At 72.3% G+C, this 57,671-nt stretch carries 52 protein-coding genes (1 of these 52 running past the window's edge); 6 read left to right on the top strand and 46 right to left on the bottom strand.

The window, feature by feature from the left end:
- The 15 genes from I6A60_RS20145 to I6A60_RS20075 all read right to left on the bottom strand — a co-directional run.
- Positions 1-482, bottom strand: the 5' portion of a protein-coding gene (locus I6A60_RS20145) for an NADH-quinone oxidoreductase subunit J (RefSeq protein WP_203015685.1). The gene continues 382 nt to the left of window position 1, outside the view; only the first 482 of its 864 coding nucleotides appear in the window; the start codon lies at positions 480-482; its stop codon lies off the left edge, out of view.
- Positions 482-1,039, bottom strand: coding sequence for an NADH-quinone oxidoreductase subunit NuoI (gene nuoI, locus I6A60_RS20140; protein ID WP_203015686.1), 558 nt, complete (start codon positions 1,037-1,039; stop codon positions 482-484). Before nuoI ends, I6A60_RS20145 begins: the two co-directional genes overlap by 1 nt.
- 3 nt (positions 1,040-1,042) lie before the next feature.
- A complete protein-coding gene (gene nuoH, locus I6A60_RS20135) occupies positions 1,043-2,371 on the bottom strand; it encodes an NADH-quinone oxidoreductase subunit NuoH (protein WP_203015687.1) in 1,329 nt (442 codons plus the stop codon).
- On the bottom strand, positions 2,368-4,890 hold the full coding sequence (locus tag I6A60_RS20130; RefSeq protein WP_203015689.1) for an NADH-quinone oxidoreductase subunit G: 2,523 nt from the start codon (positions 4,888-4,890) through the stop codon (positions 2,368-2,370). The genes nuoH and I6A60_RS20130 overlap by 4 nt, the downstream gene beginning before the upstream one ends.
- A 49-nt stretch (positions 4,891-4,939) precedes the next feature.
- The gene (nuoF, locus tag I6A60_RS20125) at positions 4,940-6,250 is read right to left on the bottom strand and encodes an NADH-quinone oxidoreductase subunit NuoF (RefSeq protein WP_203015745.1); all 1,311 of its coding nucleotides are present in this window, start codon (positions 6,248-6,250) and stop codon (positions 4,940-4,942) included.
- A 2-nt stretch (positions 6,251-6,252) separates the two neighbouring features.
- Positions 6,253-7,131, bottom strand: coding sequence for an NADH-quinone oxidoreductase subunit NuoE (gene nuoE / locus I6A60_RS20120; RefSeq protein WP_203015691.1), 879 nt, complete (start codon positions 7,129-7,131; stop codon positions 6,253-6,255).
- Positions 7,131-8,474 carry an NADH-quinone oxidoreductase subunit D gene (locus tag I6A60_RS20115; RefSeq protein ID WP_203015692.1) on the bottom strand — a complete coding sequence of 448 codons (1,344 nt, stop codon included), beginning with the start codon at positions 8,472-8,474 and terminating at the stop codon, positions 7,131-7,133. The genes nuoE and I6A60_RS20115 overlap by 1 nt, the downstream gene beginning before the upstream one ends.
- Positions 8,471-9,160: an NADH-quinone oxidoreductase subunit C gene (locus tag I6A60_RS20110; protein WP_203015694.1), complete on the bottom strand. Its 690-nt coding sequence runs from the start codon at positions 9,158-9,160 to the stop codon at positions 8,471-8,473. Before I6A60_RS20110 ends, I6A60_RS20115 begins: the two co-directional genes overlap by 4 nt.
- Positions 9,160-9,990 carry an NADH-quinone oxidoreductase subunit B family protein gene (locus I6A60_RS44075; RefSeq protein ID WP_203015696.1) on the bottom strand — a complete coding sequence of 277 codons (831 nt, stop codon included), beginning with the start codon at positions 9,988-9,990 and terminating at the stop codon, positions 9,160-9,162. The genes I6A60_RS20110 and I6A60_RS44075 overlap by 1 nt, the downstream gene beginning before the upstream one ends.
- On the bottom strand, positions 9,981-10,343 hold the full coding sequence (locus I6A60_RS20100; protein WP_013427371.1) for an NADH-quinone oxidoreductase subunit A: 363 nt from the start codon (positions 10,341-10,343) through the stop codon (positions 9,981-9,983). The genes I6A60_RS44075 and I6A60_RS20100 overlap by 10 nt, the downstream gene beginning before the upstream one ends.
- Before the next feature lie 318 nt (positions 10,344-10,661).
- Entirely contained in the window at positions 10,662-11,963 is a 1,302-nt protein-coding gene (locus tag I6A60_RS20095) for a geranylgeranyl reductase family protein (protein WP_307873771.1), read from the bottom strand.
- Positions 11,964-12,446: 483 nt separating this feature from the next.
- Complete coding sequence (locus I6A60_RS20090) at positions 12,447-13,112, bottom strand: demethylmenaquinone methyltransferase (protein ID WP_238435834.1); 666 nt, start codon at positions 13,110-13,112, stop codon at positions 12,447-12,449.
- Positions 13,113-13,351: 239 nt separating this feature from the next.
- The gene (mqnC, locus tag I6A60_RS20085; RefSeq protein ID WP_203015700.1) at positions 13,352-14,506 is read right to left on the bottom strand and encodes a cyclic dehypoxanthinyl futalosine synthase; all 1,155 of its coding nucleotides are present in this window, start codon (positions 14,504-14,506) and stop codon (positions 13,352-13,354) included.
- A gap of 70 nt (positions 14,507-14,576) precedes the next feature.
- The gene (locus tag I6A60_RS20080) at positions 14,577-14,759 is read right to left on the bottom strand and encodes a hypothetical protein (protein WP_238435818.1); all 183 of its coding nucleotides are present in this window, start codon (positions 14,757-14,759) and stop codon (positions 14,577-14,579) included.
- Between the two features lie 84 nt (positions 14,760-14,843).
- Positions 14,844-16,580 carry a serine/threonine-protein kinase gene (locus I6A60_RS20075; RefSeq protein WP_307873770.1) on the bottom strand — a complete coding sequence of 579 codons (1,737 nt, stop codon included), beginning with the start codon at positions 16,578-16,580 and terminating at the stop codon, positions 14,844-14,846.
- A gap of 527 nt (positions 16,581-17,107) precedes the next feature.
- Between I6A60_RS20075 and I6A60_RS20070 the strand changes: the two genes are divergently transcribed.
- Both I6A60_RS20070 and I6A60_RS20065 read left to right on the top strand, forming a co-directional pair.
- Positions 17,108-18,109 carry an NAD(P)/FAD-dependent oxidoreductase gene (locus I6A60_RS20070; RefSeq protein ID WP_203015706.1) on the top strand — a complete coding sequence of 334 codons (1,002 nt, stop codon included), beginning with the start codon at positions 17,108-17,110 and terminating at the stop codon, positions 18,107-18,109.
- Positions 18,110-18,167: 58 nt separating this feature from the next.
- On the top strand, positions 18,168-18,590 hold the full coding sequence (locus tag I6A60_RS20065) for a sirohydrochlorin chelatase (RefSeq protein WP_203015708.1): 423 nt from the start codon (positions 18,168-18,170) through the stop codon (positions 18,588-18,590).
- A 9-nt stretch (positions 18,591-18,599) separates the two neighbouring features.
- Here I6A60_RS20065 and cobA read toward each other — a convergent pair whose 3' ends face one another.
- The 6 genes from cobA to I6A60_RS42875 all read right to left on the bottom strand — a co-directional run bounded on the left by cobA (position 18,600) and on the right by I6A60_RS42875 (position 23,973).
- On the bottom strand, positions 18,600-20,363 hold the full coding sequence (gene cobA, locus I6A60_RS20060) for a uroporphyrinogen-III C-methyltransferase (protein ID WP_203055666.1): 1,764 nt from the start codon (positions 20,361-20,363) through the stop codon (positions 18,600-18,602).
- Between the two features lie 107 nt (positions 20,364-20,470).
- Positions 20,471-21,142: a phosphoadenylyl-sulfate reductase gene (locus tag I6A60_RS20055; protein ID WP_203015712.1), complete on the bottom strand. Its 672-nt coding sequence runs from the start codon at positions 21,140-21,142 to the stop codon at positions 20,471-20,473.
- The gene (locus tag I6A60_RS20050) at positions 21,142-21,375 is read right to left on the bottom strand and encodes a transposase (RefSeq protein WP_203015714.1); all 234 of its coding nucleotides are present in this window, start codon (positions 21,373-21,375) and stop codon (positions 21,142-21,144) included. The genes I6A60_RS20055 and I6A60_RS20050 overlap by 1 nt, the downstream gene beginning before the upstream one ends.
- Positions 21,372-23,078 carry a nitrite/sulfite reductase gene (locus tag I6A60_RS20045; protein WP_203015716.1) on the bottom strand — a complete coding sequence of 569 codons (1,707 nt, stop codon included), beginning with the start codon at positions 23,076-23,078 and terminating at the stop codon, positions 21,372-21,374. Before I6A60_RS20045 ends, I6A60_RS20050 begins: the two co-directional genes overlap by 4 nt.
- A 211-nt stretch (positions 23,079-23,289) precedes the next feature.
- The gene (locus I6A60_RS44070; RefSeq protein ID WP_255545069.1) at positions 23,290-23,421 is read right to left on the bottom strand and encodes a putative leader peptide; all 132 of its coding nucleotides are present in this window, start codon (positions 23,419-23,421) and stop codon (positions 23,290-23,292) included.
- Between the two features lie 138 nt (positions 23,422-23,559).
- On the bottom strand, positions 23,560-23,973 hold the full coding sequence (locus I6A60_RS42875) for a response regulator transcription factor (protein ID WP_307873769.1): 414 nt from the start codon (positions 23,971-23,973) through the stop codon (positions 23,560-23,562).
- Between the two features lie 398 nt (positions 23,974-24,371).
- On the opposite strand from I6A60_RS42875, the gene I6A60_RS20035 reads away from it, so the two are divergent.
- Entirely contained in the window at positions 24,372-25,553 is a 1,182-nt protein-coding gene (locus I6A60_RS20035; protein ID WP_203015719.1) for a helix-turn-helix transcriptional regulator, read from the top strand.
- A gap of 308 nt (positions 25,554-25,861) precedes the next feature.
- Here I6A60_RS20035 and I6A60_RS20030 read toward each other — a convergent pair whose 3' ends face one another.
- The 8 genes from I6A60_RS20030 to I6A60_RS19995 form a co-directional block, all read right to left on the bottom strand.
- Positions 25,862-26,677, bottom strand: a complete 816-nt coding sequence (locus I6A60_RS20030; protein ID WP_203015748.1) for a menaquinone biosynthetic enzyme MqnA/MqnD family protein — start codon at positions 26,675-26,677, stop codon at positions 25,862-25,864.
- A gap of 134 nt (positions 26,678-26,811) precedes the next feature.
- On the bottom strand, positions 26,812-27,075 hold the full coding sequence (locus tag I6A60_RS20025) for a hypothetical protein (RefSeq protein WP_013427386.1): 264 nt from the start codon (positions 27,073-27,075) through the stop codon (positions 26,812-26,814).
- 19 nt (positions 27,076-27,094) lie between these two features.
- Complete coding sequence (locus tag I6A60_RS20020; protein WP_238435817.1) at positions 27,095-27,499, bottom strand: hypothetical protein; 405 nt, start codon at positions 27,497-27,499, stop codon at positions 27,095-27,097.
- 11 nt (positions 27,500-27,510) lie between these two features.
- Positions 27,511-28,659, bottom strand: a complete 1,149-nt coding sequence (gene mqnE / locus I6A60_RS20015; RefSeq protein ID WP_203015720.1) for an aminofutalosine synthase MqnE — start codon at positions 28,657-28,659, stop codon at positions 27,511-27,513.
- An 89-nt stretch (positions 28,660-28,748) separates the two neighbouring features.
- Positions 28,749-29,216 (bottom strand): DUF4229 domain-containing protein, encoded by a 468-nt coding sequence (locus I6A60_RS20010; protein WP_203015721.1) that lies wholly within the window; start codon positions 29,214-29,216, stop codon positions 28,749-28,751.
- Positions 29,213-29,995: a UbiX family flavin prenyltransferase gene (locus I6A60_RS20005; RefSeq protein WP_307873768.1), complete on the bottom strand. Its 783-nt coding sequence runs from the start codon at positions 29,993-29,995 to the stop codon at positions 29,213-29,215. The genes I6A60_RS20010 and I6A60_RS20005 overlap by 4 nt, the downstream gene beginning before the upstream one ends.
- Positions 29,992-30,894 carry a menaquinone biosynthesis prenyltransferase MqnP gene (gene mqnP / locus I6A60_RS20000; RefSeq protein ID WP_203015722.1) on the bottom strand — a complete coding sequence of 301 codons (903 nt, stop codon included), beginning with the start codon at positions 30,892-30,894 and terminating at the stop codon, positions 29,992-29,994. Before mqnP ends, I6A60_RS20005 begins: the two co-directional genes overlap by 4 nt.
- Positions 30,891-32,342 (bottom strand): menaquinone biosynthesis decarboxylase, encoded by a 1,452-nt coding sequence (locus I6A60_RS19995; protein ID WP_203015723.1) that lies wholly within the window; start codon positions 32,340-32,342, stop codon positions 30,891-30,893. The genes mqnP and I6A60_RS19995 overlap by 4 nt, the downstream gene beginning before the upstream one ends.
- Positions 32,343-32,778: 436 nt before the next feature.
- Between I6A60_RS19995 and I6A60_RS19990 the strand changes: the two genes are divergently transcribed.
- Positions 32,779-33,222 carry a PLD nuclease N-terminal domain-containing protein gene (locus tag I6A60_RS19990; RefSeq protein ID WP_307873767.1) on the top strand — a complete coding sequence of 148 codons (444 nt, stop codon included), beginning with the start codon at positions 32,779-32,781 and terminating at the stop codon, positions 33,220-33,222.
- Positions 33,223-33,845: 623 nt separating this feature from the next.
- Here I6A60_RS19990 and ccsB read toward each other — a convergent pair.
- From ccsB to hemL, 6 genes are all read right to left on the bottom strand, one after another.
- A complete protein-coding gene (gene ccsB / locus I6A60_RS19985; RefSeq protein WP_203015724.1) occupies positions 33,846-34,982 on the bottom strand; it encodes a c-type cytochrome biogenesis protein CcsB in 1,137 nt (378 codons plus the stop codon).
- Complete coding sequence (locus tag I6A60_RS19980) at positions 34,982-36,964, bottom strand: cytochrome c biogenesis protein ResB (RefSeq protein ID WP_203015726.1); 1,983 nt, start codon at positions 36,962-36,964, stop codon at positions 34,982-34,984. The genes ccsB and I6A60_RS19980 overlap by 1 nt, the downstream gene beginning before the upstream one ends.
- A complete protein-coding gene (locus I6A60_RS19975; RefSeq protein ID WP_203015727.1) occupies positions 36,961-37,902 on the bottom strand; it encodes a cytochrome c biogenesis protein CcdA in 942 nt (313 codons plus the stop codon). The genes I6A60_RS19980 and I6A60_RS19975 overlap by 4 nt, the downstream gene beginning before the upstream one ends.
- 31 nt (positions 37,903-37,933) lie before the next feature.
- Complete coding sequence (locus tag I6A60_RS19970; protein ID WP_203015728.1) at positions 37,934-38,581, bottom strand: TlpA disulfide reductase family protein; 648 nt, start codon at positions 38,579-38,581, stop codon at positions 37,934-37,936.
- A gap of 158 nt (positions 38,582-38,739) precedes the next feature.
- A complete protein-coding gene (locus tag I6A60_RS19965) occupies positions 38,740-39,432 on the bottom strand; it encodes a histidine phosphatase family protein (protein ID WP_374113500.1) in 693 nt (230 codons plus the stop codon).
- Complete coding sequence (hemL, locus tag I6A60_RS19960; protein ID WP_203015729.1) at positions 39,429-40,814, bottom strand: glutamate-1-semialdehyde 2,1-aminomutase; 1,386 nt, start codon at positions 40,812-40,814, stop codon at positions 39,429-39,431. The genes I6A60_RS19965 and hemL overlap by 4 nt, the downstream gene beginning before the upstream one ends.
- 238 nt (positions 40,815-41,052) lie before the next feature.
- Between hemL and I6A60_RS19955 the strand changes: the two genes are divergently transcribed.
- Complete coding sequence (locus tag I6A60_RS19955) at positions 41,053-41,976, top strand: TIGR03564 family F420-dependent LLM class oxidoreductase (RefSeq protein WP_203015730.1); 924 nt, start codon at positions 41,053-41,055, stop codon at positions 41,974-41,976.
- A gap of 90 nt (positions 41,977-42,066) precedes the next feature.
- On the opposite strand, the gene I6A60_RS19950 is transcribed toward I6A60_RS19955, so the two are convergent.
- The 11 genes from I6A60_RS19950 to I6A60_RS19900 form a co-directional block, all read right to left on the bottom strand.
- Positions 42,067-43,431 (bottom strand): glycosyltransferase, encoded by a 1,365-nt coding sequence (locus tag I6A60_RS19950; protein ID WP_307873766.1) that lies wholly within the window; start codon positions 43,429-43,431, stop codon positions 42,067-42,069.
- 121 nt (positions 43,432-43,552) lie between these two features.
- Positions 43,553-44,419 (bottom strand): ABC transporter permease, encoded by an 867-nt coding sequence (locus I6A60_RS19945; protein WP_203015731.1) that lies wholly within the window; start codon positions 44,417-44,419, stop codon positions 43,553-43,555.
- Positions 44,419-45,426, bottom strand: a complete 1,008-nt coding sequence (locus I6A60_RS44065) for an ATP-binding cassette domain-containing protein (RefSeq protein WP_374113338.1) — start codon at positions 45,424-45,426, stop codon at positions 44,419-44,421. Before I6A60_RS44065 ends, I6A60_RS19945 begins: the two co-directional genes overlap by 1 nt.
- Before the next feature lie 930 nt (positions 45,427-46,356).
- Positions 46,357-48,888, bottom strand: coding sequence for a cation-translocating P-type ATPase (locus I6A60_RS19935; protein WP_203055665.1), 2,532 nt, complete (start codon positions 48,886-48,888; stop codon positions 46,357-46,359).
- A 31-nt stretch (positions 48,889-48,919) separates the two neighbouring features.
- Positions 48,920-49,123 carry a heavy-metal-associated domain-containing protein gene (locus I6A60_RS19930; RefSeq protein ID WP_203015733.1) on the bottom strand — a complete coding sequence of 68 codons (204 nt, stop codon included), beginning with the start codon at positions 49,121-49,123 and terminating at the stop codon, positions 48,920-48,922.
- 182 nt (positions 49,124-49,305) lie between these two features.
- On the bottom strand, positions 49,306-50,328 hold the full coding sequence (gene hemB, locus I6A60_RS19925; RefSeq protein ID WP_203015735.1) for a porphobilinogen synthase: 1,023 nt from the start codon (positions 50,326-50,328) through the stop codon (positions 49,306-49,308).
- Entirely contained in the window at positions 50,325-52,178 is a 1,854-nt protein-coding gene (locus I6A60_RS19920; RefSeq protein WP_203015736.1) for a uroporphyrinogen-III synthase, read from the bottom strand. The genes hemB and I6A60_RS19920 overlap by 4 nt, the downstream gene beginning before the upstream one ends.
- A gap of 4 nt (positions 52,179-52,182) precedes the next feature.
- Positions 52,183-53,325: a hydroxymethylbilane synthase gene (gene hemC / locus I6A60_RS19915; protein WP_203015737.1), complete on the bottom strand. Its 1,143-nt coding sequence runs from the start codon at positions 53,323-53,325 to the stop codon at positions 52,183-52,185.
- On the bottom strand, positions 53,322-54,713 hold the full coding sequence (locus I6A60_RS19910) for a glutamyl-tRNA reductase (protein WP_203015738.1): 1,392 nt from the start codon (positions 54,711-54,713) through the stop codon (positions 53,322-53,324). The genes hemC and I6A60_RS19910 overlap by 4 nt, the downstream gene beginning before the upstream one ends.
- Positions 54,710-55,618 carry a redox-sensing transcriptional repressor Rex gene (locus I6A60_RS19905; RefSeq protein WP_203015739.1) on the bottom strand — a complete coding sequence of 303 codons (909 nt, stop codon included), beginning with the start codon at positions 55,616-55,618 and terminating at the stop codon, positions 54,710-54,712. Before I6A60_RS19905 ends, I6A60_RS19910 begins: the two co-directional genes overlap by 4 nt.
- A gap of 318 nt (positions 55,619-55,936) precedes the next feature.
- On the bottom strand, positions 55,937-56,215 hold the full coding sequence (locus tag I6A60_RS19900; RefSeq protein WP_203015740.1) for a glutaredoxin family protein: 279 nt from the start codon (positions 56,213-56,215) through the stop codon (positions 55,937-55,939).
- Between the two features lie 544 nt (positions 56,216-56,759).
- Here I6A60_RS19900 and I6A60_RS19895 point away from each other — a divergent pair.
- Positions 56,760-57,650 (top strand): HAD family phosphatase, encoded by an 891-nt coding sequence (locus I6A60_RS19895; protein ID WP_203055664.1) that lies wholly within the window; start codon positions 56,760-56,762, stop codon positions 57,648-57,650.
- Positions 57,651-57,671 lie beyond the last annotated feature (21 nt).

Genomic DNA, 57,671 nt, shown 5'->3' with positions numbered 1-57,671 from the left:
ACGTACTGCGTGAAAAGCAGCCGGGCGATCGCGTGGATGTTCCCGCCGCCGGCCTCGTTCACCGAGGCGACTCCCGCGGCCGGCTGGTTCTTGATCGCCTTCCCGAGCGGGAAGACCAGCAGGCCGGCGAAGCCGAGGCCGAGCACGACGGCCGCGACCCGCTGCCCGCGCAGCGTCTCGACCAGCGACTCGCTGGACTCGACGCCGATCAGCATCAGCACGAACAGGAACAGGACCATGATCGCGCCGGTGTAGACCACGATCTGCACGAAACCGAGGAACGGCGCGTCCTGCAGCAGGTAGCAGACCGCCACGCAGAACAGGTTCAGGACCAGCATGAGCGCGCCGTGCACGGCCTTCTTGGCGAAGACCATGCCCAGCGCCCCGAGCACCGCGATCGGGGCAATGATCCAGAAGGTCAGCGTCTCCCCGACCCCCACATGGGTGATCGGTGCCGCGGCGGCAAGCAACTGCGCGTCCATCAGTGCTCCGAACCAGACCCGCCGTCGCGCGCCAGTTCCTGGAAGGCGGGCAACGGTGTGTTCGGGTCCCAGCGGTAGTAGTCGGTCTCGGTCTCGCCGAGGTACATCGGGTGGGGCGGTGCCTCCATCCCCTCCCGGAGCGGGGCGAGCAGCTGCTCCTTGGTGAAGATCAGGTCATTGCGGCTGTCGTCGGCGAGCTCGTACTCGTTGCCCATCGTCAGCGCCCTGGTCGGGCACGCCTCGATGCACAGCCCGCACAGAATGCAGCGCAGATAGTTGATCTGGTAGACCTTGCCGTACCGCTCACCGGGCGAGAAACGCTCCTCGTCGGTGTTGTCCGCGCCCTCGACGTAGATGGCGTCGGCGGGGCAGGCCCACGCGCACAGCTCGCAGCCGACGCACTTCTCCAGCCCGTCCGGGTGCCGGTTGAGCTGGTGACGGCCGTGGAACCGCGGCGCGGTCGGCTTCTTCTGCTCCGGGTAGGACTCCGTCACCGGCTTGCGGAACATGTTGCCGAAGGTGAGACCGAAGCCCTTGAAGAAATCGAAGTAGCCCATGGTCTAGAACTCCTCACGCTGGCGCGGGCCAGCCGGGATGACGGCCGGATTCCTGGCCGTCCCCGTGTCGATGTCCCCGTTCTCGCGGCCCTGCGGCGGTGGCCACGGGATGTTCTCCAGGCTCGGTGGTCCCTGGCCGTCCGCGTCGTCGTCGTCCTCGTCCGCGGAGCGCCGCCCGCCGAACAGGAACTCGGCGACGACGAACAGGCCGAGGATCACGGCGAGGCCGATCAGCCAGGGCCGGGCGTCGGAGGTGTTGCTCTGCCGGATGGTGCGCAGCGCCGCGATGAACAGCACCCAGACCAGCCCGAACGGGATCAGGATCTTCCAGCCGAAGCTCATGAACTGGTCGTAGCGCAGCCGAGGCAGCGTGCCCCGCAGCCACACGAAGAAGAACATCACGAGCAGCAGCTTGATCATGAACCAAATCAGCGGGACCCAGCCGTGGTCCAGGGACGACAGCCCCGGGATCGGCGGCGGCTGCCAGCCACCCAGGAACAGCGTCGTCATGACCGCGGAGACCGTGACCAGGTTGACGTACTCGGCCAGGTAGAAGAACGCGAACTTGATCGAGCTGTACTCGGTGAGGAAGCCACCGACCAGCTCGCCCTCGGCCTCGGGGAGGTCGAACGGCGTCCGGTTCGTCTCGCCGACCATCGAGATCATGTAGATCACGAACGACGGGAACAGCGCGATGTACCACATGTGCCGCTGGTGCTCGACGATCCCGGAGGTCGACAGCGTCCCGGAGTACATGAACACCGCGACGAAGGCCAGGCCCATCGCGATCTCGTAGGAGATGATCTGCGCGGCCGAGCGCAGCGAGCCGAGCAGCGGGTAGGTCGAACCGCTCGACCAGCCGGACAGGATCAGCCCGTACACCCCGATGGAGGCCGCGGAGAGCAGGTAGAGCACGCCGACGGGCAGGTCGGCCAGCTGCAGCACCGTGTGGTGGCCGAAGATCGAGACCTCGGGCCCGAACGGGATCACCGCGAACGCGATCAGCGCCGGGATGACGGACACCAGCGGGGCCAGCAGGAACACCGGCTTGTCGGCCAGCGCCGGGATGATGTCCTCCTTCAGCATCAGCTTGATGCCGTCGAGGAGGCTCTGTCCCCAGCCCTTCGGCCCGTGCCGGTTCGGCCCGAGCCGGACCTGCATCCGGGCGACGACCTTGCGCTCGAACACGATGCCGAACAGCGTCATGATCATGAGGAACGCGAAGACCGCGACGCCCTTGATCAGGACCAACCAGAACGGGTCCGAGCCGAACCGGGACAGGTCCGGGTCGGCCCCGGTCGAGCCGGCGGCGACCAGGAGGGCGGTGTTCATGCCGCACCCCCGGCCGCGACGGTCTCGCGGGTGGTCGCCAACGCAGCCGGCTCGGCCGACTCAGCCTCGGCCGCCGCGATGGCCACGACGGCGCCCGCCGAGACGGCGAGCGACCGGTTCAGATGCGAGCCGGGCGAGTGGGTCGGGACCCAGACCACCCGGTCCGGCATGTCGGTGACCTCCAGCGGGAGCGTGATCGCGCCCCGGTCGGTGCTGACCGTGACGAGCCCGCCGTCGGCCGCGCCGATCTCGGCGGCCGTCGCGGCGGACAGCAGCGCCCGCGCCGGCCGGGCGGTCCCGGCCAGGTACGGCTCGCCGTCCTGTAGCGCGCCGTCGTCGATCAGCTGGTGCCAGCTGGCCAGCAGCGCCGAGCCGGCCGCCGGAACGGCGGGCGTGGCCGCCGAGACGACCGGCGCCGGCACCCGGCCGGCACTGGCGCGGCCGAGCGCGGCGAGCTCGCGGGCCGCGGCGCCGACGTCCGGGACTCCGAGGTCGACACCCATGTGCTGGGCGAGCAGGTGCAGCACGCGCAGGTCGGGCAGCGCCTGGGTCTCCAGCGCCCGCTGGAACGGCCGCAGCCGGCCCTCCCAGTCGACGAACGAGCCGGCCTTCTCCGCGACCGGCGCGACGGGAAGCACGACGTCGGCCACCTCGGAGATCGCCGAGCGGCGGACCTCAAGGGAGACCAGGAACGGCACGGTCGCGAGCGCTTCGAGTGCTGCCGCCGGGTCGGGCAGGTCCTCGACGTCAACCCCGGCGACGATCACGCCGTCGAGACCGGCGTTCTCCAGGCCTGCGTCGGCCAGGATCTCGGCGGTGCCACGGCCGGGCCCGCCGGGCAGCTTCGCGCCCCAGACGGCCTCGACCTCGGCGCGCGCGGCCGCGTCGGAGACCGGACGGCCGCCAGGCAGCAGCGACGGGAACGCACCGGCCGCGAGGGCCCCACGCTCGCCGGCCCGGCGCGGCACCCAGCCGAGCCCGGCGCCGGTGGCCTCGGCCAGCCGCAGCGCCGCGGTCAGCGTGCCGGGCGAAGCTGCCGCCCGCTCGCCGACCAGGATCACCGCGCCGGGCTTGCGCAGCGCCTCGGCGACCGTGCCGGCCAGCTCGCCGGCCGGGCCGGGACGCCCACCGCCGAGGCTGGTCAGCAGGTCGGCCTCGGCGCCGGGCACGGCCGGCAGCAGGGTGCCGGCGAGCTTGCCGAGCGCCCGGGTCGCGACCGGCCCGACGGAGTAGACGGCGGTGGCGTGCTTGCGGACTGCCTTGCGCAGCCGCAGGAAGACGATCGGCGACTCCTCCTCCGGCTCGAAGGCGACGAGCACGACGGTCGGCGCGGCGTCCAGGTCGGCGTAGGTGACGCCGATGCCGGTGCCGGCGACCGCGTTCCCGAGGAACGCCTCCTCCTCGGCCGAATGCGGCCGGGCGCGGAAGTCGATGTCGTTGGTGCGCAGGGCGAGCCGGGCGAACTTCGCGTAGGCGTAGGCATCCTCGCGGGACAGCCGGCCACCGGCCAGCACCCCGACGCCGTAGCGGTCCCGGGTCTCGGCGAGGCCCTGGGCCGCGTAGGCGAGGGCCTCGCTCCAGCTCGTCTCCACGAGCTGGCCGGTCGCGTCATCCCGGATGAGCGGGCTGGTGAGCCGGTCGGCCTGTCGCGCGTAGGTGAACGCGAACCGGCCCTTGTCGCAGCTCCACTCCTCGTTCACCGCCCCGTCGTCGCCGGCGAGCCGGCGCATCACGGTGCCGCGCCGGTGGTCGGTGCGCAACGAGCAGCCCGAGGCGCAGTGCTCGCAGGCCGTCGGCGTCGACACCAGGTCGAACGGGCGGGACCGGAACCGGTAGGCGGCGGAGGTGAGCGCGCCCACCGGGCAGATCTGCACGGTGTTGCCGGAGAAGTAGGACGAGAACGGCTCGTCGCTCGCGACGCCGACCTGCTCGGCCGCGCCGCGCTCGAACAGCTCGATGAACGGGTCACCGGCGATCTGCTCGGAGAACCGGGTGCAACGCGCGCACAGCACGCAGCGCTCCCGGTCGAGCAGGATCTCCGAGGAGATGGCCAGCGGCTTCGGGTAGGTCCGCTTCTCCTCCTGGAACCGGGACTCGGAGCCGCCGTTGGCCATCGCCTGGTTCTGCAGGGGGCACTCGCCGCCCTTGTCGCAGACCGGGCAGTCCAGCGGATGGTTGAGGAGCAGGAACTCCATCGTCCCGGCCTGCGCCTTGCTGGCGACCGGCGAGGTGAGCTGCGTCCTGACGACCATGTCCGCGGCCACCGTCGTCGTGCAGGAGGCGACCGGCTTGCGCTGCCCCTCCACCTCGACGATGCATTGCCGGCAGGCGCCGACCGGGTCGAGCAGCGGGTGGTCGCAGAACCGCGGGACCTCGATGCCCAGCAGCTCGGCCGCCCGGATGATCAGCGTGCCCTTGGGGACGCTGACGGGCAGGCCGTCGATGGTCAGCGTGACGTGGTCGGGCGGCGGCGGGGGCGCCGCGCCCGCGCCCGCCGGCGCGTCAGTAGCGACAGTCATGTTCAGGCCGCTCCCATGAGTGTTGACGCTCCCAGATCAGCAGTTGCCATCAGTGCGCTCCCGCCAGCGCGCTCGTCGAGCCCGGCGCGACGCCGTTGCTCGACGGGGCCTGCTGCCGTGGCTTCGCCGCCGCGGCGAACTCCTCCGGGAAGTGCTTGATGCCCGACACGATCGGCGACACGGCGCCGTCTGCGAGCGCGCAGAACGCGCGGCCGAAGATGTTGTCGCAGGCGTCGGTAAGGGTGTCGATGTCCCTCGGGTCGCCCTGGCCGCGCTCCATCCGGGACAGGATCTGCACCAGCCAGGGGGTGCCCTCCCGGCACGGGGTGCACTTCCCGCAGGACTCGTGGGCGTAGAACTGGGTCAGCCGCCGGACGATCGGGACCATGTCCACGGTGTCATCCATGATCATGAGGGCCGCCGTGCCGAGCAGCGAGCCGGCCGCCGCCACCCCGTCGAAGTCCAGCGGGACGTCGAGGTGCTCGGCGGTCAGCATCGGCGTCGAGGAGCCTCCGGGGGTCCAGGCCTTCAGCGCCCGGCCGCCCCGCACCCCGCCGGCCAGCTCCAGCAGCTCGCGCAGCGTGGTGCCCATCGGTGCCTCGTACTGGCCCGGCCGGGTGACGTGGCCGGACAGGCTGTAGATCTTCGGCCCGGGCGACTTCTCGGTGCCCATCGAGCGGAACCACTCGACGCCGTTGTTGACGATGAACGGCACCGAGGCGATCGTCTCGACGTTGTTGATGACCGTCGGCGAGTTGTAGAGGCCGTGCGTCGCCGGGAACGGCGGGCGCAGCCTCGGCTGGCCGCGCCGGCCCTCCAGCGAGTCGAGCAGGGCCGTCTCCTCGCCGCAGATGTACGCGCCGGCGCCGGAGTGGATCACCAGGTCGAGGTTGAAGCCGCTGCCCAGGATGTTCGTCCCGAGGTAGCCGGCCCGGTAGGCCTCGGCCACCGCGTTGCGCAGCCGGCGGGCGGCGTGGACGAGCTCGCCGCGGACGTAGACGAACGCGTGGTTCGCGCGGACCGCGAACGAGGCGACGATGATGCCCTCGATCAGCGAGTGCGGGTCCGTCATCATCAGCGGGGCGTCCTTGCAGGTGCCCGGCTCGCCCTCGTCGGCGTTGACGACCAGGTAGTGCGGCTTGCCGTCGCCCTGCGGGATGAAGCTCCACTTCATCCCGGTCGGGAAGCCGGCGCCGCCCCGGCCGCGCAGGCCGGAGTCCTTGACCATCTTGATGACCGCGTCGGGCCCGAGGTCGAACGCCGCCTGGACCGAGCTGTAACCGCCGTGCTCCGCGTAGGTCTCCAGGGTCCAGATCCCGGGGACCTTCCAGTGCGCGGTGAGGACCGGGGTGACGGGCATCGTCACGCCCCCTTTGTCGTTTTATCGGCAGGTGCGGCCGGCGTGGTCGTGTCGGCAGGAGGAGCGGCCGGCGTCGTGGTGTCGGCCGGCTGCGTCCCGGCGATCTCGCCCTGCCAGCCGGCCTGCTCTGCGATCGTCAGCCCGACGACCGACGGCTCAAGGAACCCGGCCCCGGCGACGCCCTCGGGCCGCGGGTCCTCGAACCCGGCGAGCTGGTAGGAGACCTCTTTGAAGGTGCACAGCGGGCCGCCCCGGGTGGACGTGGGCCGCTCGCCGCGCGCCAGCGCCTCGACGATGCCCTCGGCCGCCGCCGTGTCGACGCCGTCATAGAACTCGTAGTTGACGGTCATGACCGGGGCGTAGTCGCAGGCCGCCAGGCACTCGGCGTGCTCCAGCGTGATCGCGCCGTCGGCGGTGGTCTGGTCGTGGCCGACGCCGAGCTTCTTCGACAGCCGGTCATAGACGTCCTGGCCGCCCACCAGGGAGCAGGACAGGTTCGTGCAGACCGAGACCAGCCAGTCCCCGACCGGGTGGCGCTTGTACATCGTGTAGAAGCTCGCGACCGCGTGGACCTCGGCCGCGGTGAGGCCGAGCTGCTTGGCGCAGAAGTCGACGCCCTCCGCGGTGACGCAGCCTTCCTCGGCCTGCACCAGGTGCAGCAGCGGCAACAGGGCCGAACGCTGCCGCCCGAGCGGGTACCGGGCGATGACCTCCGCCGCGGCGGCCACCGTCGCGGCGCTGAACGGCCCGACTCCGGTCCCCACCCCAGCCGGGGTGGGCCCGGTCACGGCGTCGGGAACCGTCGGAACCTCGGACGGGGACAGCCCGTTCTTGGTCTCAGATGTGCCGGGCCCGCTCCTGGCCCCAGATGTCGTCGGCATCAACGATCAACTCCCCCGAGCACCGGGTCGACCGAGGCGACCGCGACGATCACGTCGCCGACCTGCCCGCCCTCGGTCATCGCGGGCACCGCCTGCAGGTTGACGAAGCTTGGGTCACGCACGTGGACGCGGTAGGGCCTGGTCCCGCCGTCGCTGACGACGTGGACGCCCAGCTCGCCGCGCGGGCCCTCGATCGCCGTGTAGACCTGGCCGGGCGGTACCCGGAAGCCCTCGGTGACCAGCTTGAAGTGGTGGATCAGGGCCTCCATCGAGGTACCCATGATCTTCCGGATGTGGTCGAGCGAGTTACCCATGCCATCGGAGCCGATGGACAGCTGCGCCGGCCAGGCGATCTTCTTGTCCGCGACCATGACCGGGCCGGGGCCGAGTCTCGACAGCTTGTCCAGGCACTGCTCGATGATCTTCAGGGACTCGGTCATCTCCTCCAGCCGCACCAGGTAGCGGGCGAAGGAGTCGGCCTCGGTGGCCGTCGGCACGTCGAACTCGTAGTTCTCGTAGCCGCAGTAGGGCATCGTCTTGCGCAGGTCCCACGGCAGGCCGGCGGCCCGCAGCAGCGGCCCGGTGACGCCCAGCGCGAGGCAGGCTGACGCGTCCAGATAGTTGACGTCGATCATCCGGTTGCGCCAGATCGGCTGACCGGTCAGCAGCCGGTGGTACTCCTTGATCCGGCCGGGCATGTCCTTGAGGAACACCCGGATCGCCTTCTCGGCGCCGTCCGGCAGGTCCTGGGCGAGGCCACCGGGGCGGACGTACGCGTGGTTCATCCGCAGGCCCGTGATCATCTCGAGCAGGTCGAGGATCTTCTCGCGCTCACGGAAGCCGACGATCATCGCTGTGGTGGCGCCGAGCTCCATGCCCGAGGTGGCGAGGCCGACCAGATGCGAGGAGATCCGCTGCAGCTCCATCACCAGGACCCGGATGACGGTCGCCCGCTCGGGAACCTGGTCGGTGATGCCGAGCAGCCTCTCCACCGACAGGCAGTAGGCCGTCTCGGTGAACAGCGGCGAGAGGTAGTCCGCCCGGGTCAGGAAGGTGACCGCCTGGGTCCAGGTGCGGTACTCGCAGCTCTTCTCGATGCCGGTGTGCAGGTAGCCGATGACCAGCCGGGTCTGCCGGACCGTCTCGCCCTCGATGTCGAGCACGAGGCGCAGCACGCCGTGCGTCGACGGGTGCTGCGGACCCATGTTGACGACGATCGTCTCGGCGGCCTCTTCGCCGGCGCCGAGGACCTGCTCCCAGTCCCCACCGGTGACGGTGTAGACGCGGTTCGCGCCCGCCTCCGTGAAGCCGGCCTCGTATGGGGCGTGCGTTTCAGTACTCACGAGTAGCTCCGGCGCTTCTCGGGCGGCGGCACCTGGGCGCCCTTGTAGTCGACCGGGATGCCGCCGAGCGGGTAGTCCTTGCGCTGCGGGTGACCGAGCCAGTCGTCCGGCATCATGATCCGCGTCAGCGCGTGGTGGCCCTCGTAGACGATCCCGAAGAAGTCGTACGTCTCCCGCTCGTGCCAGTCGGCGGTCGGCCAGAGCGGCGTCAGGCTCGGCATCACCGGATCCTCGACCGACACCGACACCTCGACGCGGATCCGGCGCCGGTGGGTCAGCGACAGCAGGTGGACGACGGAGTGCAGCCGCCGGCCGCTCGGGTCGTCCGGGTAGTCGGCACCGGAGAGCGACGAGAGCAGCTCGAAACGCAGCGCCGGATCGTCGCGCAGGGTGCGGGCGACGTCGAGCAGCCGCTCGCGACGGACGTGGAGCGTCAGCTCGCCGCGGTCGACGACCACCAGCTCGATGGCCTCGTCCAGCCCGGCGAAGGCCCGCTCCAGCGCGTCGTAGATCGCGTCGGCGTGCTCGTCGCCGAACGGGCGCTCGCTGGACGAGAGCACCCGAGCCGGGGCGACCAGCCCGCCGAAGCCGGACGTGTCCCCGCTCCCCTTCGCGCCGAAGGCGTCGTGCCGGGCGCCCGCGCGGCCGTTGAGGCCGGCGCCACCGCCCTGTTCCAGGTCACTCATCAGCCCAGGTCCTCGGTCGTCGGTCCGGTGCCGCGGCCGTGGACGTCGTCCGTCGGCTCGGCGTCGAACAGCTCCGCGTCGAACGCCTCCGCGTTGGGCTGGCCGACGACCGGGAGCAGCTTGCGGCGGCCGAACACCGACGGCGGCGCGACGGCGGCGGGCCTGCGGTCGTTCAGCTCCGGCTCGACGGCGCCGCGGCCGGCCGGCAGCGGGGCGCCCGCGGGCATCCGGAACCGCTTGCGGTCGTTCACCGACAGCGTCCGGGTGTCGAGGCTGCCCTCGGGCAGCGCGGACTGGGCGGTCGCGACCTCGATCGGCTTCGGGTACGGCGAGTTGCCGATCTCGGTGCGGTCCAGCTTGCCGTCGACCGGGCCGGTCTGGATCTTCCGGTGGATCTTCATGATCGCGTCCATCAGCATCTCGGGCCGCGGCGGGCAGCCGGGGAGATACATGTCGACCGGGACGATGTGGTCGACGCCCTGGACGATCGCGTAGTTGTTGAACATGCCGCCGGAGCTGGCGCAGACGCCCATCGCGAGCACCCACTTGGGCTCGGGCATCTGGTCGTAGATCTGGCGCAGCACCGGGGCCATCTTCTGGCTGACCCGGCCGGCCACGATCATCAGGTCGGCCTGGCGGGGGCTCGCGCGGAAGACCTCCATGCCGAACCGAGCCAGGTCATAGCGCGCGGCGCCGGTGCCCATCATCTCGATGGCGCAACAGGCCAGGCCGAACGTCACCGGCCACAGCGATGACTTGCGGCCCATTCCGGCCAGCTTCTCGACACTGGCGAGAAGCACGCCGCTGGGCAGCTTCTCTTCTAGTCCCATTCCAGGCCTCCCCGCCGCCAGACGTAGGCATAGGCGACGAACACCGTAGCCACGAACAGCACCATCTCGACGAGGCCGAACACGCCAAGCCCGCCGAAGGCGACCGCCCACGGGTACAGGAAGATGATCTCGATGTCGAAGACGATGAAGAGCATCGCGATGAGGTAGAACTTCACCGGGAAGCGGCGGGGCCCGGCAGCCTGGGGCTCCGGCTCGATGCCGCACTCATAGGCGTCGAGCTTTGCCCGGTTGAACCGCTTCGGCCCTACCAGCATGCTGATCACGATCGACCCGCCCGCGAACGCTGTGGCGATCGCGATCAGGACGAGGATCGGCACGTAGTTGGAGAGCATGCCGAACTCCTCTCTCCGGAGATAATTTTGGCCGGCGGTGCGCCGGTTCGGTTCTGTTCCCTTATACGCCGCCCTGGCCGGACGGTCCTACTCGGTCCAGGTTTCCGCTCGCAAGAACGGGCATGGTCACACAATTGCGCACCAGCGCGGTCGTGTTGCCTTCGGCGCGCAATAGGACCAGTACGGACGGACCTTTTGACCCACGTTGTTCGGATCACCGCCGCGGTTTCCCTGCACGACATCCCCCAGACCGCCGGGCGAGGCTTGCGCGTATCGCTGGCTCGGGCTGGGCCGGCCGCGGCGCAGGCGCCGTCGTAGCTAGGCGCTCGGGGCGAGCCGGCACAGCGCGTTGATCACCCGGTCGTGCGCATCACCTCCCCGCGGGTCAGTCAGGTTCGCCATGATCTTCAACATGAACCTCATGAGAACCGGGTGCGGGAGGCCGTACTTCGTGGCCAGCCGCATCACGGTCGGGTTGCCGATGAGGTTCACGAAGACGCGTCCGAGCGTGTAATAGCCGCCGTAGCGGGCCCGCACCGCCTCCGGGTACTGGAGTAGCGCCTTCTCCCGCCCCGCGTCCGCCGGCCGGGCCAGCGCCTGCGCGACCACCTCGGCCGCGAGCTCGCCGGACTCCATCGCGTAGGCGATGCCCTCGCCGTTGAACGGGTTGACCATGCCGGCGGCGTCGCCGACAAGCAGCACACCGTCGGAGTAGTGCGGGGTGCGGTTGAAGCCCATCGGCAGTGCGCTGCCGCGCACCGGCCCGGTGGCGTTGTCCTCGGTGTAGCCCCATTCGGCGGGCAGCGCGGACAGCCAGCGGCGCAGCAGGTCCCGGTAGTCGGTGTTCCCGAAGGCCGGGGTGGTGTTCAGGATGCCGAGACCGACGTTGCTGGTGCCGTCGCCCATTCCGAAGATCCAGCCGTAGCCGGGCAGCAGCCGGCTGGCGTTCGGCTTGCCCTCCCAGAGCTCCAGGTGCGACTCGAGGTAGTCGTCATGGGTGCGCGGGCTGCGGTAGTAGCGGCGGACCGCGACCCCGAGCGGCCGGTCGTCGCGCCGCCGGATGTCCATCGAGAGGGCGAGGCGAGCGCTGTTCCCGTCGGCGGCCACGACGACCGGGGCGCGGTAGGTCACCGGCTCCTTGTCGTCCCCGGAACGGGCCGTCACGCCGACGACGCGCCCGGTCCGGTCATCCCGCACCGGGCCGGACACCGTGGTGTCCTCGCGCAGCCGGGCACCGGCCTTCTCGGCCGCCCGGGCGAGCAGCTCGTCGAAGTCCGCGCGCGGGCGGACGAGGCCGTAGTCCGGGAAGCTCGCCAGCTCCGGCCAGGGCAGCTCCAGGCGCAGGCCGCCACCGACGATCCGCAGGCCCTTGTTGCGGGCCCAGCCGGCCTCCTCGCCGGTCTCGATCCCCATCTTGACCAGGGCTGCCACCGCTCGCGGCGTCAGGCCGTCGCCGCAGACCTTGTCCCGCGGGAAGGTCGCCTTCTCCAGCAGCAACACGTCCAGGCCCGCGTTCGCCAGGTGGTACGCGGCGGCGGAGCCAGCCGGGCCGGCACCAACGACGATCACGTCGGCATCGGCGCCTGTCGCGCCGCCCGACGTCACCGTGGTCCCAGTCACCCGATGCTCCCCACCGACAACCGACTCCCCACCAGGTCCCACACCGATCCGCCTCCCTGAGCTCCGCACGTCCTTCGCGGATCCTCCGGGGCGGACCGGCGGGAACCCCGGCCGTTCGCCGGTCGTTGCCCGCGTGTTCCTCACCACGCTCGTGAATTTCTTCACGAGCGTCCTGCCACGGCCGAGTGTAGGCGCTCACACCGCCATTGGCATCAACCAGGATGCTTCCGCTCCCAGACTGGCCGACCTCGCTGTTCGGACGACCACGAAGGGTCGCGGCGCTGCCACCTACGTCGCACGATGAGGCCCGATCGACGGCCGGGACGCCAAATCGGGCAGATGGCGGGCCACCACCTATGCGCCTTGATCACCGTTTCGGCCTTCTGGTGGTCGCCATCCAGGTCGGATCACGACCATGCGAGGGCCGAAACGGCGATCACCGGGTGGTGCGCGACAGACCTGCCCAGATCCAGGCGATACGGGTTAGCGGTCGCCGTGGTGCAGGGCGACGATGCCGCCTGTCAGGTTCCGCCAGCCGACGTTGGTCCAGCCGGCCGCCGTGAGGAGCCCGGCGAGGTCGGGCTGCGCGGGCCAGGCTCTGATCGACTCGGCCAGGTAGACGTAGGAGTCGGCGCTGCTGGAGACCGCGCGGGCGACCGCGGGCAACGCGCGCATCAGGTACTCCAGGTACACCCGGCGCATCGGGCCCCAGGTCGGCTGGCTGAACTCGCAGACGACCAGCCGCCCGCCCGGCCGGGTCACCCGCCGCAGCTCGGCCAGGCAGGCCGGCACGTCCGCGACGTTGCGCAGTCCGAAGGAGATCGTCACCCGGTCGAAGGCCGCGTCCGGGAACGGCAGTCGCAGCCCGTCCCCGGCGACCAGCCGCACCGAGCCGGCGACCGGTGGCCGCCGGGCCAGCCGCGCCTGGCCCGCGCGCAGCATGCCGACGGAGAAGTCGCAGGCGAGCACCTCGGTGCCGGCGGCGGCGAACGCCCGTGACGACGTGGCGGTACCGGCGGCCAGGTCGAGCACCCGCTGGCCCTCGGCGAGCCGCAGCTCGCGCGCGGTCGCCTTGCGCCAGCCGCGGTCCATCCCGGCCGACAGGACCGCGTTGGTGATGTCGTACCGGCGCGCCACCTGGTCGAACATCGCGGCGACCTGGTCCGGACGTTTGTCCAGTCCGGCCCGCCCTCCCCGGCCGGGCTGGACGCCCCGGCCAGGCTCGACGACGACGGGATCGGGCCCTACGGCCGGCCCTGGGGCTTCGTCGGGCTTGGGCCCTACGGCTGAGCCGGGGGCCTCGTCGGGCTCGGGGGTACGCGCCACGTCGGGCTTGCCCATGGCCGTCACCGCCGTGGCTCCTGGGCCACGGCGCGGTCCAGGCGCATTCAGCTCGCCTGGACGAGCGGGAGCGCGGTGGACGAGTAGTGCGAGGCGACCCGCTCGTCCACCGGGTCGTCGGCCGGGTCACGGTGGACGACGAGGTGGTTGTAGAGGGTGTCGCGCTGGGCCGGGATTCGGTCGGCCGAGCGGATCAGGTGGATCAGTTCGGTCCGGTTGGTCCGGTGCCTGGCGCCGGCCGAGGAGACGACGTTCTCCTCCAGCATCACCGAGCCGAGGTCGTCGGCTCCCATGTGCAGGGTGAGCTGGCCGACCTCCTTGCCGGTCGTCAGCCACGAGCCCTGTAGATGGGCGACGTTGTCGAAGAACAGCCGGGCGACGGCGACCAGGCGCAGATACTCGAAGAGCGTCGCCTGGGTGCGGCCCTTCAGGTGGTTGTTCTCCGGCTGGTAGGTCCACGGGATGAACGACCGGAAGCCGCCAGTACGGTCCTGCACGTCGCGGATCATCCGCATGTGCTCGATCCGCTCGGCGTTCGTCTCACCGGTGCCCATCATGAAGGTCGCCGTCGACTCGAGGCCCAGGCCGTGCGCGGTCTCCATCACCGAGAGCCAGACGTGGCCCGGCTCCTTGAGCGGCGCGATCGCTGCCCGCGGCCGCTCGGTGAGGATCTCGGCGCCGGCGCCGGCGAAGCTGTCCAGCCCGGCGTCCCGCAGCCGGACGATGACCTGCTCGTGGCTCAGTCCCGAGGTGCGCCCGATGTGCACGACCTCGCTCGCTCCCAGCGAGTGCAGCGCCAGCTGCGGGTAGGCCGCCTTGATCGAGGAGAAGGCGTTCTCGTACCACTCGATGCCGAACTCGGGGTGGTGCCCGCCCTGCAGCATGATCTGGGTGGCGCCGAGATCGACCGCCTCGCCGCACTTGACGACGATGTCGGCGACGTCGCGGACCCAGCCCTCTTCGTGCTTCGGCGCCCGGTAGAACGCGCAGAACTTGCACGCGGTCACGCAGACGTTGGTGTAGTTGATGTTTCGATCGATGATGTAGGTCGCGATGCCGTCCGGGAAACGACGTCGACGCACGGCGTCCGCGGCCTGCCCGAGCTCGTGCAGCGGCGCCTGCGTGTAGAGCAGCAACGCCTCGTCGGGGGTGATCCGGCCACCATCGGCAGCCCGGGCCAGCAAGGATCGGATCTCGCTCACCCCGACGACGTTACGCGTCGTCCCCGGGCGCTGGAGCGCTCGGGGACGACAGGTGCCGGTGCTGGGGGGGTCAGTAGCTGGGGCCCTTGCCGCTGGGCGGGGAGCCGCCGCCTCGATTGCGGAACTTGTCGGCGAAGTTTGTGATCTTCGCCTTGTTCTCGGGCTTGGTCGCCTGCGACTTGACCTTGTTGATCATCTCCTGGGTCTTCGGGCTGTGCAGCATCTCCGAGACCCGCTGCGTGAAGTTGGCCATGACGGGGTTGTACCTGCCATAGGCCTTCATCATGCGCGCCGAACACGTTCTGTCTGTCGCCCAGTCACCCGTCGTGGGTGACTGTCACTGACCTGGCGGCGCGGGCGGAGCCGTGATGCCGGTCTTGTCCTGCAGTCGCTTGCTGATCTGATCGCCGAGCTGGCCACCGACGTTGCCCGTCTGATGGCGCCACTGCTGCTCGATCCGGTGCACCAGGCGCTGCTGCAACGTCTGGCGCTTCTTGTCGACAGCGCTCGCGATCCGGTCGGCCGACCCGAGCAGCACCAGAACCAGGATGACGAAGATGATCGTCTTCTTGAACGGGATGTGCAGCCGCATCCGCCTGCGGCGCCGGGGCATCCGCTCACGGCGGGAGACCGGCTCCGGGGCGGGCGGCGCCGGGCGGGCCTGCGCGGGCGGCTGATACGGCGGTCGGTGCGGAGCCTGCGGGGCGGCGGGGGGTGGCGCCGGGCGAGCCTGCGGCTGCGCCGGGGCGGCCGGCTTCTCGTAGCGGATGTAGCCGTCGCGAGGACGGCGGCCCGCGGCCCGGTTGGCGGCGCCGCCAGCCTGGTAGCCGCCACCGTTCGGATAGCCGCCCGCGCCAGGCGCGCGCCCGGCTCCACCCGCACCGGCCGGGTAACCGGAGCCCTGGCCACCGTCGCCGGCCTGGCGAGCCCGCGGGTCGGCGCGCTGGCGGTACCGGTCGCCACCGTCGGCGGGCTGGCGCGGCGCCACCTCCTGGCCGCCGCGGTACGCGGAGCCGCCGCCCGCGCCCCGGCCGTCCGGACGGGCGAGTCCCGACCCCGCGGCGTAGCCGGCGGCCGCGCCCGCGACGGCGCCGTAACCGGCGGCCTTCGCGGCCGAGGATCGCGCCGGGGCCTCGGTCGGCCCGCCGATCCGGGTCGGGTCGACGCCACCGACGCCGGGCCAGGTGCCGTCGAGGACCCGGGTCGCGGCGGCACGCACGTTGCTCCGGCCGGGCTCGCCGAGGAGGGTCAGCAGGATCTGCTCCCCGGACGGGCGCAGCCTCGGGTCACGACCGAGCGTCCGCGCCACCACGGGTCGCAGGTCCTCCGGGATGCCGGACAGATCCGGGGTGCCGGTGAGGACCCGCTCCGAGATCTCGTAGAAGGTGCCCTGGCCGTAAGGGTGCACTCCGGTGGCGGCGTAGCCGATCAACAGGCCCCAGGCGAAGATGTCGGTCGCCGGCCCGACCGGGCTACCCTCCATCTGCTCCGGGGCCATCCAGCCGAGCGAACCGAGCACGATGCCGGACCGGGTACGGCCGGCGACGGCGTCCAGCGCCCTGGCGATCCCGAAGTCGATCACGCGCGGGCCGGAGTAGGACAGCATGACGTTGCTGGGCTTGAGGTCGCGGTGCACGATGCCGGCGCCGTGGATCGCGGTCAACGCACTGGCCACGCCGACCGCGACACCCTGCAGCGTCGACATGCCGAGCGGGCCGGACTCCTCGACGACCTCGTCGAGCCGCTTCCCGTCGATGAACTCGGTCACCAGGTAGGGGTTGCGGGCATGCGGGTCGGCGTCGAGGACCTCTGCCGTGCAGAACGGCGCGACCCGCCGGGCCGCCGTGACCTCGTCGCCGAACCGAGCGCGGAACTCGTCGTCGTTCGCCAGCTCGCCCCGGATGACCTTGACCGCCACCCGCCGGCCACGCGCGTCACGGCCGAGGTAGACGGCACCCATGCCGCCGGCACCGAGCCGGCTGAGGATCTCGTATCGGCCGATCTGGCGCGGGTCGGAGGAGCGCAGCGGTTCGCCCGGGAGCGGCGGCCCAGCCGAGGACCGCTCCGGTCGCACCGATCGTTCCGTCACTGCCACCCCGCTCGTCGACCTCGCTTCATTGTCCATCCACGCCTGGCGTGACCCAGGACACGTCGGCCGCGACGCCAGCCGTTGGAATTCCCAACAGCCGCAGGGCGTCAACACCGAGGCTTCTAGCTGTGTTCTTGCCGACGGTAACCCGCTGACCGGCGCTACCCGGAGACTTGTCGAAGTTCTGACCTTTCCGGGCCGGTCCCTGACGGACCAGCACCTGCGACGTCACCCCAGGTTCCGCCACGGGTGTGACATTGGACGGCCGACTCTCCGACAACCTGGATCAGGGCGCGTGAGGCGGGCCTCGGGCAGTATGAAGGGCCTGGAGTACTCCAGAGGCACCGAACTGGCCGCAGGACTGGTTGTCCGGCAACAGAGACTCGTTGTCCGGCAAACGGAATGTCGGCGGGTTCGGGCGGTATGAACGCGCTTTCGGCAGTCCAGGGCCCGGTCGGGCCAGAGCGAGCTTCGGGCCCGGGTCCGCGGGCGCCAGCGGATGGAGAGACGCCATGGGTGACACGTCCGTCGACCAGTCCATCGACATGCTCATCGTCGGCGCCGGCCCGGCAGGGCTGTTCGCCGCCTACTACGCGGGCTTCCGCGGCATGTCGGTCGCACTGATGGACTCCCTGCCCGAGGCCGGTGGCCAGGTGACCGCGATGTACCCGGAGAAGGTCATCTACGACGTCGCCGGGTTCCCCGCGGTACGCGGCCGCGAGCTCGTCAACGACCTGGTCGCGCAGGCCGCGCCGTTCAACCCGCTCTACCTGCTCGGTCAGCAGGCCGCCGAGATCACGCACGAGCCGGACGCCATCGTGGTCACCAGCGCGGAGGGCCTGCGGGTCCGGGCCAAGGTGGTCCTGATCACGGGCGGTCTCGGCACCTTCACCCCCCGCCCGCTGCCCACGGGGACCGAGCATCTGGGCCGCGGCCTCGTCTACTTCGTCCCCCGCCTCGACGACCTCCGGGACCTCGACGTCGTGGTCGTCGGCGGCGGCGACAGCGCCTTCGACTGGGCGCTGGCGCTCGAGCCGCTGGCCCGCTCCGTCACCGTCGTGCATCGCCGGGACAAGTTCCGCGCCCACCAGCACACCATCGACCGGGTGCTCGCCTCGTCCGCCGAGGTCCTCACGTTCACCGAGGTCGCCGCGATCAGCGGCGAGGAGCGGATCGAGAAGGTCGAGCTGGTGCACAGCAAGTCCGGCGACCGGCACGTCCGGCCGGCACAGGCGGTCGTCGCGGCGCTCGGCTTCACGGCCGACCTCGGGCCGCTGACCCGCTGGGGCCTGAACATCGACAAGCGGCACATCGTGGTCGACTCGACCATGTACACCGGCGTCGAGCGGATCTTCGCGGCCGGCGACATCACCGAGTACCCCGGCAAGGTCCGCCTGATCGCCACCGGCTTCGGCGAGGCCGCCACGGCCGTCAACAACGCCGCCCCGGTCATCGACCCGTCCGCGAAGGTCTTCCCAGGCCACAGCTCCGACGACGGCGCCCCGGCCGTCTGATCTGAGTCGGCCCCTGCCCCGAGACGGCGCCGGGCCCGCCACGGCGCAGACTGGTCAGGTGCGAGGTCTGCTGGTGATCGGGCACGGGTCCCGCCGCGACGAGGCCAACGCGACCGTTTTCGCGTTGGCCGCGTCGCTCGCGGCCGAGCCCACCGCGGTTGGCGGGCCGGCCGCCTGGGACGCCGTGGAGGCCGCGTTCCTGGACGTGCTGCGGCCCGACATCGCCGACGGCTACACGGCTCTCGTCGACGCGGGCTGCACTCGGATCGTCGCGCACCCGTTCTTCCTGTTCGCCGGGCGGCACACGGCCCGCGACATCCCGGCGGCACTCGCGCAGGTGCAGGCGCGGCACCCACACACCACCTGGAGCGTCACCGAGCCGCTCGGCCTGCACCCGGGCGTCGTCACGACCGTCCGCGCCCGCATCGCCGAGTGCCTGGCGACCGGGCCCGACACCGATCAGGATCCGTCGGGCGGGTGAGACGGTTCGTCAGTCCGGGCTGCCGGACCCGGGCGGTGGTACCAGGCCGCAGACCGCGGTGACGAGGCCGGCGATGCCGGGTTCGTTGGCGACGGCGTCGACCCGGATGCCCGTCTCCTCGCAGGCGAGGACCGTGCGCCTGCCCATGGCGACGACGAGCAGTCCGGGCGGAAGCGGGCCGTAGAGCTCGGCGGTGCGACGGGCGGCGGTCGACGAGGCGAAGGCCACCGCCTGCAGCCGGCCGGCGCGCAGGTCGGCGGCGACGGACGGGTCGGGTTCGGCCGGGATGTCGGTCTGCAGGGTGATGCGCCGCACCGTTCGGACCCCCATCGGCGGCGCGGCCGACGCGCAGACGGCGACCTTGAGGCCGGTAACCGGGATCTCGGTGACGATCACGTGCGCGACCCGCACCTCGGCCGACGAGCGGACCGTCGCGAGCCCGAGGGACTCCAGCGCCACCGCCGCCGAGTCGGACGCGGAGACCAGGGTCAGGCCGGCGAGCGCCCGGACGTCGTGGCCGGCCCCGCGCAGCAGGGTGACCACCGTCGTGACCTCGTCGGCGTCGGCGAGCACCAGCGCGTCGGCACCTGGCAGCGCGGCGAGCAGCGAGGACGCGTCCGGCACCGGCGCGAGCGTCGACACCACCGTCTCGACGGCGTCGGCCCCCTGCCTGCGCAGGTCACGGGCCAGCAGACCCGGGCGCTGCCGGGTGCGTGGCACCAGCACGCGCACTCCGGTCAGCGGTCCGCGCTCTGCGCCGGCCGGAGTCGGCAGCGCCACCCGGTCCACCTGTCCGCTCCCGTCGTAGTTGAGGTCGAGATCCGCCGTGTCGGCGTTCACGTCCTGGTTTGTGTTCCATTCTGGCCGGCCGGCAGGCGGGTCCGGCCGAGACGTCGCCAGCCGGGCGGATGCCGGCCGGGCCGACCCCTGGCGGTGCGGGGAGGCGGCGCCGCGGGCGTCGATACGGGCGGCGACGTCCCCGACGACGATGACGGCCGGCGAGCGAACCCCGGTCTCGACGGCGTCCGCGCCGAGGGACTCCAGGGTCGTCCGCAGGACCCGCTGGGTCGGGGTGGTGGCCCGCTCCACCACGGCCACCGGAGTTCCCGGTTCCCGCCCGGCGGCCAGTAACGCGTCAGCGATCGCGACGAGGTGGGCGACCCCCATCATGATCACGAGCGTGAGCGCCGGCGATGTCAGGGTGGCCCAGTCCACCGTCGAGTCCGGATGCCCGGGCGGCAGATGGCCGGAGACGATCGCGACGTCCTGGGCGAGGCCCCGGTGGGTGACCGGGATGCCAGCGAAAGCTGGGCCGGCGAGCGCGGACGACACACCGGGCACCACCGTCACCCGGACGCCGGCCGCGGCGCAGGCCTCGGACTCCTCGCCGCCGCGACCGAGCAGGTAGGGATCGCCGCCCTTGAGCCGGACGACCCGGGCACCCGCCAACGCCCGGTCCACGAGCAGCGCGTTCACCTCGTCCTGGCCCCGCAGGTCGCCCTCCGGGCCGATCCGGACGAGCTCGGCGCCGGGCCGGAGATAGCCGTGCAGGGCGGCGTCCGCGGCCAGGTCGGTGATCACGACGTCCGCGCCCGCCAGCAGTTCGGCGCCACGCACGGTGATCAGACCCGGGTCACCCGGCCCGGCCCCGACCAGCCAGACGTGACCACGACGCGGTGACGCTCCGTTGCCACGTCCGGCTGGTCGGGGCCGGCCGTCCGCGCCGCGCGGGCGCGAAGGCGGCCCGGCGCCGTCCCCCCAGCCGCTCGCCACGCACGGAACGTTACCGGCTTTGCCCGGTCACGCCCCGACTTGCACGACCAACCTGGCACCATCGGTCGAATCCGCCCCAAATCGGGCGACGACGACTCACGCCAGGGTCAGTGGATGCCGCACTCGGTCTTCGTCGTGCCGGACCAGCGGCCCGCGCGGCCGGTACCGCGCCGGGTGCACGGCCAGCAGCCGACCGACTCGTATCCGTCGGACAGCAGCGGGTTGACGAGGACGTTGTTCTCCGCGACGTAACGATCGACGTCCTCGTCGGTCCAGGCCGCCAGCGGGAGGATCTTCACCTTCCCGCGCCGCTCGTCCCACCCGACGACGGGCAGGGCCTTGCGGCCGGACGACTCGGTCCGGCGGGACCCGGCGGCCCAGGCCTGGTAGGGCGCGAGCGCCCGGTCCAGCGGGACGACCTTGCGCATCCGGCAGCACAGATCCGGGTCGCTGGCGTACAGGTCCTTGCCGTGGACGGCGTCCTGGCCGGCGACGGTCAGCTGTGGCCGAACGCTGATCAGCGGCAGATTGTAGGTCGCCGCGACCGCGTCACGAGTGCCGATCGTCTCGGCGAAATGGTAGCCGGTGTCGATGAAGACGACCGGTACGTCCGACCTGATCTTCGCGAGCATGTCGACGAGGACGGCTTCGGCCATGGACGCCGCGACGACGAGCTTGGTCCCGAACTCCTCGACGGCCCAGCGCAGGATCTCCTCGGCTGGCGCGTCGGCCAGTTCCCTGCCCACGCGCTCGGCGCGGGCCTTCAACGCGGCGTCCATCAGCCGTTCTCCTCAGGTGCGGTCGCTTCAGGCCGATTAGTCGAGGTCGGGCGCGGGGTCGAGGTCACGGTGGTGGCGCTGGCCAGCGCGGTCAGGTTCAGCCGGAAGGAGCGCTGACACGAGCGGCAGGCCCAGTGGCCGTGCCCCTCGCCGGCGACCCCTTCGGGGATGTCCGGGACGAGGGACTCCTCGCCGCAGTAGGGACAGAAGAACGGGACCGCGCGGCCGCTCATGCGTGGGCCACCACCGCGTCGTGCATGATCTTGGCCTCGTCGACCGTCTCCACCCAGTCGGCGAAGGTCTGACCGTCGGTCCTGTCGCCCTGGTAGGTCTTCAGTAGCCCGACGACGTAGTCGACCAGCTCGTCCGCCGTGATCTTCAGGCCGCGGGACTTGCGGCCGAGCCGGGACCGGCTGCCCAGATGGCCACCGAGGTGCAGCTGGAAGCCCTCGACCATCTCGCCGCCCGGCCCGGGGACCAGCGAGCCCTTCAGGCCGATGTCGGCGACCTGGAAGCGGGCGCAGGCGTTCGGGCAGCCGTTGACGTTGATGCCGATCGGCTCGTCGAACTCCGGCAGCCGCGCCTCCAGCTCCTCGATCAGGCGGCCGGCGTTGGCCTTCGTCTCGACGATCGCCAGCTTGCAGAACTCGATGCCGGTGCAGGCCATCGTGCCGCGGCGGAACACGCTCGGGCGCACGACCAGGTCGAGCTCGGCCAGCGCCGCCTCGAGCGCGGGCACCTCGGCCTCGGCGACGTCGAGGATGACCAGCTTCTGCATGGTGGTCGCGCGGATGCGGCCCTGGGCGTGCCGGTCGGCGAGGTTCGCGACCGCGGTCAGCGTCGACCCGGTCAGCCGGCCGGCGCGCGGCGCGAAGCCGACCGCGAACGTCCCGTCCTTCTGCCGGTACACGCCGACGTGGTCGCGCCCCTCCGTGCGTGGCGCAGCCGGAGCCGGGCCGTCCGGCAGCGGCGCCTGGAGGTACTCCTTCTCCAGGGTCGCACGCACCCACTCCACGCCCATGTCGGCGACCAGGAACTTCAGCCGGGCGCGGGTGCGCAGCCGCCGGTAGCCGTAGTCGCGGAACAGGCAGGCGACGGCGTGCCAGACCTCGGCCACCCGCTCGGGCTGGACGAACGTGCCCAGGCGGACGCCCAGGTGCGGGTTCGTCGACAGGCCGCCGCCGACCCACAGGTCGTAGCCCGCGCCGAGCTCCGGATGCACGACGCCGACGAACGCGATGTCGTTGATCTCGTGCAGCGTGCAGTGGTCGGCGCAACCGGACATGGCCGTCTTGAACTTGCGCGGCAGGTTCGACAGCGACGGGTCGCCGACGAACTTCGCCACGACCTCGTCGATGACCGAGGTGGCGTCGATGACCTCGTCACCGTCGACGCCGGCGAGCGGGCAGCCGAGCATGACCCGCGGGGTGTCGCCGCAGGACTCCTCGGTGGTCATGCCGTTCGCCTCGAGGGCACCCCAGATCGCCGGGACGTCCTCGATCCGGATCCAGTGCAGCTGGATGTTCTGCCGGTCGGTGACGTCGGCGACGTCCCGGCCGTAGCGGGTCGAGATGTCGCCGATCACCCGCAGCTGGTCGGACGTCATCCGGCCGCCGTCGAGGCGGATCCGCTGCATGAAGTAGGCGTCCTCGATCTCCTCCGGTTCGAGGATCGCGGTACGCCCGCCGTCGATGCCCGGCTTGCGCTGGGTGTAGAGCCCCCACCAGCGGAACCGGCCGCGCAGGTCCTGCGGGTCGATGCTGTCGAAGCCGGTGTACGGGTACTGGTTGAGGATCCGGTCCCGGACCGCGAGGCCGTCCTGATCCTTCTTCATCCGCTCGTTGGCGTTGAGCGGTTCGCTGTAGCCGAGCGCCCACTGGCCCTGTCCCTTGGGACGGGTCGGGCGGGCTGGACGGGGCCGAGCTGGAGAAGTCATCTGATCTCTCGCGACGTTGGGAGGAGCGGGGCACCGTCTGCGGGACGGCACACGGTCCGGGTCAGCTTGTGTCCCTCTGACCAGCCGCCGGCCGGTCACCTCTGGCCATCCAGGGCCTGGTCACAGCGGGGGTCATCTCGCCAGGCCCGACGGCCGCGAGGCGGCCAGCCAGTTGTCCTGACGGGGAGCGAGGAAGGTCTAGCTCAGCCGGTCAGCGGGTGCGACAACAGCCCGCGCTGGCGACCCGGAGCAGGTCCACGTGCAGGCGCGAGACCAGCAGGAGCTCCGGAAGGCGCGGCGCCACGGCGGCGAACGGCCGCGAACGGTGGCGAGGCGCAGTCATAGACGCCATGGTTTCACAGATGCGACGAGGGCGCCGAGATTGTGGCGTAGACAATGCTCGACGAACAGGTTCACTATTTTACCCACCAGATTAGTGGGGATTCAAGTGGCCACCGTGCGCCGCGATGCGGGCAAGTGATCAGCCGGCCGGGGCGGAGCGCGCGCAGACAGCGCGCAGGCGATCGATGAGCGGGCCGGCTCCGAGGCCCTTCTCCATGACGTCGTCAGCGCCCAGCGCCACAGCCTCGTCACGGACGGTATAGGCCGAGAACCCGGTGAAGACGACCACCCGGGCGCCCGGCACCAGCCGGCGGATGCGCGGCAGCGCGGCGATCCCGTCCAGCACCGGCATCGCCACGTCGAGCAGGACTAGATCTGGCCCGGTCTGGGCGACCACGTCGACAGCCTCCGCTCCGTTGGCGGCCCGGCCGACGATCGTGAAGTCCGGTTCCATGTCCAGGAGCAGGCAGATCAGCTCGCGCACCCCGTCGGCGTCGTCCGCGACGACCACCCGAACCGGCGCTGGCCCGTAAGGGGTAGTGAAGGCACTCACGGGCGCCCCCGCCGGCCTGCCCGAACCGGCGGTACCTTCTTCCGCCGCCAGGTCCGCCCCTGCGTCTGGCCCTCCGGCTGAACCTCCGCGCGCCGCTCCATACGCCGCTCCGCCTGCCCCCAAGTCCGCGGCGATGTTCCGGTCCACTCCTACCGTTCTACCGGCTGGCGCACGGTGCGCCCATCGTCATTCGGGGTGGTATTCGCGGATGGCCCGGGGCACTCCGCCTGAATGGCGTGGCCGGAAAGCGCTAATCCGGGTAACGAGGCCCGTATGGGACCTTTTGCCTCTAGCGGCGCACGGTCCCGGACGCAATAGACTGATCACAAACAGTGACTCGCGGCGCGATCATGATTTAGGTCGGGATCGAGACCCGCGGTGCGACCAATGGGGTGCACATGCTGAATGCGGGCAGGCGGCAGGGCAGCCGTGGCCCGGAAGGCACGGCAGCCGTCGAGGGAATCTTCCACCAGGAGGTTCGACGTCGCCGCTGCGCCCGCGGTCTGTCCCGCGACGAGCTGGCCGAGAGAACCGGCTACAGCCGTCATTACGTCAGCCAGCTTGAGCAGCCGAGCAAGGGGATTCCTCCCCGCCCGGTGGTGGTCGCCGTCGACGCGGCGCTGTGCGCCGACGGCGCACTGGTCGCGCTGCGCGACGAGGCAGCCTCGGCACGGGCCGAGGCGACCGGCCGGGGGCGCGATCCTGAGCACGAGTCCCGCTCCCGGGTCCATGACCTGCTCGGCAACCGCCGCTGCGACGCCGAGCTGGACTACCTCGACCGGACGGTCGGAGAGCTGATCGCGATCGCCGGCAGCCTCGGCCCGCGCGACATCCGCGACCGGGTACTCGACCAGCAGGAGATCGTCGACGGCCTGCTGCGCACCCCGATGCTGCCGCACCAGCAGCTGCGGCTCTTCCTGATCGCCGGTCATCTGGCCGGCCTGCTCGCGATCGCATTGCTCGACCTTGGCGAGCTGTCCGGCGCCTGCACCTGCTGCCTGGAGGCGGCGGTGTTCACCGAGCTCACCGGCCACGCGGGGCTGCGTGCCTGGACGCTCGCGGTCAACCGGCTGGTGGCCGAGGCCGCGCGCCACGCCGAGGCGCTCGCCGCCCAGCCGAACGACGCGAAAAACGGTGACCTGACAATCGCGACAGAAGTCGACGAATTGGCGGTTCGCGACCTCGACGATCCGTACCCGGTATACAACCGCCCGGCGGCCGTCGTCGGCGCCGACGAAGCGACCGTCAGCCATCTCGACTTCGGTTATGTCGGCGGTTCCACAGCGGAGACCGATCCCGTGGGATACGGGACCCCGGAGGCGCCCCGCGACCTGATCGCCTGGCGGGTCGACGAGCTCGCCGCCGGTCGATTCGGCTACGACCCGCCAGAGTTCGGCGCGGAACCGGCCGGCCCGCCGTGGCGCGGCGTCGGCGACGTGCTGACCGCCCCAGGCGGACGGGCCAGCACCCCGCTGCTCGTAGCGCTCGTGAAGGGCCGGATCGCCCGGTTCGCCACCACCGACGCCCGACGAGAACGCCCATTGGCCGGCCTCTCCCGCGCCTTCCACCCCCCGGTCTGATCCCCCCTCCGCGCGGAGACCGACCGCATCGCGGAACGCGAAAGGCGCCGGGCACCCTGGCTTGATCGTCGTTTTGGCCCTCGCATGGTCACAAAACCGCTGCGGTTGCAGCCACGCGAGGGCCAAAACAGCGATCTTGCCGGTCTCGGGACGAGGCCAGCGTGGTCAGCTGCGGCACTCGACGCCAGCTCCCGCGCTACCTAGTCCCGGCGCACGCGCGGCCTAGTCACGACTCCCGCGCGCCTGCCACCCTGGCCACCGCGAAACCAAAGGACCCAATCATGGAGGCAGCTCGGCGCGCGGTCCGGTCAGACTTCGGCGAAGACGATGTCGCGCGGCGGCGGAACCGCGCCGCGCATCGCGGCGCGGCGGGCGAACTCGGCGACACCGGCGAGCTGGCGCTCGCCGAGGCGGAAGTCGAGCGTCGTGAAGTAGCGGACCAGCGATGCCTGGTCGAAGACCTCCCAGCGCGACGCGCGGGCGGCGACCGTCTCCACCTCGGCGAGGGCGAGCTCGATGCCGCCACGCAGGGCGCTGTGTACTTCCTTGACCAGGCCGGGGTGAGCCCGCGCGAACGAGCGGCGGGCCGCCCAGATCGCGAAGACCATCGGCAGCCCGGTCCAGTCCCGCCAGGCCGCGCCGAGATCGACCACCTCGGGCCGGTGGCCGGGGCCGCCCTGCTCGAACTCGTAGTAGGCCCGCAACGCCACGTCACCGATCGTGACCGCCGCGTCGGCCTCCCGCAGCATCGTCGGCACGTCCGGCGGCATCGTGACGTACCGCGGCCGGACTCCGAACCGGTCTTCGAGCATCATCCGGGCCAGCAGCACGCTGGTCCGCGAGGTCGAGCCGAGCGCGACCGAGCGGATCTCGTCGACGGGTACCTGGGTGCTCAGCACCACCGAGAGCACGGGCCCGTCGGAGCCGACGGCGAGATCCGGCAGTACTACCAGCTCGTCGGCGTGCCGCAGGTACTCGACGAGGCTGATCGGCCCGAGGTCGAGCTCGCCGGCGACGAGGGCCTCACTGAGCCGGTCCGGGGTGTCCTTGAAAAGGTCCAGGTCGAGCAGGGCGCCCGAGTTGACCAGACCCCAGTAGAACGGCATGCAGTTCAGGAACTGAATGTGCCCAACGCGCGGCCGGGTCTCGACGACGTCAGCGGCCGAGCCACCGGGGCGCGGCCCGGGGACCGCGGTGACCGGTGGCACGGGTGTCGGGTCTGTCGCGGCGGTCTGGGCGTCGTCGGCGCCGGCCGTGGTCAACTCCCGCCTCGGCGCAGCTCAGCCGCCTGTTGGGTCGCCCTGCGCTGGCGCAGGGCGAGCGGCAGGCTCAGCACCCCGCTGATCACGAAGGACAGGAAGATGCCGGGAACCGTGCTGACGCCAAGCAGCAGCACGACCGCGGTCACCACGCCGAACAGCAGCACCCGCAGGCCGTAGTAGCGCACGTGGAGCGAGAGCATCCCCGGCGGCGCCTTGGCCGGCCCCGACGAGGCGATCTCGGCCTTTGACGGCTTGGTCATGGGATCCTCCGACCCTGCGTCATCGTTGTCTCCCGGCCGGCTTGGCGCGCTGGCGCTTCTTCACCCAGCCCAGCCGGACCAGCACGCTCGGGAAGAGGGCCAGGCAGACGATCACCAGCAGCAGCCCGAGCAGGGTCGAGGGCGCCAGGCCAAGGCCCAGTGCGTGGGTGACCAGGTACAGCACGACCCCAGGCAGCAGGATCACCAGGAACGCCAACACGAAGATCGACCCGATCCCGGCCCCGCCCGCAGGCCGGAAGGGGGCGGGCCGGGCCGCCTCCGGCCGCCGCGTCGACTGGCCGACCACCGGCCCGGCCGCGGCCGGACGCTCGTCCACCACAGGCTCGTCCACAACAGGCTCGGCAGGATCGTCCACGACAGGCTCGGTCCCGGACGGGGTCGCGGGGCGGTCCTGGTCGGTCACGTCGGCCTCGCCTACGCGTCGATCGGCTGGGGAACGTCGCGGCGGGACGGGTCCGGGCCCTCGTAGTCGCGGATGACCCGGTAGCGGGTGTCCCGCTCGACCGGCTGGAAGCCGGCGTCCCGGATGATCCCGAGCAGGTCCTCGCGGGTCATCGTGTTCGGGGTGCCGAACCGGTCGGCGTCATGAGTGATCTTGTACTCGACGACCGACCCGTCCAGGTCGTCGGCGCCGAAGTTCAGCGCCAGCTGGGCGGTGGTCAGGCCATGCATGACCCAGAAGCACTTGATGTGGTCGACGTTGTCGAACAGCAGCCGGGAGACGGCGAAGGTCTTGAGCGCCTCGGCGCCGGTCGCCATCGGCTGGTTCATCAGCCGGTTGCGTGGGTCGCCGGCGGCGTCGTGCTGGAACCGCAGCGGGATGAAGACGGCGAAACCGCCGGTCTCGTCCTGCAGCTCGCGCAGCCGCAGCACATGGTCGACCCGGTGGCGGGGCGACTCGACGTGGCCGTAGAGCATCGTGCTCGGCGTGCGCAGGCCCTTGGCGTGCGCCAACCGGTGGATGCGCGACCAGTCCTCCCAGTGGGTCTCATGGCCGACGATCTGCTGGCGGATCTCCCAGTCGAAGATCTCGGCGCCCCCGCCGGTCAGCGACTCCAGGCCGGCGTCGATCAGCTCGTCGAGGATCTCGTCGGCGCCGAGGCCGCTGATCTTCTCGAACCAGTGGATCTCGGTGGCCGTGAAGGCCTTCAGCGCCACGTTGGGCAGCGCCGCCTTCAGCTCGCGCAGCGAGCGCGGGTAGTACCGCCACGGCAGGGTCGGGTGCAGGCCGTTGACGATGTGCAGCTCGGTGATGCCGGACGGCTCCATCTCCTTGGCGAGCCGGACGGCCTCCTCGATGCGCATCGTGTAGGCGTCGGCCTCGCCCGGCTTGCGCTGGAAGGAGCAGTACGCACAGCTGGCCGAGCAGACGTTCGTCAGGTTGAGATGCCGATTGACGTTGAAGAAGGTCCGGTTCCCGTTCTTGCGGGTCCTGACCTCGTGCGCGAGGGCACCCAGCCAGGCGAGGTCGTCGCTGGCGTACAGCCACTCGCCGTCGGAACGGTCCAGCCGGTCCCCGGCCCGGACCTTGTCCTCGATCTCCCGCTTGCGCCCGGCATCCATAACCGGCAAGCCTATCCGCCTTCCGCCAGACCCAGATGATCCACAAGGGCCCGGCGGGCGAAGGCAGCGCGGCTCACCCCGGAGGTCGGCTACTTGCGGGCCTTCGGCGGCTTCACGGGCTTCACCGGCGGCGCGGGCGCCGAACCCTCGACGCGGGCGGCCTGCTTCTGCATCCGGGCCAGCGGGTAGCCGGCCAGCGCGCCGCCGATCAGTCCGAGCAGCACGGCGAGCACGAGGGGCAGGCCCGCCGCGAGCCAGAGCACCACGGCGATCACCAGGAAGATCCCGATCCTGGCGAGGAAGAACGGCAGCGCGGCCCGCAGGTCGAACTCCTCGAGCTCCCGCTTCGGCCGCTTCCCGAAAAGCCCGCCCGACCCGGTCTTCCCCGGCGGCGGCGCGACCTTGGTCTGCTTCACCTTGACCTTCGCGGGCGTCACCTTGGTCGGCGTCACCTTCGCGGGCGTCACCTTCGTGGCGGGTGTGCCCTTCGCCACGGTCGGCGTCGCCGCCTTGTCTGCCCGGTCCCCGCGCCCGCGCGCCATACCGATCTCCCTCACGCCCCTGATCCTGCTGTCGTCCCGTTGTCCACTGTGCCAGGTCGCGGCCGGTCGGTCCGCGCCGCGCCCAGTTCGCCCGCCCATCGGCGGAAAAGGACGTTGGGTACGCCGGCGGCGTCCAGCACCCGGCCGGCGACGAAGTCGACCAATGCCTGCGCGTCGGCGACCCCGGCGTAAAAGCCCGGGCTCGCGGCCGCGACGACGGCCCCCGCGTCGTGCAACGTGACCAGGTGGCGCAGGGTCGCCCCGGTGAAGGGCATCTCGCGCGGGACGACGATCAGCTGGCGGCCCTCCTTGAGGGTGACGTCAGCTGCGCGCTGCAGTAGGTCCTTGGACAGGCCGAGCGCGATCCCGGCCACGGTCGCGGTGCTCGCCGGAACGACGATCATGCCCCTGGTCGGGTAGGAGCCGCTGCTCGGCCCGGCGGCCAGGTTGTCTGCGCCGTGCACCCGGACCAGCGCGTCGACCGCGGCGACGACCTCGTCCCGGTCGGGGCGCGTCCAGCCGGCGAGGCTGGTGCCGAGCCAGTCGGCGAGTGCCTCCGGCCAGGCGCCTGGGCCGTCCCGCCAGGCGATGCCCGTCTCGTCGAGCAGCGTCAGCCGGGCGGCCCTGGACACCACCAGGTCGACCGGCAGTCCGGCGGCGAGCAGCCCACGCAGCACCGACGCCGCGTACGGCGTCCCGCTCGCGCCGCTGACCCCGACCACCCACGGCCGCCGGGCCAGTTCGGCGTCAACCCCGACCGCGTTCGCCGCGGGATCACCGGCCGGGCTCGTCACCCGTGCAGGCCGCGGACGACCAGGTCGACGAGGGCGAAGACGAACAGCGCGATGCCGACGAAACCGTTGGCCGTGAAGAACGCCCGATTGACCTTGGACAGGTCGGTCGGACGGACGATCGCGTGCTCGTACCCGAAGGCGACGGCCGTGAGGCCGATCCCCACCCACCAGAGCGCGCCGAAGTGCTCCATCAGCCCGAAGACCACGAACAGACCGAACGTGACGACGTGGGTGACGAGCGAGCCGACGAGGGCCGCCCGAACCCCGAACCGGGCCGGAACCGAGCGCACCCCGATCCGCCGGTCGACCTCGACGTCCTGACAGGCGTAGATCAGGTCGAAACCACCGATCCAGGTGCCGACCGCGAGCCCGAGCACGACCGCGGCCCACGACCAGTGCCCGGTGATCGCGATCCAGGCGCCGATCGGCGCCACCGCCTGGGCGATCCCGAGGATGACCTGCGGGAAGTCGGTGAACCGCTTGGCGTACGGGTAGACGACCAGCGGCACGACGGCGGCCGGCGCGAGCGCCAGGCACAGCCAGCCCAGCGCGGCGGCGGCCGCCAGGAACACCACCAGAGCCACCACGCTGCCGATCACCGCGGTGCGCACCGCGACGACGCCGGTGACCAGCTCGCGGGTCGCCGTCCGCGGGTTCTGCGCGTCGATCCGCCGGTCGATGATTCGGTTCGCCGCCATCGCGAACGTCCGGGCCGCGACCATCGCGACCGTGACGAGGAACAGATCCGCCCAGTGCACCGAGCCGGAGGCCCGGAACCCGGCGGCGAGCGCCGCGACATAGGCGAACGGCAGCGCGAAGACCGAGTGCTCGATCTTCACCAGCCGCAGGAAGGCCTTCGGCTTCTCGATCGCCCCCGGCAGAACGGCGGCCTCAGTCACAGCCCGTACTCCTTCCAGCGCGAGGTCACCAGGTTCCGGGTGGCCTCGTCCATGACGCACTCGTCCGGCCAGCCGCCGGCCCGGCGATAGCCCTCGGTGGGCAGCTTGCGGGTGGCGTCGATGCCCGCCTTGCCGCCGTAGAACTGCTCGTACGACGAGTGGTCCAGGTGGTCGACCGGGCCGACCGTGGTGACCAGGTCGTGGGCGTAGTCGACGTTGCCGAACGCCCGCCAGGCGACCTCGGAGTAGTCGTGCACGTCGCAGTCCGCGTCGACGACGATCACCAGCTTCGACAGCGAGAGCAGCCCAGCGCCCCAGACCGCGTGCATCACCTTCTGCGCCTGCTTCGGGTAGCGCTTGTCGATCGACACGATCGCGCAGTTGTGGAAGACGCCGGCCTCGGGCAGGTCGTAGTCCACGATCTCGGGGATCAGCATCCTGATCAAGGGCAGGAAGATGCGCTCGGTCGCCTTGCCCATCGGCCCGTCCTCCTGTGGCGGCCGGCCGACGACGATCGTCTGGTAGATCGGGTCGCGCTGCATCGTCATGACGTCGACGTGCAGCGCCGGGAAGGGCTCGACCGGCGTGTAGAAGCCGGTGTGGTCGCCGAACGGGCCCTCCGGGAGGCGCTCCCCCGGCTCCAGCCAGCCTTCCAGCACGATCTGGGCGTTCGCCGGTACCTGCAGCGGGACGGTCAGGCAGTCGACCAGTTCGACGCGCTCACTGCGCAGGAAGCCCGCGAACAGGTACTCGTCGATGTCCGCCGGCAGCGGGGCGCTCGCCGCGTAGGTGACGACCGGGTCGCAGCCGAACGCGATCGCGACCGGAAGCCGCTCGCCCCGCCGCTCGGCGACGGCGTGGTGCGCGTTCGAGTCCTTGTGGATCTGCCAGTGCATCCCGACGGTCCGGGCGTCGTGCCGCTGTAGCCGGTACATGCCGAGGTTGCGGGCACCGGTCTCCGGATGGCGGGTGTGAGTCAGGCCCAGGTTCAGGAACGCGCCGCCGTCGTCCGGCCAGGACAGGATGCCCGGCAGCCGGAACAGGTCGACCTCGTCGCCCTTGTAGACGACGTCCTGGCACGGCGCGGTGCGGACCTTCTTCGGCGGCATGTTCGTCAGGCGCGCGGCCTTGCCGAGGGCGTCCCGCATCCCCGAGAAGCCATGCGGCAGCTCCGGGCGCAGCATGTCCGCGATCCGGGTGCCCAGGTCGTCCAGCTTCTCGACGCCGAGCGCCCGGGCCATCCGCTTCTCGGTGCCGAAGACGTTGATCGCCAGCGGCAGGTCCGAGCCCACCGGGTTCTCGAACAGCAGCGCCGGGCCGCCCGCCCGCACCACGCGTTGCACGATCTCCGTCATCTCAAGGCGCGGGTCGACGGGAGCCTTGATGCGGCGCAACTCGCCGTGCTTCTCGAGGTCGCCCAGAAACGCGCGCAGATCCGCCCAAGCCATGTCACCCATCCTCGCAGCGTCGGGGCCTCGGACGTCGCCGCCTCCCCGGCCGGATCCGGTGTACGCGTCGCGCCCGAGCCGCAGGCCCACCGCCCGAGCTGGGGCCTGCGCGATTCCGCCGGCCCGCGGGGCTCCGGTCAGGATCGTTGTTCCGGCGATTGACAGGAAAAGGCTCGGTGTGCGTCTCTTATCACCGGGCGGACACGGCGCCTGCGCATGACGCACACTGACGGTGAGCGCGTGGCCGGGCGGGCACCGCTGCCACCGCCAGCAGGTCAATGTACGAGCGGCCAGATGACGGCCGTGTCACGACTTCGGGGCACGGCCCGTGGACGATTCGCCGCGCCGTAGGCTGAGATGGCTGCCGGGACCGCCCCCGCGCGAAACGGAGCGGCCCGCGACCGGCCTCGGCAACGGGCCGGCAACCGACAGCGCGGTGAGCGGCGAGCAGGAAGGGGACGGACAGCCGGTGACTCTCCTGCTCTACATCGTGTTCTACGCGCTACTTGCCTACGTGATCGTGGACGTCGCGCGAACTCCGCGTGAGGACGTCAGGACGCTCACGAAGACCATCTGGATCGTGCTGGCGCTGCTGCTCTATCCCATCGGCGGCGTGCTCTGGTTCTTCTTCGGCCGGCCCCGCTCGTCGGCGGTCCGCCGCCGCCGCGGGATGGCGGCGCGCCGCGATCATCCCGCCTACGGCGGCCGGTTCGACATCGTCGAGTCGCAGCGCGTCGCCGGCCCCAGCCTGTTCCGCGGCCGGTCCCGCACCGGCCCGCCCGCCGGTCCCGTCGGCCCGGACGACGACCCGGAGTTCCTCCGCGAGCTCACTGAGCGCCTCCGCCGCGAGAACCCCGACGGCCCGGCCTCGCACCACTAGCGCCCTCCCCATCGGTCCTGGTCGACCAGCGGGTGCACCCTCGGCCGGCTCGCCTTGAAGGCCAAACGGCGATCATGTCCAGCGGTAACTTGATCGCCGTTTCGGCCCTCCGGTGGTCACTGCCAGGCCTGTTTCGTAGCCACCAAAGGGCGAAAACAGCGATCAAGGTGACGGGCGGACCTCGGCGGTCGCGGCACTAGGTTCCGGCCGGGACGGACGGCTGACGATTCACGAAATGGCCCACCTACCGCCCCTTTGCGCCCCCTAGCTGGCGCGCGCTGCGCCAGCTAGGCCGCGCAGACGGCGATCTTCGGCCCTCGCCAGTCGACCGACTGGCCATGATCACCTATTGCGCAGAGATAAAAAGCGCAAATTGGGGCATCGAGCGCCAGCTTCCCTGCGCAGTCCACGATCATGGGCCCGGTCTGGTCGGGACAGCTGCCGGTGATCATCGGTTGCGCAGGGGGAAACGGTGTTGAGGTCAGGACGGGCGGGATGGAATCGCGAGCGACGGTGGTCCAGGGCGGTCGCGGGCGACGGCGGTCCGGCGACGGTGGATCCGGGCGACGGCGGTTCCGGCAAGATCGACACTCCCGCTGCCGAGCGTCGCGCGGAGGGGCATGTCAGGCCGAGACGCCGGCGTATGAGTGCAGGCCGGTCAGGAACAGGTTGACGACGTAGTAGTCGACGAAAAGGGCGCTGAAGGCGACCAGGGAGACCGCGGCGGCCTTCTTGCCCCGCCAGCCGGCGGTGGCGCGGGCATGCAGGTAGGCGGCGTAGCAGACCCAGGTGATGAACGACCAGGTCTCCTTGGGGTCCCAGCCCCAGTACCGGCCCCAGGCGGCCTCGGCCCAGATCGCGCCGGCGATGACGGCGAACGTCCACACCGGGAAGCCGAACGCGATCAGGCGGTAGGTCAGCGTGTCCAGCGAGGCGGCGGCCGGCAGCTTCATGACGATGCCACCGCGGCTGCGCATCGCGGCGGTGACCTCGGCCCGGCCGGCGGCGACCTCCGCGAGCTGGTGCTCCCAGCGGTCCTTGACCAGGAACAGCACCGTGGTCACCGCGGACACCAGGTAGATGCCGCTGGCCAGGATGGCCGCGACCACATGGATCTTGAGCCAGTACGAGTTCAGCGCGGGCACCAGCGGGCCGGCCGCGACGTAGAGAACCGTGCCGGCGAGCCCCATGTAGACCAGCACCGGGAACGTGACGAACACCCCGAGCCAGCGGACGTCGAACCGGACCAGCAGCACGAGGAAAGCCGTGATCGCGATCAGGCAGATCATCGACGAGAACTCGTACATGTTGCCCCACGGAACCCGGCCGGCGGCGAAACCGCGGGTGACCACGGAGCTCAGGTGCAGCGCCCAGCCGAGCACGGTGAGCACGACCGCTATCCGGCCGATGAGCAGGGCCCGGGCCGGCTGCTCGTCGTCGGCCCCGTCGAAGTCCGAGCCGCCGGTGGCCGGGCTGGTCGCGCCGGCCGCGGGGGCAGCCGCCTTGGCGGGGGCTGGGGCGTCGCCGGCCGCCGTGGCACCGACGAGCGCCGGCTCACGGGTCGGCTTGGCCGTCAAGGTGGCGGACGCGGCGGCGGACCCAGCGGCGGACGTCGTGGCCGCGTCGGCCTCCGCTCCCGCGCGACCGAAGCGACTGAAGGCGAACTCGGCCGCGTAGCCGAGCATCCCGGCCGCATACAAGGCCATCGCGCCGCCGTAGAGGTGGTCGGATAGCGAGGCGAGGCCCTCGTTGACGGCCATCACGGCTCCCGTCTGCTGCTGGAGGGGGCGTTCTCATCGGTGGTCGAGGGGGCGCCGTCCGGTCTGGCGCCGTCGGGTCTGGCTGCGGCCGGGGTAGCTGCGGCCGGGGTAGCGGCGTCCCGGGTAACGGCGGCCGAAGTGGCAACGTCCCGGGCAGCGGCGTCCGGTCTGGCGGCGTCCGGGGCGGTGGTGCTCTGGGTCGCGGTGGTCGCGGCGCGCAGCTGGGTGGTCAGCGAGGCGAGCTCCGCGGCGAAGCCCTCGGCGTCGGAACGGGACAGGCCGCCGATCTCGACCGTGCTACCGGCACTCGCGGCACGAGCCCGGACCCAGACCCGTCGGCGACGGACCCGCAGGCTGATGATCAGGCCCAGGATGATCGCGATCGCGGCGACGAGCACCAGGTCCTTCGTCGGATCCGACTTGACCTGGAACTGGGCGTACTCACGCACCCCGTCGACGGACAGCGACAACCCGCCGGGCAGGTTGGTCATCGTCCGCTCGTCGGTCTGGCCGATCCACAGTGCCTGCGAGATCACGCCGTTGCCGGACGGCCCGTCAGAGGTGAACTGCTTCATGTCCCGCGTGTCGAGGGAGTAGATGTTCTGCGGGATTCCCTCGTTGACGTGCAGGTTGCCGACATAGCCAGTCAGAGTGATGGCGGGGTTGGCGGCCGCAGGGTAGATCGAGACGAGGCCCTGGGCCGGGTCGGCGATCGTCGTCGGGGTGAAGAAGCCCGTGAAGGCCAGCTGCTGGGGCGTCTGGAGCTTGCCCAACGGCGCGAGCCCGGCATCGGGGATCTTGACGACGCACAGCGAGCGGAAGTTCGGGTCCTCCTGGGCGCAGGTGACGTACGACTCCCAGACGACCTTCCCGGCCTTGTCCCGCAGCACGAAGTGCGGCGCGTAGCCGTGGCCGAGCAGGTAGACCTTGTCCTTGCCGATCTCCAGCGGGTGGTTCGGCTTGATCACGGTCTTCTTGACCGGGGAGTCCAGACCGGTGGAGTACGACACCGCGGCGGCGAACTCCTTGGGCTCGCCGTTGAGCTGGTAGCTCGCGCTGAACTTGTCCAGCGTGACCGAGTACGGCCGCAGGTCGGCGGTGTTGACCATCGCGCCGGCGGTGAACTGGTCGTAGGACAGCAGCGTGTTCGAGAATCCGTCGCCCTGCACGACCAGCATCGAGCCCTGGTAGCCGTACCAGGAGCCGAGCCCGACGCCCAGCAGCAGGACCATCAGCGCGATGTGGAAGACCAGGTTGCCGGTCTCCCGCAGGTAGCCCTTCTCGGCGGCGACCGAGTGGTCGGGGCTGCCGTCCGGGCGGGTGGCCCCCTCGGCGGCGATCGCGACCCGGAACCGGCGCGAGCGCAGCATCGCGGCCGCGGCGGCGGTGGCCTCCCCCGGCGCGAGCGGGCTCGCGAAGGCGGAGCCACCGGCGAGGCGCCCCGGCCGGGCCGGTGCCGCCGGCGGGCGGCCTAGCAGCGCCTGCGCGTGCCAGCGCACTCGCGACCACAGGCAGCCGATCAGCGAGATGAAGAGCAGCACGTAGATCGCGGCAAACCACGGCGCGCTGAAGACGTGGAACAGCGAGAGGCGCTCGAAGATCGGCCCGAGCGTCGGGTGGTTCGCCCGGTAGCGCTGCACCAGGATCGGGTTGATGTTGTTCTGCGGGAGCAGGGAGCCCGGGATCGCGGCCACCGCCAGCAGGAACAGCAGGATCAGCGCGGTGCGCATGCTGGTCAGCACGCGCCAGCCGCGCCGGACCGGGTCGACCAGCCTGGCCAGGCTGGTCCGCCCCCCGTCCGCGGCACCCTCGGGCGACGTCGCCGCGACGGCGGGCAGCCCCGTCTGCCGGGCCGCCGGGACGCCGAACGCGTCCGGCTGGGCGACGATCTCGTCGGCGTCGGCGTCGACCTCGGTCGCCGAAGCGGCTGCCGGCTCGATCTTGCCGGCCGTGGCGGTGGAGCTCGTCGAGGGTGGTGTCACAGCGGTGTCTCCGCGAATCCGGGGGCGAACGAGCGCAGCGTCGAGACCAGGTCGGCCCACTGACCGGTCACCTGCAGGACGCCGACGACGACCAGCAGCGTGCCGCCGGCGAGGGTGAGCAGCCGGGCGTGCGACCGGACCACCACCAGCGCGCCGGCGGCCCGGCGGAACCCGAGGCCGACGACGACGAACGGTACGCCCAGGCCCAGGCAGTACACGGCGGACAGGAACGCTCCGCGCCCCGCGGTCGCGCTCTGCACCGCCAGGCCCAGGACGGCCGTCAGCGTGGGGCCGAGGCACGGCGTCCAGCCGAGGCCGAACAGCACGCCGAGCAACGGGGCGCCGAGCAGGCCCGGCGACGGCAGCCGGTGCAGGCGCAGCTCCCGGTTGGCCCACATGAACCGGGAGAACGCCCCCGCGAACAGCAGGCCCATCAGGATCGTGACGACGCCGAGCACCCGGGTCACCCCGACCTGGTGGATCCGGATCCAGCTCCCGACCCCGCCGAACGCCACGCCGTAGGACACGAACACGGCCGAGAACCCGAGCACGAACAGCCCGGTCCCGACCGTCACCCGCCCGACCCGGCGCGCCCGGCCGAGCCCGGCGCCCAACAGCTGGGCCGGCGTTCTGGGCACGGCGGTCTCAGCTGCCGATCCGGCGCCCACCGGCACCGACGCGTCGGCCGGCCGGGCTGCGGCGGCCGGCGCCGCCCCCACCAACACAGCCTCGGCGGGCGCGGTCTCCCGCGTCACCGCCTTCTCGGCGTTGCGAGGCTCACCCTCCAGGTCGGCGCCGGACAGGCCCGTGACGTACGAGAGGTAGCCCGGGACCAGCGGCAGCACGCAGGGCGAGAAGAAGGACAGCAGTCCGGCGACGGCGGCGACCGGGGTCGCCAGCAACAGCGGCCCGTCCGTGACCAGCCCCGCGACGCTCACCGCGTGTCCCCGCCGCCTGTCGTCACCGAGGTCATGTCTCGGCCGCGAGCTTGTCGAGGACCGGGCCGAGGGTCTGCGCGGTCACGCCGCCGGCGAAGCGGGCCGCGATGTCACCCTTGGGGTCGAGCACGAAGGTCGTCGGGAGGGCGACCGCGACCGGCCAGTGCGCGGAAAGCGTCCCGTACTTGTCGATGATGCTCGGGTAGGTGACTTTGTGGTCCCGGACGAACGCCTGCGCGGGCGAGGTGGGATCCCGCTCGTTGACGCCGAGGAAAGCGACGTCCGGCTTCTGCGCGGACACCTGGAGCAGGTTCGGCGTCTCGGCCCGGCAGGGCGAGCACCACGAGGCCCAGAAGTTGACGACGACGATCTTGCCGCGGAACGACGCGAGGTCCAGCTTGGTGCCGTTCAGCGTCGTGCCGGCGAGGTCGGGCGCCGCCTTGCGATGGCCCAGCTCCGTGAAGGACTGGCCCGGCGCCTGCTGCACGAACTTGAAGGTGCCGGTGGAGGCGTCGACCTTGTTCGCCGAGCTGGAGCAGCCAAACAGGCCGAGACTCCCGACCCCGACGGCCAGGGCCAACGACGGCAGGACAGCCCGGCGCCAGCCGCGTTGGCCCCGCCCAGCGGGGGCGCGTACGCCCCGCCGCGACTTCAGCACGTCACTCAGTATGTGCGCCACGTTCCGCGCTCCCAGTGCGCCTCGGGTCTACTCCGTCGCCGCACTCGCTCCGCGTCTACGACCACCCGTAGAACTTCACTCACCACAGTAAGCCGCGCCCGTCCCAGGCGACGGCCGGGGCCCGGCGAACCGTTGTGACAAGCCTCGCGGCGGCGGCCTCAGGCGCCGACCGAGCCCGAGCCGGCGGCGGTGGGGCCGTTGGGTTCGGCGTAGTCGACGCGCAGCAGCGTCCCGTCGCGGTACACGGCGGAGGTGACGCTCGCCAGCGCGCACTGGCGCCGGTCGGGCCGGTGGAACAGGCGACGGCCCTCGATCGCGCGCCGGGCCGTCCAGACCGGGAGCTGGTGGCTGACCAGCACGACCTGCCGGCCGGGATGGCTGTCCCGCCAGTGCTCGGCGGCGCGCAGCATGCGCTCGGCGATCTCGGTGTACGGCTCGCCCCACGACGGCTTGAGCGGGTTGCGCAGGACCGACCACATCTTCGGGTCACGCAGCAGCCGGGGGCTGGCCTCGAACTTGCGGCCCTCGAAGAAGTTGCGGCTCTCGATCAGTCGGTGGTCGGTGAGCACCGGCAGGCCGTGGGCGGCGGCGATCGGGGCCGCGGTCTGCTGGGCGCGCAGCAGCGGGCTCGCGACCACGGCGGCCACGTCCAGGTCGGCCAGGTACTCGCCCACCACCTTGGCCTGGCGCTCACCGGTCTCGGACAGCCGGTAGTTCGGCAACCGGCCGTAGAGGATCTTCTCCGGGTTGAACACCTCGCCGTGGCGGACCAGGTGCACGGTGGTCGTCCCCGGCTCGTCTCGCGGCCGCGGCGCGGGCGGCGGCTGCGTCACGGGCGGCGGCTCGGTCACGAGGACACCGCCTCGGCCCGACCGGCGGCGATGGGCGGGTCGGCGACCGCGGCGGCGGCGCGGGCCGCGGCCGGTGCGGCGGCGGCGATCCGTTCGACGGCCTCGTCGTCGTGCGCGGCGGAGACGAACCAGGCCTCGAACGCCGACGGAGGCAGGTAGACGCCGGCGTCGAGCATGCTGTGGAAGAACGCCGCGTAGCGGGCCGATTCCTGGGCCGTGGCACCCGCGTAGTCGATGACGGCGGCGGCGTCGGTGAAGAAGAAGCTGAACAGGTTGCCGGCGCTCGCCGGCAGGTGGGCGACGCCGGCCTCGGTGAGCGCGGTGGAGACGATCCCGGCGACGTCGCCCGCCCGGGCGTCGACGGCCGCGTAGACCTCGTCCGTGCAGGCGTTCAGGGTCGCGAGGCCGGCGGCGACGGCCAGCGGGTTCCCCGACAGGGTGCCGGCCTGGTAGACCGGGCCGGCCGGGGCGAGCCGCGCCATGACGTCGGCCCGGCCGCCGAAGGCCGCGGCGGGCAGACCGCCGCCCATCACCTTGCCAAACGTGAACAGGTCGGGCGCCCAGCCCTCGGCGACGCCCTCGATCCCCCACCAACCGGCCCGGGAGACCCGGAACCCGGTCATCACCTCGTCGAAGATGAACAGCGCGCCATGCTGGTCGCACAACCGGCGCAGACCGGCGTTGAAGCCCGGAAGCGGTGGGACGACGCCCATGTTCGCCGCGACGGCCTCGGTGATGACGGCGGCGATCTCGCCGCCCTGCTCGGCGAAGACCGACTCGACGAGAGCCAGGTCGTTGTAGGGCAGCACGATCGTGTCGGCGGTGGCCGCGCCGGTGACGCCGGGGGTGTCCGGCAGGCCGAGCGTCGCGATGCCCGAGCCGGCCGCGGCGAGCAGCGCGTCGACGTGGCCGTGGTAGCACCCGGCGAACTTGATGACCTTCGTACGGCCGGTGAAGCCGCGGGCCAGCCGGACGGCGCTCATCGTCGCCTCGGTGCCCGAGTTCACCAGCCGGACCTGCTCCAGCGGGGCCACCCGGTTGACCAGCGCCTCGGCCAGCTCCACCTCACCGGGCGTCGGCGTGCCGAAGCTGGTGCCGCTGGCCGCCGCCCGCTGGAGCGCGGCGACGACGTCCGGGTGTGCGTGGCCGAGGATCATCGGACCCCACGAGCAGACCAGGTCGACGTAGTTACGCCCGTCGGCGTCGGTCAGGTAGGCGCCCTTCCCGGACACCATGAACCGGGGCACACCCCCGACCGCCCGGAAGGCCCGGACCGGCGAGTTGACCCCGCCGGGGGTGACCCGCTCGGCGCGGGCGAACAGGTGCTCGGAGGCCGGGGCAGCGGACGGGACGACGCCGCCTGGGGCTGCGGGAACAGGCATGCCCCGATCCTCGCAGGTCCACCGGAGGTCGCTACCCGCCCACCGGCCTCGCCTGGCGGGTGAGGTGTGACCCACCTCATAGCGAGCAAGGCCGGATGGGCCGAACACGACACCGCGCCGCATCTCGGAGCCGAGCGGGGCGGAGTGGCCCGAGCCTCGTGGCCAGTGGCGTGTGCGGGCTCACGGTGACGAAGATTACGGCAGTCCCCGCACCAGAAGCCGAACGATCGGAGTCGTCATGCGCATCGGGACCCTCCTGCCAGACCCCGGCGGCACGGACGCGCTCGCCCGGCTGCGGGACACGCTGGCGCAGGCCGCCGACGACGGGCTCACGTCCGCGTGGATGAGCCACATCTTCGGACTGGACGCGCTGACGTCGCTCGCGGTCGCCGGCAGCCAGGTCCCTGGGATCGAGCTCGGCACCGCGGTCGTGGCGACCTACCCGCGCCACCCGGTCGTGCTCGCCCAGCAGGCGCTGACGACGGCACTGGCCACCGGCGGCCGGCTGACCCTGGGCATCGGCCTGTCGCACCGGCTGGTGATCGAGGACATGTTCGGCTACAGCTTCGACCGGCCCGCGCGGCACATGTCCGAGTACCTGTCCGCGCTGGTGCCGCTGCTCGACGGGCAGCCGGTGGACGTGAAGGGCGAGACCCTGCGGGCCGCAGCGGGCCTCTCGACGCCGCGACTCGGCCGGGTGCCGGTGCTCGTCGCGGCGCTGGGGCCGGCGATGCTGCGGCTGGCCGGTGAGCGCACCGACGGGACGGTGCTGTGGATGACCGGGCCGGCGACGATCCGCGACCACACGGTCCCGACGATCCGGGCCGCCGCGGCCCAGGCGGGGCGCCCGGAGCCCAGGGTGGTGGCCTCGCTGCCGATCCGCGTCACCGACGATGTCGAGGGCGCGCACGCCGCTGCCAACAAGACGTTCGCGATCTACGGCAAGCTTCCGTCCTACCGCGCCATGCTCGACCGGGAGGGCGCCGCCGGGCCGGCCGACGTCGCGATCATCGGTGACGAGGAGTCAGTGGCGGCTCGGGTCGCCGAGCTGGCGGCCGCGGGTGCCACCGATTTCGTCGCGGCGCCGTTCGCCCCGGCGGGCAGCGCCGACGAGCAGCGCACCCGCGCTCTCCTGCGCACGCTGGCCCAGTCCGCCGGCTAGCTCAGTTCGTCGGCTAGCCGGCGAAGGTGCGCGGGTCCGCGTGGGCGGACCCCCCCCCCCCGCGCCGGCCGGGCGGGCGCCCGGGGAGAGTCAGCGTGGGTCGCCGAGGATGCCGTCCGGGACGGCCGGGCGGGCCGCGTCCGCGTCCGCCGCGGGAGCGGGCGCCTGGTCCGGCACCAGGCCTGGCACGAGCTGGCCCGCGTCGACGACCGGCTCCCTGCCTCGCGCCGCCCGCGGCTGCCGGGCCGCCGAGTCGCCGTAGATCCGGCCCTTCCAGGTGACGCCACGCCCGGCCCGGCGCCGACGGACCGAGTCGAACGTCATTCCGAGGTAGAGCAGCGCCGTCATCGGGAGCAGCAAAGCGACCGGCGGTGGCTGGCGGTAGTAACGGATCATCGGCAGGTAGGTGCCGGCGAGCAGCAGCCAGCCGGCGCCACCGAGGGCGGCGAGCGGCCAGGCGCCGACGGCGAGCCCCGTCACGGTCGCCGCGACGGGAACCACGAACAGCAGCAGCATGCCGATGGCCGTCCCGGCGAGCAGCGCCCCCGAGTGCCGCAGCCGGGTGAAGGCGCTGCGGGTGACCATGTTCCACAGGTCGGCGAGCGCCGGGTAGGGCCGGACGCTGTCGGCCCGGTCGGCGAGGCCGAGCCAGGTCCGCCCGCCCGCGTTCTTGACCAGCCGCGCGATCGCGACGTCGTCGACGACCGCGTCGCGGACCGCCGCGAGCCCGCCCGCGTCGCGCAGCACCTCGCGGCGCACGAGCGAGCAGCCGCCGCCCGCCGCCACCCCGGACCGGGGCCGGTTCGACCAGCGGAACGGGTAGAGCATCGCGAAGAAGTAGCCGAACGCCGGGACGACGAGCCGCTCCCACCACGAGGTGATGTTCAGCCTCGGCAGCTGGGAGACCATGTCAAGCCGGTGCGTCGTCGCCGCCTCGACGAGCGCGCGCAGCGAGCCGGGCCGGTGGGCGATGTCGGCATCCGTGAGCAGCACGAACTCGGCCTCGCCGGCGAACTCGACCCCGTGCTGCAACGCCCAGAGCTGGCCGGTCCAGCCGGCCGGCGGCGGCGTGGACGACAGCACGGTGAGCCCGACGCCGCCGAGTGCCGCGGTGTCACCGGCGTCCCGGGCCGCGGCCCGCCGGGCGAGCTCCTGCGCCGCCAGGTCACGGGCGACCTCCGCGGTGCCGTCGGTGCTCGCATCGTCGACGAGCACCAGCGTGACCGGGCCGGGGTAGTCCTGGGCCAGCAGGCTGGGCAGTGTCACCGGCAGCACGGCCGCCTCATCCCGGGCCGGGACGACAATCGCGACCGGCGGCCACTTCGCCGGTGCCCGCCGCGCCGGCAGCCGCTGGTCGGTCCGCCAGTAACCACCCCAGCAGACCGCCAGCCACAACCAGGCGGCGAGCGCGACCGTCGCCGCCGCCGTCAGCACCAGAACCATCTGACCCGTCACTCTCCGTAGCCTGCCACGGCCCCGGTCAGACGGCAGCCGCACGCCAGGCCGGCTACGCGGCGCACGCCCGGCCGGCTACCCGGCGCGCGCCAGGCCGACTACCCGGCGCACGCCAGGCCGGCTACAGCGAGCGCTGGTAGCTCCGGAAGGCCCGGACCGCCACCGCCCACGCGAGCGCGGCGAGCGCCACGAGGCCGAGGAGGTTCCACAGGACGGACGGCCAGTCGGGGTTCGCGGCGATGGCTCCCCGCGACGCCGTCACCGCCCAGTTGGCCGGGTTGTAGTGGGCGACGGCCCGAATCCAGCCGGGCAGCAGCCCCGCCGGCATCATCGCCGTCGACAGGAAGGTCAACGGCAGCACCAGGAAGTTGGCCGCCGCGATCAGCGCCTCCCGGCGGCGCACCACCAACGCGAGGGCGTCGGACAGCGCCGCGACCGCCGCACTCAGGGTCACCGCGACGACGATCAGCACCAGCACCCCGGGCACCCCGGAGCGCAGGTGCGCGCCGAGCGCCCAGCCGAGCAGCACGACGAGCGCCACCTGCACGGCGACCAGCACGGCCTGGTTGGCGAGGGTGCCGCCGACGACGGCCCAGCGGCGCGTCGGTGAGGCGAGCAGCCGCTCCATCACGCCGGTCTCCATGTCGTCGATGAACCGGATCCCGGTCCAGCCGGCGGAGAACAGCACGCTCATCGTGGCGACGCCTGGGGTCAGGTAGTCGATGTAGTCGTCGTCGGCGAACCCCGGCACCGTCGAGATGCTGTGGAACAGCGATCCGAACAGCGGCAGCCAGACCACCGCCTGCACGAGCGTGATCGCGAGATAGGCCGGCCGGCGCATCAGCGAGCGCAGCAGCCGTGCCGTCAGCGCCCCGAACTGGCGGTACCCCGCCGGCCGCGCGTTGGTACGGCTGGTCGTCGGCGCGACGGTCGGGGCCGCCGCCGGGAGGGATCCCGTGACGGTCGGCGCCTCGGTGATCGTCGTCATCAGGCCACCTCCTCCTGCCGGCCGAACCGATGTCCGACGTGGCGCAGGTAGACGTCGTCGAGGGATGGCCGGGCGACGGTGGCCGCGGCGGTCGCGAGGCCGGCGCCGTCCACCGCGGCGAACAGCGCGGGCAGGATGGCGGCGCCGCCGTCGACCCTGGCCCGCACCGCCCGGCCGGTGAAGGTCACCTCGCCGACGCCGGGCAGCGTCGCGAGCCGTATCCGCAGCGCCTCGACCTGGCGGGCGTCCGGCGTAGCGGTCAGCTCCAGCTCGACCGCGTCACCGTGCAGCTCGCTCTTGAGCTCGTCGGGCGTTCCCTCGACGACCACCTGGCCGTTCTCGATGATCGCGACCTGGGAGGCCAGCCGGTCGGCCTCTTCCAGGTAGTGGGTCGTGAGCAGGATCGACAGGCCGTCCGCGGTCAGAGCCTCGATCTCGGCCCACATCACCGCGCGCGCCTCGGGGTCCAGGCCGGTGGTCGGCTCGTCGAGGAACAGCACGGCCGGGCGGGAGACCAGGCCGATCGCCACGTCCAGGCGGCGCAGCATGCCGCCCGAGTAGGTGCGGGCCAGCCGGCCGGCCGCGTCGGCCAGGCCGAACCGGTCGAGCAGCTCGTCGGCCCGGCGGGCAAGCTCGGCCCCGCCGAGGCCGTAGAGCCGTCCCTGCAGCAACAGGTTCTCCCGGCCGGTGGCGTCCGGGTCGGCCCCGGAACGCTGCGGGACGATCCCGATCGAGCGGCGGACCTCCCACGGGTGGCGCAACAGGTCGTGGCCGGCTACGGTCGCCGAACCGGCGTCCGGGCGGGTCAACGTCGCCAGCATCCGTACCGTCGTCGACTTCCCGGCACCGTTCGGACCGAGCAGTCCGAAGATCGTTCCAGCCCGCACCCGCAGGGTGATCCCGCGGACCGCCTGCACTCGCGGGTCCGCGCGCCGCCGGCCGCGATACGTCTTCACCAGGTCGACGGCGTCGATTGCCCAGACCGGTTCGACCGCCGCGAAGACCACCGCGGTCTCGCCAGTCGGGTCCGGGTCCGCCGCTGTCTCGGCCACCGGCTTGGCGCCGTCGACCGGGCCCGGCCCAGCCTCGGCACCCTCGACCAGTTCCGGCACGGCCTCCGCTACCGCTTCAGCAGCGTCCACCGGCTCGGGCTCGGCCTCCGCTACCGCCTCGGCACCGTCCACCGGCTCCGGCTCGGCCTCCGCGACCGGCTCGGCGCCGTCGACGGGCGCCGGTACGGCTTCCGCCACGGGCTCGACACCGTCCGCCGGATCCGGCTCAGCGCCGTCGACGGGCTCCGGCTCGGCTTCCGCTACCGGCGTGGCCTCATCGGGTGGGTCCGCCTCGGCCGACGGCTCGGCGTCGTCAGGCTGGTCCGGCTCGCTGTCGGCCGCCGGCCTGATGGCTTCAGGCTGGTCCGGCTCGGCCTCGGCGGCCGGCTCGCTGCCTTCGGCCGGAGTGACGTTCTCGGCTGCCGGTGTTGGACTGTCGCCCTCGTCCGGGGCCATGGGCTCCGGTTCGGTGGTTGGGGTGGCGGGGACCGCCGTTGGCGCGGGCTTCCGCGCCGGTCGGGTGGTCGTCATGACCGTTTCTTGGTGACCCTTCGCTCGGGCAGGCCGGTCCGTGGACCGGCTCGGCTGGTTCCTGCGTCGCCGCGCTCATCGCTCCCCCAGGGCGATTGCTTCGCGAGCGGCCTGGAACGTGGTCGCCTGTGTCGACGCGGCGCCGTCGTCGTACGCCGTGTTGTGCCGATATTGGCCGACCAGTCCTGCCGTGTCCGAGAGACCACATAGCGCGCCAGATAGGTCACACCGTGGCACACCCAGAACTTCCAGGTCGGCGAACTGGCCCACCAGTCATGAACGGTTACCGAAACTTTTCCAGACGCACATCAGGCCAGGCCCACCGCCGCGTCGCGTGCCGCTCGCGGCTCCCGATCAACGACGGGTGAAGCGGCGCAGGCGCAGGCTGTTGGAGACGACGAACAGAGAGCTGGCGGCCATCGCGGCGCCGGCGATCATCGGGTTGAGCAGCCCGGCGGCGGCGATCGGCAACGCGGCGACGTTGTAGGCGAACGCCCAGAACAGGTTGCCGCGGATCGTCCGCAGCGTGGCCCGCGAGAGCCTGATCGCGTCGACGGCCCCCCTTGGGTCGCCGCCGACCAGCACCAGGTCACCGGCCTCGATGGCGACGTCGCTGCCGGTCCCCATCGCCAGCCCCAGGTCGGCCTGGGCGAGCGCCGGCGCGTCATTCACCCCGTCGCCGACCATCGCCACGACGAGTCCCTCGGCCTGTAGCGCCCGAACCGCGTCGACCTTGCCCGCCGGCAGCACCCCGGCGACGACGTCGGCTGGGGCGATCCCCACCTGGGCCGCGATCGCCCTCGCGACCGGCTCCGCGTCCCCGGTGACCAGCATGGGCCGCAGGCCGAGGTCACGCAGGCCTGCGACGGCCTCCCGCGCGGTCGGCCGGACCGTGTCGGCGACGGCGATCGCTCCCCGCACCCGCGCCGCGCCCAGCGCGTCGAGCGTCACGGGGTCAGCACCGGCCGGGCCGGCGGCGTCCCCCCAGGCCACCAGCACGACCGTCGCGCCGGCTGCCTCGGTCGCCGCCTGCCAGCCGGCCACGTCGTCGTCAACGGGCACGCCCCGCTCGGCCAGCAGCCGAGCGCGGCCGACGAGCACCAGGCGCCCCGCTACGACGCCATCCGCCCCGAGCCCGGGCAACGCGACGAAACCCGTGACCGGCGGCAGCTCGTCAGTTCCGACGGCCCCGGACGGGTCAGCGGAGCCGGGCAGCAGCGCTGACCCGGACGGGTCAGCGCTGCCGGGCGGGACAGGATGCCGGGACGCCAGGGCGTCTCGGGCGGCGCCGGCGATCGCCCGTGCGATCGGGTGCTCACTCGCGGCCTCGACGGCCCCGGCCAGCCGCAGCACGTCGGCCGGGTTCATGCCCGCCGCCGGATGCACCTCGGTGACCGCCATCCGGCCGACGGTCATCGTGCCGGTCTTGTCGAGGACGACGACCTGGGCCCTGCGGGTCGACTCCAGCACCTCGGGCCCACGGATCAGGATGCCCAGCTGGGCGCCGCGCCCGGTGCCGACCAGCAGCGCCATCGGGGTCGCGAGCCCGAGCGCGCACGGGCACGCGACGATCAGCACGGCGACGGCGGCGGTGAAGGCTGGCGTCGCTCCGGCCCCGGCCAGCAGCCACCCGGCCAGCGTGCCGGCCGCGAGCACGAGGACGACCGGGACGAACACGGCCGACACCCGGTCGGCCAGCCGGGCGATCTCGGCCTTGCCGGACTGCGCGGCGGCGAGCAGCCGGGCCATCTGCGCCAGCTGGGTGTCGGCACCGACCCGGGTGGCCCGGACCACCAGCCGGCCGCCGGCCGCCACGGTCCCGCCGGTGACCGACGCGCCCGGCGCGACGTCGACGGGCACCGACTCGCCGGTGACCAGGCTGGTGTCGACGGCGGCCGCGCCGTCGACGACCACGCCGTCGGTGGCGACCCGCTCGCCGGGCCGCACGACGAACAGGTCCCCGACGGCGAGCGAATCGGCCGCGGCCCGTCGCTCGATGCCGTCCGGGCCGAGCACGGCGACGTCCTTCGCGCCGTGCTCCAGGAGAGCCCGCAGCGCCGCCCCGGCCCGCCGCCGTGAGCGCAGCTCCAGGTAGCGCCCGATCAGCAGGAACACGGTGACGCCCGCCGCCACCTCGAAGTACACCGTGTCCGCCCCGCCCGACCGCGAGGCCAGCAGGTCGAAGCCGTGCCGCATCCCGATCCGGCCGGCCTCGCCGAACACCAGGGCGTAGAGGGACCAGGCGAACGCGGCCAGCGTGCCCAGCGTGATCAGGGTGTCCATCGTGGCCGCGCCGTGCCGCAGGTTGCGCCAGGTCGCCCGGTGGAACGGCAGCCCGCCCCAGCCGACGACCGGAGCGGCCAGCCCCAGCGACACCCACTGCCAGCCGGGGAACTGCGCGGGGGGCACCATCGCGAGCACGATCACCGGCACCGTCAGCGCCACGCTCACCCAGACCCGGGTCCAGGACCGCCGGGTCTCGGCGGCCTCCACCGCCTCGGCCTGCTCGATCGCGTCGACGGTTGGTGCGTCCGGGTCGTCGACGAGCGTCCGGCCCCCGCGACCGGCGCGCGGTGCGACCAGCGGCGCGGCGCTGTAGCCGGCGGCCTCGACCTCCCGGACCAGATCGGCGAGGTCGACGGCCGCTGGCGCCGGGGCCGGGGCCGGGGCCGGGGAGATGACGAGGCTGACCGTGGCGCGTTCGGTCGCGTAGTTCACCGACGCGTCGACGCCAGGCAGCTTGTTGAGCCGGCGTTGCACCCTGGCCGCGCAGGAGGCACAGGTCATCCCGCCGACGAGCAGCTCCACGGTGTCGCCAGGGCCCAGGGGCTCACCGGCGTCGACCGGTCGAAGCCCGGCCGTCCGAGGGTTGCGGACTGTCGCCATCGTCGTCGCCTCCGTCCGATCCGAGCCGGTTTCAGGCGAGCTGGTAACCGGCCTCTTCGACGGCGGCGCGGACGGCGGCACTGTCCAGCGGCGCCTCGCTGCCCACCTCGGCCTGCCCGGAGGCGAGGTCGACGTTCACCGCCGTGACGCCGGGCAGCTGGGAGAGCTCCTCGGTCACGGCCTGGACACAGTGCCCGCAGGTCATTCCGGTCACCGTGTAGGTGCTGACAGTCATAACAATCCCTCCCGGCCGGCGGCGCCACCCCGACTACGCCGCTCCACAGTCCCACGGTACCCCCCGGGGGTACCAGAAATCGCTGAGCGGCCGAAGTCCGGAAACGCCGAGCGGCCAGCGGCGGCTTTCGCCACTGGCCGCGGAACTCGGTGGAGGGGGTCAGTACCTGGTGGAAAGGCGCCTCAGGCGCGGCGCAGCTTCTGCGCTACCTCGGTGGCCCAGTAGGTGAGGATCAGGTCGGCGCCCGCACGGTGAATCGCGGTCAGCGTCTCGCTGATGATCCGGTCCCGGTCGACCCAGCCGTTGGCTGCGGCGGCCTCGACCATCGAGTACTCGCCGGAGACCTGGTAGGCCGCGACCGGCACGTCCACGGAGTCGGCGACGGCCCGCAGGACGTCCAGGTACGCGAGCGCCGGCTTGACCATCACGGCGTCCGCGCCCTCGGCCAGGTCGAGCGCGACCTCGCGCAGCGCCTCGGCGGCCGAGCGGGCCGGGTCCTGCTGGTAGCCGGCCCGGTCGCCGAACTGCGGCGCGCACTCGGCTGCCTCCCGGAACGGGCCGTAGAAGGCCGACGCGTACTTGGCGGAGTAGGCCAGGATCGGCAGGTCCGGGTACCCGGCGCCGTCCAGAGCCGCCCGGATCGCGCCGACCTGGCCGTCCATCATCCCGCTCGGCGCGACCACCTCGACGCCGGCGCGCGCCTGCGCGACCGCGATCGAGGCGTACCGCTCCAGTGTCGCGTCGTTGTCCACATCGCCGGTCTCGGTGAGCAGGCCGCAGTGGCCGTGGTCGGTGTACTCGTCGAGGCAGAGGTCGGCCATGACGACCATCGACCCACCCACCTCGGACACGAGGTCCGCGATGGCGAGCTGCACGATCCCGTCCGGGTCGTCGGCGGCCGAGCCACGGGCGTCCTTCTCAGCCGGCACGCCGAACAGGATGATCCCGCCGACGCCTGCCTCGGCAGCCTCGGCGGCCGCCTTGCGCAGCGAGTCCCTGGTGTGCTGGACGACGCCGGGCATCGAACCGACGGGGACCGGCTCGCTGACGCCCTCCTTGACGAAGGCCGGGAGGATCAGGTCCGCCGGATGCAGCCGCACGTCCGACACCAGCCGGCGCAGCGCCGGCGTGCGGCGCAGCCGGCGCGGCCGGGCCAGCGGGAAGCCGGCGGCCGAACCGCCCGCCGGCCGGCCCCCGATGGTCACCGTCGGCCTCGGCGCGGCTTGGGCAGCCGGGCGGCGAGCGGGCCGACCTTGCCGAGCTCCTCGCGGTGCTCGGCGGCGAAGTCGGCGAGCGCGGTGACCAGCGAGGCGATCGTCGCCTCCGGTGCCTCGACGTCGACCCGCAGGCCCAGCTCCTGCGCGGTCTCCGCGGTCTTCGGGCCGATGCACGCGATGACGGTCGTCTCGTGCGGCTTGCCCGCGATACCGACCAGGTTGCGCACTGTGGAGGACGAGGTGAACACGACCGCGTCGACCCTGCCCCCCTTGAGGGCCTCCCGGATCGGGGCGGGCGGCGGCGCGGCGCGCACGGTCCGGTACGCGGTGACGTCGTCGACCTGCCAGCCGCGCTCCTTCAGGCCCGCCTCGAGGATCTCGGTGGCGATGTCGGCCCGGGGCAGCAGCACCCGGTCGAGCAGGTCGAGCGAGCTGTCGTACTCCGGCCAGTCGGCGAGCAGGCCCTCCGACGACTGCTGGCCCGCAGGCACGAGGTCGGGCCGGATGCCGAAGGACCGCAGCGCCTCCGCCGTCGCCTCGCCGATCGCCGCGACCTTGACGCCGGCGAACGAACGGGCGTCAAGGCTGCGCTCCTCGACCTTCTCCTGCACGGCCTTGACCGCGTTGACCGACGTGAAGGCAACCCACTGGTAGCGACCGGAGACCAGGCCGGTGATGGCCCGCTCCATCGGGGCGGCGGTCCGCGGCGGCTCGACGGCGATCGTCGGCACCTCCAGCGGGCTCGCGCCGTGCGAGCGCAGTAGGTCGGAGAGGATCGCGGCCTGCTCCTTGGTCCGCGGCACCAGCACGGTCCAGCCGAACAGCGCCCGCGTCTCCCACCAGGAGAGCTTCGACCGGGTGGCGACCACCGGGCCGATCGAGAGCACGATCTGGGACGGCGGCTGACTGGAGTTCGCCAGCAGCGGCGCGGCGTCGTTCTCGATCCGGTCGAGGGTCGAGCTGACGGTGCGCTGGTCGGTCGTGGTGCCGTCGACGGTGACCGCGGTCGGGGTGTCGCCCGGCCGGCCGTGCTCGACAAGAGCCGTCGCGACCTTGCCGATCTCGTTCGGCGCCGCGGTGATCACGAGGGTGCCCGGGGTCTGCGCGAGGCCGGCCCAGTCGACGTCCGAGACGCCCGCGACGGTGCCGCCCAGGCCGCCGAACCCGGCACCGAGGCCGAGCCCGCCACCGAGGCCACCGCCCAGCCCGCCGCTGCCGAGGCCGCCGCCGAGACCACTGGAGCCCAGCCCGCCGCCGAGGCCGCCGCCCAGCGAACCGCCGAGCGGCCGGCCGATCAGGCCGCGCGACGTGCCGAACGGCGATGAGCCAAGGCCGACGGCGTCGGGCCCGAACGGCGAGGCCGCCGGCAGCTCGCCGCTGGACGAGAAGACGCCGGTCGTGCTCGCGTAGGTCACCGGAAGGCCGGGGGCGACGCCCGCGTACGTCGAGACGGCCGCGCCGGTGGCGACCCCGGGGATGACCTTGTAGGGGATCTTGGCCTTGGCCAGCGACTGCGCGTCGTTCGCGCCGATCCGGGTGAGCCAGGGGTCGGACGAGTAGAGCCGGACGACCTTGTCACCGGCGCGCGCCCGGCTGACGACGGCGGCCGTCGCGGCCTCCGCGTCCCGGATCGGCTTCGGCGCGTCCAGGTCGCCGATCTTGAGGACCTCGGCGGCCAGCGGTTCGAGCACCGCCGGCGCGACATCCGGGTCCGCGACGACGACGTCGGCGGCTTGCAGGGTCTCGACGGCCAGCACGGTCAGCAGGCCGGGGTCACGGGGCCCGGCGCCCACCAGGGCGACCGGGGATACTGGCTTCTTCGTTCGTCGAGTGGCCATGACGTCAGCGGATTCCCATCAGCGTGTGTGCTCCTGCGGACAGCAGGTCGTCCGCGAGGCGCCTGCCCAGCGCTTCGGGGTCGGCGGCCGGACCTTCCAGCTCACGTCGCAGGACGGTCGTTCCGTCCAGCGACGCGACCACCGCGCGCAGGCGAACCTCACCCCCGCTGGCAGACACCTGCCCACGAGCCGGAAGAACCTGCGCCAGCGCGCCGACCGGAGCGGTGCAACCCGCCTCGATCGCCGCCAGGAAGGCGCGTTCCGCTCTGACCGCCACGGACGACGGTGCATCGTCGAGCACAAACCGTAGCAGCCGCTCAAGCGGAATCTCAACTCCGCTTCCGGGCGCGACGGGGCAGCTCATCCCCGTGACCGCCCCCTGGTCCTCCGGGGTGCCGACCGTCAGCAGGGTCAGCGGAGCGAGCGTCGTGGCCACGCACTCGATCGCGAGCGCGCCCTGGCCCGGAGCCGGAAGCATCACCTCCGGCTCCAGCAGCTCCGTGATCGCGTCCAGCCGGTCCAGGCGGGCGAGCCCGGCCCGGGCCAGCACGACGGCGTCGACCTCGCCGTCGATCGCCTTCTTGATCCGGGTGTCCACGTTGCCGCGGATCGGCACCACGTCCAGGCCGAGTCCGAGCGCTCGCAGCTGGGCCGCCCGACGGGGCGCGCCGGTGCCGATCCGTGCGCCGGGGCCGAGCTCGGCGAGCGTGCGGCCGGTCGGCGAGACGAGCACGTCGCGGACGTCCTCACGCGGTGGGATCGCGGCGAGCGTGATGCCCTCCGGGGGCGCCGTCGGAAGATCCTTGAGCGAATGCACGGCCAGGTCGACCTCGCCGGCCAGCAGCGCCTCTCGCAGGGCGCTGACCCACACCCCGGTGCTCCCGAGCTGGCTGATCTCGGCCCGGTTGCGGTCGCCCTCGGTGACGACGTGGACCAGGTCGACCTCGATGCCGAGCCGGGTGCGCAGCTCGTCGGCCACCATTCCGGACTGCGCGAGCGCGAGCGCGGAGCGCCTGGTCCCCAGCCTCAGCCGGCTCGGGAGCCCGCCGGCCTCGACCGCCGACGCCGGCGCCTGCCGGGCCGCGGTGGAGGGCCGCCGGCCGGCCGGGCCGAGCGGGTACAACGAGGTCGAGGACGAGGAGGTCACGGCTGCTCCAGCAGGTCGGGGGCCGACACGACGGCCGGCACCTCCCTGGGTAGGTCGAAGAGTTCGCGCAGCGCCTCGGCGTAGGAGTCGCCACCAGGCCCGCCGGCGAGCTGCTGGACCCGCACCGTCGGCGCGTGCAGCAGCTTGTCGACGACGCGGCGGACGGTCCCGGTGACCATCTCCCACTCCCGGGCGTCCAGGTCAGGCAGCCGGCCACGCAGCCGGTCGAGTTCGTCCTGCACGATCGCGGCGGCCTGGGCCCGCAGCGCGACGACCGTCGGCGCGACCCGGACGGCCCCGCGCTTGTTGAGGAACCCGGCGACCTCGGAGGCCACCAGCGCGCGCACCGCCTCCAGGTCGTGCGAGACCTGCGCGCCGTCGAGCGCGACCCGCAGCGACTCCAGGTCGACGAGAGTGACTCCGGGCAGCGCGCGCACCGCCGGGTCGATGTCGTGCGGCAGGGCGAGGTCGAGGAAGACCAGCGGCCGGCCGGACCGGCCCACCGAGGCCGCCTCGACCATCTCGTAGGTGACCACCAGGCCGGTGGCTCCGGTCGAGGAGACGACCAGGTCCGCCTGGCCGACCTCGTGCGGCAGGTCGGCGAGGCCCACGACGCGGGCACCATGGTTCTCGGCGATCGCAGCGGCCCGGGCCGGGGTGCGGTTCGCGACCACAAGGTCGACGGCCCCCGCCCGCCGGACGGTCGCCGCCGTCAGGGCACCGACCGAGCCGGCGCCGATGATGAGGACCCGACAGCCCACGAGGGGCTGGCTGGCCGAGTCGGTGAGCTCGGCTTCCGATGTGTCTCCGTCGATCCCGGTCACGTCCGTGGACAGCCGCTCCGGGCGCCGGACGTCGAGGCTGCCGGCGGCGATCTGCAGGCCGACCGAGACGATCGACGCTCCGGCGGCGTCGATGGACGTCTCGCTGTGAGCCCGCTTTCCGACCCGCAGCGCCGTCTGGAACAGAGCGGCGAGGGCACCGCCGGCCGTGCCGGCCTCCTGGGCGCCGCGGAAGGCACCGCGGACCTGGCCGAGGATCTGGCTCTCGCCGACGAGCATCGAGTCCAGGCCGCAGACCACCGAGAACAGGTGCCCTACCGCGCGCGCCTCGTGATGGACGTACAGGTGCGGCGACAGCTCGGACAGCTCGACCCCGCAGACGCGGGACAGCGTGTCGGAGATGTCGGCGAGGCCACCGTGGAACGTGTCGACCTCGGCGTAGATCTCGGTGCGGTTGCAGGTGGACAGCACTATGGCCTCGACCACGTGGTCGGCCTGGACCAGTTCGCCGAGGACCTTCGGGGCATCGTCGCCCGAGACCGCGGCGAGCTCCAGTAACGCGTTCGGCGCGGTCCGGTGGTTCAGCCCGACGGCGAGGAGGCTCACGAGCCCTCACTTCCTGTGGCCAGCCGCATCACGGCCTCCGTTCCGGCCGCCGTTGTAGGCGCCGGCTCCGCGTCCCCGCGCTCCGCCGGGGCGATTCCCAGGGTGCGCCCTTCCGTCGCCAGGGTGCGCAGTTCGGGCCGCGAGCCTGTCGCCCCGTCCGGGGAGAGCGCGCCGATTGCCCCCTCAAGAGGGAGCGTGCCCGGGGCGACCGGCCGGATGCGCGGCTCGGCGGACCGGTCCGGACGTTTGCGGGCCTCGTGGAACGACAGGATCTGCAGCTCGACCGCCAGATCGACCTTACGCACATCGACCCCGTCAGGCACGGACAGCACAACCGGGGCGAAATTGAGGATGCTGGTGACCCCCGAGGCAACCAGTCGGTCGCAGACCTGCTGCGCCGCCGCGGCCGGGGTACAGATCACACCGATCGTCACCTGATAGTCCTCGATCAGTCTTTCCAGCTCGACGACCGGCCGGATCTCCACCCCGCCGACGAGCTCACCGGCACGAGCGGGATCGGCGTCGACGAGCGCGACAATCCGGAACCCACGCGCCGGAAAACCGCCATAGCGCGCGAGCGCGTGCCCGAGATTACCTACTCCGACCAGCATCACGCCCCGGTCCTCGGTCAGCCCCAGGCGCGCCGAGATCCGGTCCAGCAACACGTCGACGTCGTAGCCAACGCCTCGGGTGCCGTAGGAACCGAGGTGCGAGAGGTCCTTTCGAACCTTCGCCGAGGTGACCCCTGCGGCGGCGGCCAGCGTGTCCGACGACACGGTCTCGACGCCGTCATCGGCCAGACCCGTGAGCACCCGCAGATAGAGCGGCAGCCGGGCGACTGTCGCCTCGGGTACCGCCGGACGGGGTCGCTTCTCCCTCGTCGACGGGCGCCGGGACGGGCTCATGAGGCGCGGCTCCTCCAGCGGTCTGGCCGCGGCCGGGCGTGGTTCGCGGCAGCAGTGAGCCTTTCCCGTCTCACCGAGGCCCCAGGTCGTCGAGCCCTGGTCGGAGGCCACGAAGGAAAGGCTCAGTCTGTCGAGGCGGGGAGCGGTGGCCCGGTCGCCGGCTGTCCAGCTGAGGCGACCGACTGACGCACCCGGCCGGCACGCCCGGCCAGCGACCACGCCGATCGCGCGCGGCACCATGCCCGAGCATGGGGTGAGTCTACGACTTCGTGAAAGAGTTCACAAAGTTTCGGATGGTGGTATCGCCGTCAGGACGGGTCAGCGCAGCGACCAGCGGCGACCGGCGAGGGCGTCGCGCAGGCGTGCCTCCTCGACCCGCCAGTAGCCGTGCTCGCGACCGTCGACCAGGACGACGGGCACCCGGTCGCCGTACTCGTCCGCCCGCTCCGGGTCGGCATCCACATCAAGCTCCCGCCAGCCGACGCCGGTCTCGTCCGCGACCCGGGCGACCGCCGTGCGGGCGTCGTCACAAAGGTGACAGCCGACCCTGCTGATCAGAGTGATCCGAGCCTCGCTCACGGCTGCTCCCGTCGACATCGTCAACCGTCACCTCGTTCCGTCGAGTCTGCCCCCGGCTGGGCGAGTCCCGGCGTGGGGCCCGTCTCGGGCCGGCTGCCGTGGGTGCTGGCGGCCACCCTTCGATCAGTCACCCATCATGTCCGATCGATCACCATCAGCCAGCCAACCTGTTCGTCACCTGGACGTCCGGCCGCTGTCACCGCGTGTCCGCCGACCGTACCCATGGGCGGGGAACGAGCTGCGTGTGGTGCGCAGTTCCTGCGACGCGCACCGGCTGGCGGGCCGTAGGCTCGGGTGCGCAGGCCTAAGGAGTACGGGATATGGTCCTTCTTCTCGCCTCCGGAGGCACCAGTGGCAGAGCCACGGGACACGCCAGGGCTTCCCGGCGCGCCGGTCGCGCGCGGCGGGTGGGCCGGCTCCCGGACCGCCGTCCGGATGGCAGGATGGCGGCCGGACCTGGTCACGCACGGTGGTGACGCAGGCCCGCCGCGCGCCACTCAGCGACGCCCGCGACGCGCCGCGGAAGCCGAGCGCCACAAGCCGTGGACAGCCGGGAGATGAGATGTGGTTGCGACCGCACAAGGATGACACGACCGACGTGGACGCCGCGGCCGCCGACGCCGCGGCGACCGCCGCGCTGAAGGTGGCGGCCGAGGCCGTACCGAAGCCACCGCCGGACCCCACGGCGGCCGCGTTCTTCGACGTGGACAACACGATGATGGCCGGCGCGTCGATCTTCTATTTCGCCCGGGGACTCGCGGCGCGCGACTTCTTCGACTCGCGCGACCTGCTGAAGTTCGGCTGGCAGCACGTCAGCTACCGGTTGCGCGGCATGGAGGACCCGAACGGCATGCACAACGCCAAGGAGGCGGCGCTCGCCTTCGTGGCCGGCCGGGAGGTCAGCGAGATCGTCCGCTACGGCGAGGAGATCTACGACGAGCGGATGGCCGAGCAGATCTACTCGGGCACGCTCGCGCTCGCGCAGCAACATCTCGACGCCGGCCACCGGGTCTGGCTGGTCACGGCCACACCGGTCGAGCTGGCCTCGATCATCGCCCGCCGGCTCGGCCTGACCGGCGCCCTCGGCACCGTCTCCGAGGTCGTCGACGGCCGGTACACGGGCCACCTGGTCGGTGACCCGCTGCACGGCCCCGGCAAGGCCGCGGCTGTCCGCGCGCTCGCCGACCGGGAGCACCTCGACCTGACCCGCTGCTGGGCGTACTCGGACTCGATCAACGACCTGCCGATGCTGTCCATGGTCGGCAATCCCGTCGCCGTCAACCCTGACCCGGACCTGAAGTCCGCTGCCAAGGACCGCGACTGGACCATCAAGGACTTCCGCACCGCGCGCAAGGCAGCCAAGGTCGGCATCCCCACCGCGGCCGGTCTCGGCGCCCTCGCCGGTGGCGTCGCCGCCGGCCTGGCCCTCAAGCGCCGCTACGGCGAAGCCTAGGGCGATCGGCCGGAACGGGCG

Origin of the sequence: Frankia sp. AgB1.9 (genome assembly GCF_016786355.1) — a bacterium.
Classification (GTDB): domain Bacteria; phylum Actinomycetota; class Actinomycetes; order Frankiales; family Frankiaceae; genus Pseudofrankia.
This window is presented reverse-complemented; position numbering and strand designations above follow the sequence as displayed.

Coding starts and splice junctions, on each gene's coding strand:
- nuoE (WP_203015691.1), bottom strand. CDS start 7,131: ATGCCGACGACATCTGGGGCCAGGAGCGGGCCCGGCACATCTGAGACC.
- I6A60_RS20055 (WP_203015712.1), bottom strand. CDS start 21,142: ATGGACGCCGCGTTGAAGGCCCGCGCCGAGCGCGTGGGCAGGGAACTG.
- I6A60_RS20090 (WP_238435834.1), bottom strand. CDS start 13,112: ATGTTCGACCAGGTGGCGCGCCGGTACGACATCACCAACGCGGTCCTG.
- I6A60_RS20070 (WP_203015706.1), top strand. CDS start 17,108: ATGGGTGACACGTCCGTCGACCAGTCCATCGACATGCTCATCGTCGGC.
- I6A60_RS19895 (WP_203055664.1), top strand. CDS start 56,760: ATGTGGTTGCGACCGCACAAGGATGACACGACCGACGTGGACGCCGCG.
- nuoH (WP_203015687.1), bottom strand. CDS start 2,371: ATGAACACCGCCCTCCTGGTCGCCGCCGGCTCGACCGGGGCCGACCCG.
- nuoF (WP_203015745.1), bottom strand. CDS start 6,250: ATGCCCGTCACCCCGGTCCTCACCGCGCACTGGAAGGTCCCCGGGATC.
- I6A60_RS19900 (WP_203015740.1), bottom strand. CDS start 56,215: ATGTCGACGGGAGCAGCCGTGAGCGAGGCTCGGATCACTCTGATCAGC.
- nuoI (WP_203015686.1), bottom strand. CDS start 1,039: ATGGGCTACTTCGATTTCTTCAAGGGCTTCGGTCTCACCTTCGGCAAC.
- I6A60_RS20130 (WP_203015689.1), bottom strand. CDS start 4,890: ATGACTGTCGCTACTGACGCGCCGGCGGGCGCGGGCGCGGCGCCCCCG.
- I6A60_RS19920 (WP_203015736.1), bottom strand. CDS start 52,178: ATGGCCACTCGACGAACGAAGAAGCCAGTATCCCCGGTCGCCCTGGTG.
- I6A60_RS44075 (WP_203015696.1), bottom strand. CDS start 9,990: ATGGGACTAGAAGAGAAGCTGCCCAGCGGCGTGCTTCTCGCCAGTGTC.
- I6A60_RS19905 (WP_203015739.1), bottom strand. CDS start 55,618: ATGAGCCCGTCCCGGCGCCCGTCGACGAGGGAGAAGCGACCCCGTCCG.
- I6A60_RS20110 (WP_203015694.1), bottom strand. CDS start 9,160: ATGAGTGACCTGGAACAGGGCGGTGGCGCCGGCCTCAACGGCCGCGCG.
- I6A60_RS20100 (WP_013427371.1), bottom strand. CDS start 10,343: ATGCTCTCCAACTACGTGCCGATCCTCGTCCTGATCGCGATCGCCACA.
- I6A60_RS20080 (WP_238435818.1), bottom strand. CDS start 14,759: ATGGCCAACTTCACGCAGCGGGTCTCGGAGATGCTGCACAGCCCGAAG.
- I6A60_RS20025 (WP_013427386.1), bottom strand. CDS start 27,075: ATGACCAAGCCGTCAAAGGCCGAGATCGCCTCGTCGGGGCCGGCCAAG.
- I6A60_RS19955 (WP_203015730.1), top strand. CDS start 41,053: ATGCGCATCGGGACCCTCCTGCCAGACCCCGGCGGCACGGACGCGCTC.
- I6A60_RS19995 (WP_203015723.1), bottom strand. CDS start 32,342: ATGGCTTGGGCGGATCTGCGCGCGTTTCTGGGCGACCTCGAGAAGCAC.
- ccsB (WP_203015724.1), bottom strand. CDS start 34,982: ATGGCCGTCAACGAGGGCCTCGCCTCGCTATCCGACCACCTCTACGGC.
- I6A60_RS44070 (WP_255545069.1), bottom strand. CDS start 23,421: ATGACTGCGCCTCGCCACCGTTCGCGGCCGTTCGCCGCCGTGGCGCCG.
- mqnE (WP_203015720.1), bottom strand. CDS start 28,659: ATGGATGCCGGGCGCAAGCGGGAGATCGAGGACAAGGTCCGGGCCGGG.
- I6A60_RS20050 (WP_203015714.1), bottom strand. CDS start 21,375: ATGAGCGGCCGCGCGGTCCCGTTCTTCTGTCCCTACTGCGGCGAGGAG.
- I6A60_RS19930 (WP_203015733.1), bottom strand. CDS start 49,123: ATGACTGTCAGCACCTACACGGTGACCGGAATGACCTGCGGGCACTGT.
- hemL (WP_203015729.1), bottom strand. CDS start 40,814: ATGCCTGTTCCCGCAGCCCCAGGCGGCGTCGTCCCGTCCGCTGCCCCG.
- I6A60_RS19945 (WP_203015731.1), bottom strand. CDS start 44,419: ATGACGACGATCACCGAGGCGCCGACCGTCACGGGATCCCTCCCGGCG.
- I6A60_RS19935 (WP_203055665.1), bottom strand. CDS start 48,888: ATGGCGACAGTCCGCAACCCTCGGACGGCCGGGCTTCGACCGGTCGAC.
- I6A60_RS20045 (WP_203015716.1), bottom strand. CDS start 23,078: ATGACTTCTCCAGCTCGGCCCCGTCCAGCCCGCCCGACCCGTCCCAAG.
- I6A60_RS20035 (WP_203015719.1), top strand. CDS start 24,372: ATGCTGAATGCGGGCAGGCGGCAGGGCAGCCGTGGCCCGGAAGGCACG.